Raw genomic sequence first — 57,671 nt, forward strand, 5'->3', positions numbered from 1 at the left:
CACAGGCATGAATGGGGGTATGGAAGCGCAACGGCGGGGCCCATGGTTTGCGAAGCAAACTTTGGGGACTTCCGGACGCAGCCCGGTGATCGTGGCTAGCACCGCGCGCTCACCTCGCAACCCCGGCCCGGCGCAGCGCGCCGGGCGTTCTGCACGGCCGCGACCCAGTGGCTCTAAAACGGCCGTGCCTCACCCCCTCGGGTGGTGTTGGGCGTGGAGTCGTTTGAGCTGCTCGCGGGCGACCAGGGTGTATATCTGGGTCGTCGACAAGGAACTGTGGCCGAGCAGCATCTGCAACGAGCGCAGGTCCGCGCCGTGGTTGAGCAGGTGGGTGGCGAAGCTGTGGCGCAGGCCGTGCGGACTGATCCTGGCCGGATCGATGCCGGCGGTTGCGGCATGGCGCTTGACCAGCCGCCAGAACTGCTGGCGGGTCGGCGCCTCGCCTCCCGTATCCACGAACAGCCAGGGAAGCGACCGCTTGCCCGCGAGTTGCGGCCGCGAACGGGACAGATAGCGCTCGAGCCAGTGCTGGGCCTCCTCGCCCAACGGCACCAGCCGCTCCTTGCGGCCCTTGCCGGTCACCCGCAGCGCGCCCTGGCGCAGGTTGACCGCGGTCGCCGGCAATTCGACCAGTTCACTGACCCGCAGGCCGCAGGCGTACATCAGCTCGAGCATCGCGCGGTCGCGCAATCCCAGCGGTGAATCGACGTCCGGCGCGGCCAGCAGCGCCTCGACCTGGCTTTCGGTGATGGCCTTCGGCAGCGAACGCGGTTGCTTCGGCGATTCCAGCAGTGCGGTGGGATCGTCGTCGCGATCGCCACGACGCAGGCACCAGGCGTAGAACGCCCGCAGCGCCGACAGCAGCCGGGCGTTGCTGCGCGGCGAGTAGCCTTCGCGGGTCCGCCAGGCCAGGTAGTCGAACAACGCGACGCGATCGGCACCCGTCAGGCCGCCATCCTTTCCGGATCTCCACCGGGCCAGGCCGGCCAGGTCGCGGCGGTAGCTGTCCAGGGTCGGTCGTGCAAGACCGCTCTCGGCCCAGATCGCGTCGATGAAGCGGTCGATCACCGTCGCGTCGGCCTCCGGCAATGGCGGCAACGCCATCGCCCGGGCACGGCGCTCCGCGGGAGTCCGCTTCCGGCCTTGCGGGGGTGAGGGAGAGCTCATTCCGCGAGCTTAGAGCCTGCACACGGCCTCTGCGTAGCCCGCTCGGCCTCGCAGTGGCCTCGGCGCCCGTTGGATCCGCCGCGCCTGCGCCCGATGCGCGAGGGCTCTGCGCACGCACGCTTGAGACATGCGGTGCCGCATGATGTCGCGGCGAGACCGCCTGGCCGCCCTCGGCTGCGGAGCGAAGGAGTGTCGTCGCCCGAGCGTGTAGCGACATACCCAGCCACTCGACCACTTCGCAGGCCCGACCGCCCCGGCGGGGCTGCGCAGAGGCGGCGAACAGGCTTCAACGATTATCCTTTCGCGATGGCATCCGAACCGCATCCAGGCAACCGCGACCGCGGCGACGCCCGCGCCTCGACCACCACTCCGGCCGCGCCCCTGCTGGGCTGGCGATTGTTGGCGCTGTTCTACGACCTGTGGCCGGTGCTCGCGATCTGGCTGGCCGCATCGGCGGCATTCACGATCGGCTACTACCTGGCCGGGCATGCGGCCCGCGAGAACATCGCCCCGTTCAGTCCGTTGCAGATCGTGCTGTGGCTGGTCTGCTGGCTGCTGGCCGGCGCCTATGCGGTCGTCAGCTGGCGGCGTGGCGGACAGACCCTCGGCATGCGGCCATGGCGGCTGCGGGTCGCCTCCGCCGATGGCGGTCGCCCTGGACTCCACGCGCTGGCGATCCGCTATGCAGTCGGGACGCTGTCGCTGTTGGCGGGAGGGCTGGGGTTCTGGTGGGCCTGGTTCGACCGCGACCGGCTGACCTGGCACGACCGCGCCAGCGGCACCCGGATGCAGCGGACCCCGAAGATCCGCCGCTGAGCGCTTCGCACGGCACGGCCATGGGCCTTCGAATCATCATCAGAAGCCCTCGACCGCCTCTGTAGAGCGGCATAAGCCGCGATCCTGTCCATCGGGAAGCCCCATCGCGGCTTACGCCGCTCCCACGGGAGGGGGTCAGCCTCCTGCGTCAGGGGCGATTCGCATCGTGGATGCAAATGCGGTGTGGGAGCGCAACGGCGGACCCCAAGGTTCGCCTGGCAGACTTTGGGGATTGCCGGGCGCAGCCCGGGGATCGCGGCTCGCACCGCGCGCTCACCTCACCTGCCTGGCCCAGACGCCAGCGTCCGGGCGTTCGAACGGGCGCGAACCGGTAGCTCGCAAGCGGCCTCTCTCACCCCCGGCCCGGCGCAGCGCGGCGGGCGTTCGGCACGGCCGCGAGCCAGTGGCTCGCAAGCGCAACCGATCGGCTGCGCCTCTCGGGCCGTTGCGGACTCGCGCTACGCGCTCACCTCGCAACCCCCGGCCCGGCGCAGCGCGCCGGGCGTTCGGCACGGCCGCGAGCCAGTGGCTCGCAAGCGCAACCGATCGGCTGCGCCTCTCGGGCCGTTGCGGACTCGCGCTGCGCGCTCACCTCGCAACCCCCGGCCCGGCGCAGCGCGCCGGGCGTTCGGCACGGCCGCGAGCCAGTGGCTCGCAAGCGGCCGTGCCTCACCCCGAGCGGCGTTTGAACAGCAGGGCGGAAACGGCGGCCATGATCACGATCGGCAGCAGGTAGGCGAGGCGGAAGTCGAACTTCAATACCTTCGCCAGCTGCACGAACTGGGTCTGCAGCAGGTAGAAGCCGAGTCCGAACACGATGCCGACGAACAGCCGCTTGCCGGTACCGCCGCTGCGCAGCAGGCCGAACGCGAACGGGATTGCCGCCAGGCATAGCGCGATCACGTTGAGCGGATAGAACCAGCGCCCCCAGTAGTGCTCCTTGAAATCGCCGGCATCCAGATCGTTGCGCTCGCGGTAGTCGATCGCCTGGCGCAGGTCGACGGCGCTCAGGTAGCGCGGACGGTCGGTGCCGGCGGTCAGCGCGGTCGAATCCAGCCGCGACTCCCAGCGCTCCTCTGCGACGTGCGATTCGCTGACCGAGCGGCGGTCGAAATAGGTCCGGGTCACGTCGCGCAGCAGCCAGCCACCGGGCCGGTGCTCGGCAACCTTGGCCAGCGCCATCGACTCCAGCCGGCCGTCGTCGGCGAACTCGTACAGCCGCACGTCGTGCAGCTCGATCCAGCGATCGGTGCCATTGTCGCGTTCCTGGCCGCCGGCGGCATTGAGGATGGTGTCGCCCTCGCGCGCCCACACCCCCGAGTACTGGGCGACGATCAGGTTGTCGGACTTCGCCGAACTCTTCAGCGCGTCCGCACGGCGCTGGCCGACAGGACCGGCGGTTTCGCCGCTGATCACCATCAGCGCGGTCAGCAGCGCCACCGCGCCTGCGACGGCGAGGCTGATCCTGCGCCGCGACAGTCCGACCGCGCGCAGCGCCGTCAGCTCCGAAGTCGCCGCCAGCTGGCCAAGGGCCATCAGCGAGCCTATCACTGCCGCGTACGGGAACAGGTAATGGGCCCGGCGCGGCACCGTCAGGCCGACGTAGGCGAGCGCCTGGGCGAAGCCGTAGCGTCCCTTGCCGATGTCGCCGAATTCGTTGACCAGGGCCAGCATCACGTCCAGCCCGAGCAGCACCGCCCAGGTCAGCAGCACCGAGAGCAGTACCGCGCGGGCCACGTACAGGTCATGGAGTCTGGGCAGCAGCCTCATGCGCGACTCCCCTTGCTGGCCCGCATCCGGCCGTCGCCGAGGTACAGCCACGCGCCGAAACCGACCAGGGGCAGCACCAGCCACCAGAGGCCCAATGCGCCGGGAATCTTGCCGGCCTCCAGCCAGCCGGTTCCCATCAGCATCAGGTTGATGCCGATCAGATAGCCGAGAAAGCCCATCAGCATCCGTCCGTATCGAGCCTGGCGAGGCATGCTGCGGGCCAGCGGGATCGCCATCAGCGCGAACGCGAGCGCCAGCAACGGCGGCGCGATCCGACGGTGCAGCTGCGCTACCGCCTCCGGGCGTTCGTCCCCGAGCAGGACCGAGGTCGGCAGCGCCTCGGGTTCGTCGAGATCGAACTTCTCCTTGCCGGCCGGCATCCGCACCTCGTTGCTCGCATAGCGCAGCAGGCGGTAGTCCTTGCCACCGCCGCGAGGTCCTTCGACCTCGAACCCGTTCTCCAGCACCAGGTAGCGCTGGCCGTCCTCGCCCGCCTTCAGCGCGCCTTCGTTGGAACTGACCACGTTCATCCGGTCCTCGGATTGCCGGTAGACGAAGACCCGGTCGAAGCGGGTGCCCTCGCCCGACATCTCGCCGACGAAGGCGACCCCGCCGCCGGGCAGCTCGGTGAAACGCCCCGGTTCGAGGCCGGCCACGATCATGTTCCGGTTGGCTTCGTTGATCAGCTCGCGCGACAGCCTCTCGGCCCAGGGGCCCAGCCACAGCGAGCAGGCGGCGACCACCCCGGCCAGCGGCAGCACCACCAGCATCAGCGGCTTGAGCAGGCGCCTGGGACCGACGCCGATCGATGCGATCACCGGCATCTCGGCGTCACGGTACAGCCGCCCGACCGCCAGCATCAGGCCGAGCATCAGCGCCAGCGGCAGGATCACAGGCAGCCAGTTGAGCAGGACCAGGCCGAGCTGGGCCAGCAGAAGCCCGGCCGGCAACTGGCCCCGGGCGATGTCGCCCAGCACATCGGTCAGCGCCCCGCCCACGCAGACGATCAACAGTACCGCCAAGGTGGCCATCACGGCCTGGGCGAACTCGCTGAGCAGGTAACGGTCAAGCTTCGGCATCGGGCAGGCTTGCTTTAGACTCGGGGGTTCTTTCGTCGAAGGCGCGGGGCCAGGGGCCCCGTCCGCCGGCCGTGGGCCCGGATCGGGCGATCCGGCCTGGCGGTCCAGCCGCCGATTGTACGGAACAATCCATTCTTACCCCGGGAATCTGTTTCATGGCCCTCGAATTCGACCTGAACCGCGACGACGCCGCTGCTGCCGCAGCCGATTGCATCGTCGTGGGCATGTTCGCCGACAACTCCCTGTCCCCGTCCGCCGCCACGATCGACGCCGCCAGCGGCGGCCGGATCAAGGCGCTGGCGGAGCGCGGAGACGTCAGCGGCAAGACCGGCAAGACCGCCCTGCTGCACGACCTCGACGGCGTGACCGCGCCGCGCGTGCTGGTGGTCGGCCTCGGCGAAGCCGGCAAGTTCGCGGTGCCGCAGTACCTGAAGGCGGTTGCCGATGCGGTTCGTGCACTCAAGACCGGCCCGGTCGCGCACGCGCTGCTGACCCTGTCGGAGCTGCCGGTCGCCGGCCGCGACACCGCCTGGGCGATCCGACAGGCGGTGATCGCCGCCGACCACGCCGCCTACCGCTACACCGCCACCCTCGGCGAGAAGAACAAGGCCCGCGACCACAAGGGCCTGGTCCGGCTGTCGATCGGCGGCGACGACCGCAAGGACGATGACGGCAGGGCGCTGGCGCTGGGCAAGGGCACCGCGGCCGGCGTCGAGTTCGCCCGCGAACTGGGCAACCTGCCGCCGAACATCTGCAATCCGGGCTACCTGGCGGAACAGGCGAACAAGTTCGCCGACCGTTTCGACAACACCGAATGCGATGTGCTCGAGCGCGCCGAGATGGAAGAGCTCGGCATGGGCTCGCTGCTCGCGGTCGGCCGCGGCTCGGCCAACCCGCCCAGGCTGATCGTGCTCAAGTACAGCAACGGGGGCGACAGCAAGCCTTACGTGCTGGTCGGCAAGGGCATCACCTTCGACACCGGCGGCATCAACCTCAAGGTGCAGGGCGGCATCGAGGAGATGAAGTTCGACATGTGCGGCGCCGCGACCGTGATGGGCACCTTCGTGTCCGCGGTTGGGATGGCGCTGCCGGTCAATCTCATCGTGGTCGTCCCGGCGGTCGAGAACATGCCCGACGCCGATGCCTACCGCCCCTCCGACGTGCTGACCAGCATGTCCGGCAAGACGATCGAAGTGGGCAACACCGATGCCGAGGGCCGGCTGATCCTCTGCGATGCGCTGACCTACGCGCAGCGCTTCGAGCCCGCCGCGCTGGTCGACGTCGCCACCCTGACCGGCGCCTGCATGGTTGCGCTGGGCAAGTACGCCAGCGGCCTGATGAGCAAGCACGACGACCTCGCCGACGAGCTGCTGGGCGCCGGCGAGCAGGTGTTCGACCGCGCCTGGCGCCTGCCGCTGTGGGACGAGTACCAGAGCATGCTCGATTCGACCTATGCCGACGTCTACAACATCGGCGGGCGCTGGGCCGGGGCGATCACCGCCGGCTGTTTCCTCTCGCGTTTCACCGAGGGCCAGCGCTGGGCGCACCTGGACATCGCCGGCAGCGCGAGCGACGAAGGCCGCAAGGGCATGGCCACCGGCCGGCCGGTCGGCCTGCTGAGCCAGTGGCTGCTCGACCGCTGCGCCGCCTGACCGCCCGCCCGTGCCGCGCGCCGACTTCTACCTGATCGTCAAGCCGCGGTTCCGCGAGGAGCCGCTGCGGCTGGTCTGCGAACTGGCGCGCAAGGCCTACGAGACCGGCACGCCGACCCTGGTGCTGGCGCGCGACGCCGCCCAGGCCGAGCAGCTCGACGATCTGCTGTGGTCGTTCGACCCGGACGCGTTCATCCCGCATCAGATCGTCGGGGTGGACGTCGACGAGGACGAAGCCGACGTGCTGATCGCGCCGCCGGATGCGGACGTGCCGCTGCGGCCGATCGTGATCAATCTGCGCGACGGTGCGGTCGAGGGCGACTTCGAACGCGTGCTCGAGGTCGTGCCCGCCGACGAGGACGCGCGCGGCCCGCTGCGCGAGCGCTGGAAGCACTACCAGGCGCGCAGCATCGAGTTGAAGAAATACGACATGTAGCTTTTGACCCCCTTCCCCTGCTCGCGGGGGACAAACCGGCAGGGACTGCCGGTTTGGACGCCGAAGGCGCCCGAAGGGTGAGCCACATGGATGTGGCGAATCCACGTGCTCGAACGGCGGATGGGGCGCTTTTGCCCTCACCCCAACCCTCTCCCGCACGCGGGAGAGGGGGCAAAGAAGACAACCTTGAAACCATGACCACCCTCGCCCCCTCCTACGACCCCACCCAGTTCGAATCCCGGCTCTATCGGCAGTGGGAGTCCAGCGGCGTGTTTGCGCCGACCGGCAAGGGCGAGCCCTATTGCATCCTGCTGCCGCCGCCGAACGTGACCGGGACCCTGCACATGGGCCACGCGTTCCAGCACACGCTGATGGACGCGCTGGTGCGCTACCAGCGCATGCAGGGCCGCGACGTGCTGTGGCAGATGGGCAGCGACCACGCCGGCATCGCCACCGAGATGGTGGTCAGCCGCAACCTGGCGCTGGAGGGCAAGGGCGAGACCCGCGACTCGCTGGGCCGCGACGGCTTCATCGACAAGGTCTGGGAGTGGAAGCAGCACTCCGGCGGCACCATCGAGCGGCAGATGCGCCGGCTCGGCACGTCCGGCGACTGGACCCGCAGCGTCTTCACCATGGACCCGATGCCGGCGAAGGCGGTGGTCGAGGCCTTCGTGCGCCTGCACGAGCAGGGGCTGATCTATCGTGGAAAGAGGCTGGTCAACTGGGATCCGGTGCTGAAGACCGCGATCTCGGACCTGGAGGTCGAGAACCGCGAGGTGCCCGGCCACATGTGGCACTTCAAGTACCCGCTGGCCGGCGGCGAAACCTACGAGTACGTCGAACGCGACGCCGACGGCAACGTCACCCTGCGCGAGACCCGCGACTACATCTCGATCGCGACCACCCGGCCGGAAACCATGCTCGGCGACGGCGCTGTCGCGGTGCACCCCTCCGACGCGCGCTATGCGCCGATCGTCGGCAAGCTGTGCGAGATCCCGGTCGGGCCGAAGGAGCATCGCCGCCTGATCCCGATCATCACCGACAGCTATCCGGACCCGGCATTCGGCTCGGGCGCGGTGAAGATCACCGGCGCGCACGACTTCAACGACTACGCGGTGGCCGCGCGCAACGGCATCCCGATGTACGCGCTGATGGACGACGGCGCGTGCATGCGCACCGACGGCCTGCCCTACGAAGAGAGCGCACGCATCGCCGGCGAGATCGCCCGCGGAGAGCGCGAGGCGGGCGACGTGACCGAGATCAACCTCGTTCCCGACGAACTGCGCGGCCTCGACCGTTACGAGGCCCGTGAGCGGGTGGTCGCGGCGATCACGGCCGAAGGCCTGGCGGTGACCGATACCGAGGGCAACCCGGTCGTCGACAGCAAACCGATCATGCAGCCGTTCGGCGACCGCTCCGGCACCGTGATCGAGCCCTATCTCACCGACCAGTGGTTCGTCAGGATGGACCGGCTCGGCGCGCGCGGCCTGGAGCTCGCGCAGAACGGCGACGTGAGGTTCGTTCCGGGCAACTGGATCAACACCTACCGCCACTGGATGGAGAACATCCAGGACTGGTGCATCAGCCGCCAGCTGTGGTGGGGCCACCGCATCCCGGCCTGGTACGACGACGCCGGCACCATCTACGTCGGTCGCGACGAGGCGGAAGTGCGCGCGAAGCACGGCCTCGGCGACTCGGTGAAACTGGTCCAGGACAGCGACGTGCTGGAAACCTGGTTCTCCTCGGCGCTGTGGCCGTTCAGCACCCTCGGCTGGCCCGACTCCGCGGCGATGGCCGAGCGCGGCTACGACCGCTACCTGCCGTCCTCGGTGCTGGTCACCGGCTTCGACATCATCTTCTTCTGGGTCGCCCGGATGATCATGATGACCGACCATTTCGCCGGCGAGGTGCCGTTCCGCGACGTCTACATCACCGGCCTGGTGCGCGACGCGCACGGCCAGAAGATGTCCAAGTCCAAGGGCAACGTGCTCGACCCGCTGGACCTGATCGACGGCATCAGCGCCGACGCCCTGGTCGCCAAGCGCACCAGCGGACTGATGCAGCCGAAGATGGCCGAGAAGATCGAGAAGGCCACCCGCAAGGAATTCCCCGACGGCATTCCCGCGTTCGGCGCCGACGCGCTGCGCTTCACCCTCGCCGCGCTGGCCGGCCCGGGCCGCGACATCAAGTTCGACCTCGGTCGCGCCGAGGGCTACAAGAACTTCTGCAACAAGCTGTGGAACGCGACCCGCTTCGTGCTGATGAACACAGAGGGCGCGCGCTTCAACAACGTCCCGCAGCCCAAGACCGACGCCGAAAAATGGATCCTCGCCCGCCTCGACCATGCTGCCGTCGAGGCCGCGCAGCACTTCGCCAGCTACCGTTTCGACCTGCTCGGCCAGGCACTGTACGAGTTCGCCTGGAACGCGTTCTGCGACTGGTTCGTCGAGCTGGCGAAACCGGCGCTCAACGGTGACGATACAGAAGCCGCCGACAGCACCCGCCACACCCTGCTCTATGTGCTCGAACGTCTGCTGTCGCTGCTGCACCCGCTGGTGCCGTTCGTGACCGAGGAGCTGTGGCAGGCGGTCGCTCCGCGCCTGGGCATCGCCGACGCCACGATCATGACCCGCGCCTATCCGGTGGCCGGCGACATCGACGTCGACGGCTTCGGCGATGCCGGGACCGACATCGAATGGCTGAAGGCGATGGTCTCGGCGCTGCGCCGGGTGCGCAGCGAGCTCAATGTCGCGCCGTCGAAGCAGGTGCGGCTGCTGCTCTCCGGCGGCGGCGATGCCGACCGCGCCCGGGCCGCCCGCTTCGGCTCGCAGCTGCGCTTCCTCAACCGCCTGGAATCGATCGACATGCTCGCCGATGGCGCCAATGCTCCGGCCGCCGCGGCGGCCGTGGTCGGCGAACTGAAGCTGCTGGTGCCGCTGGAGGGACTGGTCGACCTGGGCGCCGAGCGCACGCGCCTGGACAAGGAGATCAAGCGCGTCGCCGGCGAGATCGCCAAGTGCAACGGCAAGCTGGGCAACGACACCTTCGTCAGCAACGCCCCGGCGGCGGTGGTCGAACAGGAACGCAAACGGCTGGCCGACTGGACCCAGCAACACGACGCCCTGGTCGTCCAGCGCGCGAAGCTGGGCTGACAGTCCAAGGGGAGAGGAGCGGGAACGTTCACGGGACACTGTCTTGCCTGCCTGGCGTTCCCGTGGAATGCGTCGAGCCGCGGATGGCCCGGCACGGACTCTGGATCCCTGCGAGACTGTACCGTGGACGGCTGCCATGCTGCAGCCATCCAGCCGCTCGTCATTCCGGCGCCAGCAGCTCGATCGCCATCACGAGGGCATCCTCGCGACCGTCATGTGACGGGTAGTAGCGGGGACGCCGGCCGATTTCGTTGAAGCCTTCCTGCTGGTAGAGCCGGATGGCGCCGCGGTTCGACGGCCGGACCTCCAGGAAGATGCGCTCCGCGCCGCGTCCGCGGGCGACGTGCATCAATGCCTGCAGCAGGCGTCGGCCGTGGCCGCGTCCCTGCCGCTCCGGTGCGATGCATATGTTGAGCACGTGGGCTTCGCCGGCCGCGACGCTCATCAGAAAGTAACCGACGATGCGCCCCTCCTCGTGCAGCACCCAGGCCGGATAGTCGGCTCGCAGGCAGTCGCGGAAGATGCCCGGCGTCCAGGGGAACGGATAGGCTTCGATCTCGATCGCATAGACCGCGTCGAGGTCGTCCTCGCGCATCGGCCGCAGGCCCGCTGCCGGCTGCAATGTCGCGTCGGCAGCCAGTGCATTCATGCCCGTCCCGCCTTGCGCGCGGCCCGCAGCTGCGACCACAGCGCGCGCTTGCGTGCGGGATCGGCGCGCAGCGCATCCAGGTCGAACGCGATCGTCTGCAACAGGGCCTCGCCCTCGTGCGGAGTGCGCCGGGCCGTCGCGCGCAGCAGCGCCCGATAGAGACGGTCGCCCATCCGCCCCTGCACGCCCCCCGCCACCGCCGCTGGCGTGGCTGGAATGTCCGCGACAACCGGTTTCATGGGCGGCTTGGGTACCGTCATCCGCGGTCCCGGCGTGGGCGGCGGTGCCGGCGGCGCGGATGCTTCGTTCGCGGCGTCCTCGCCGGCACCTTTCCCGTCGACCTCGTCCTCGGGACGTCCCGGCTCGCCGCCCGCCAACACCAGCACCGGGTGCCCCAGCACCCGCAGCCACTCCCGCTGGCATGTCGTCCACGGCGTACTCATGGCCGGGGGCCGTCCTCCCCGCCACGCCCCCCTCCGCGCCGCACCCTGCGGTAGAGCCAGGACATCGGCCCGGACAGCGCATACAGCGCCGATGCCGCCAGCAGCACGCTGGGCGGGTCGATCGCGATCGCCACCACCGCCGCGACCGCGAGCATGATCGCAAGGAACGGCACGCGGTCGTTGCGGGGACCACTCTTGAAGCTGAAATAGCGCAGCCCGCTGACCATCAGCACCGCGGCCACCACGGTCAGTACCAGCGCCGGATAGCGCAACTGCTCGCCGGTGTAGCCAAGCTCGTGCGCGGTCCAGACGAAACTGGCCATCAGTCCCGCCGCCGCCGGGCTGGCCAGGCCGATGAACCAGCGCTTGTCGACGACCGCAACCTGCGAGTTGAACCGCGCCAGCCGCAGCGCCGCACACGCCGCATACAGGAACGCCGCGATCCAGCCGACCTTGCCGGCGGTGACGCTGTCGAACTTCATCGTCGACAGCGCCCAGTGATACATCACCAGCGCTGGCGCCAGGCCAAAGCTGATCAGGTCGGCCAGCGAGTCGTACTGGACGCCGAACTCGCTCTGGGTATGGGTCAGCCGCGCCACCCGCCCGTCCACGCCATCGAGGACCGCGGCGACGAACACGGCGATGCAGGCATCGTCGAAACGCCCCTGCGACGCGGCGATGATCGCGTAGAACCCCGCGAACAGCCCGCCGGTGGTGAACAGGTTGGGCAGCAGGTAGATGCCGCGGTTGCGCGGGCGCGGCGGCAGCCGTGATGGGGGTTGGGTTTCTTGCATGAAGCAGAGTGTATCGCTTGCCAGTGCGGCGGAGCGGTGATGCAATCGGCGTCTGACCGGCGAAACCCGCCGCGAACGGAGCTCCGACGATGACCCGCCCGACCGCCGCCCGCACTCCTGGCCACACGTTCCAGGGTTCTCCAGCCCCGCGCATGACGCGTCCCGCCGACGCATGGCGCGCATTGCTGTGCGCCGGCCTGCTGGTCGCGGCCCTGCCGGCATTCGCCGGGCAGGTCTACCAGTGGAAGGACGCCAACGGCGTGACCCACTACTCCGACTCGCCGCCGCCCGGCCAGGAATACCAGGGTCGCGACATCGACGCGTCGGCTCCCACGCCGGACGCCCCCGCCGCTGGCACCGAAGCGGCCGCGCCTGCCGAAAGCGCCACCTGCGTCGACGCGCGCGCCAACCTCAAGATGCTGTCCGCCGACGGTCCCGTGGGCGTGGATTCGGACGGCGACGGCAAGGCCGACGGCACCCTGGATGAAGAGCAGCGCGCGAATCAGCGGCAGCTGGCGGAAGCCGCGATCCAGGTTCACTGCAAGTAGGAGCCCGTCCCCCACGTCGTTCGGCCGGCAGCACGACCTCGCCGGGTAACGCCCTGCATTGCAGCGCCGGGCTGATCGCCGGGCCGAGGTCTCAGCGGCGTTGCGGCGCCGCAGGGCCGTCAGACGGACCGGAGCCTTCGACCCACGGCCCGGCCAAGGCCCGCAGACCCTGCGGCGGCCTTGATCGGGCCGCTTTCGGCAACCCGGAACCGGAGTCCCGGCAGATCGACCCGCCCGGATATCGCAGAGCTGCCTGCGCTCCACCGGTGCCCGCACCGCAACGGCGCCTCCCGTGCGCCGGAAGCCGGCGCGGTGCGCGGGTCGCGCCGCGGGCGCGCGCACGGCAGAATGGCCGCTTCCCTTACGTCCGAAGTGCCGCCGATGCGCCTGTCGCAGTTCCACCTCCATACCAGCAAGGAAGTTCCCGCCGACGCGGAGATCGTCAGCCACAAGCTGATGCTCAAGGCCGGCATGATCCGCAAGCTCGCTGCCGGACTCTATACCTGGAGCCCGCTGGGGCTGCGCGTGCTGCGCAAGGTCGAACGGGCCGTGCGCGAGGAAATGAACGCCGCCGGCGCGATCGAGCTGCTGATGCCCTCGGTGCAGCCGAAGGAGCTGTGGCAGGAGACCGGGCGCTGGGAGAAGTTCGGCGGCCAGTTGCTGAAGATGCAGGACCGCAAGGAGGCCTGGTACTGCTACGGGCCGACCCACGAAGAGGTCATTACCGACTTCGCCCGCAATGAGCTGGCCAGCTACAAGCAGCTGCCGGTGACCTTCTACCAGATCCAGACCAAGTTCCGCGACGAGATCCGCCCGCGCTTCGGGGTAATGCGCGCACGCGAGTTCCTGATGAAGGACGCCTACTCGTTCCACCTCACCGAGGAGGACCTGGAGCGGGAGTACCGCAACATGTTCGACGCCTACTGCCGGATCTTCGAGCGCCTGGGCCTGCAGTACCGCGCAGTGTTCGCCGATACAGGCGCCATCGGCGGCAACGCGTCGCACGAATTCCACGTGCTGGCCGACTCCGGCGAGGATGCGATCGCCTACTCCAGCGGTTCCGAGTACGCGGCCAATGTCGAACTGGCCTCGGCCGCGGCGCCGGGTCCCCGTCCGGATGCCGGCGAGACGATGCACAGGGTCGAAACGCCGACCCAGAAGACCTGCGAGGACGTCGCGGCGCTGATGGGCATCGGCCTGGAGCGCACGGTCAAGTCGGTGGCGGTGGTCGGCGCGGATGCCGACGGCACCCCGCAGTTCGTGCTTGCACTGGTGCGCGGCGATCACGTCGTCAATGAGATCAAGCTGTCGAAGCTGCCCGGCCTGGGCGAGTACCGGCCGGCGACCGAGACGGAGATCGCCGAGCATCTCGGCAGCGAACCGGGCTTCCTCGGCCCCGTCGGCCCGGCCCGGCCGGTCCGGGTGATCGCCGACCGCAACGTCGCGGCAATGGCCGACTTCGTCGTCGGCGCGAACGAAGCCGGTTACCACCTGGCCGGGGTCAACTGGGGCCGCGACCTGCCCGAGCCCGAGGTCGCCGACATCCGCAATGTCGTCACCGGCGACCCCTCCCCCGACGGTCAGGGTACGCTCGCGCTGTGCCGTGGCATCGAGGTCGGCCATGTATTCCAGCTCGGTCGCAGGTACGCCGAGGCGATGAAGTGCACGGTGCTCGACGAGAACGGCAAGGCGGCGGTGCCGGCGATGGGCTGCTATGGCATCGGCGTGTCGCGCATCGTCGCCGCGGCGATCGAGCAGAATTTCGACGACAACGGCATCCGTTGGCCCGAGGCGATGGCGCCATGGCGGGTCGCGGTCTGCCTGATCAATCCGAAGAAGGATCCCGCGGTCGCCGAGGCCGCCGAGAGCCTGTATCGGGACCTCGCAGCGGCCGGGGTCGATGCCGTGCTCGACGACCGCGGCCTGCGCCCCGGCGCGATGTTCGCCGACATGGAGCTGATCGGCATCCCTCACCGGGTGGTGGTATCCGAACGCGGCCTCGCCGCCGGCACCTTCGAATACCGTGCCCGCGATGCGGCCGAGCCGGAAAATCTCGACCGCGCCGGCGTATTTGCCCGCTTCGGCATTTGAGACGGGCATTACCACATTTGAGACGGGCATTACCAGCGGAGAATCCGCAACGAAACGGATCCCCGCGCCCGGACCGGTCGGCGCCCGCATTTACTGATTAATGCTGGCGATTTATCATCGCTCCGCCCGATGCATCAGCGGGCGCCGAATCCTGCATTCGGCGCATCCGGCTCCCCCTGGTGGGTCACGGTGTTTTTCCACTCGGTTTTCCAGTCCGTTCTACACCCGCATTTCCGGAGGTTGCATGTCGATCGATATCAATTCCCTGTCCGCGAAGGAACTCGAGTCGCTGATCAGCAAGGCCAAGAAGCGCAAAACGACCCTGGCCAAGCGCAAGCCGATCGCCTCGGTCCGCAAGAAGCTCGCCTCGCTGGCCAAGGCCGAGGGCTACACCATCGAGGAACTGTTCGGCACCAAGGGCGCGCCGGGCCGCACCGGCACCACGGCCAAGGCCGGCAAGGCCCGCAAGTCGGGCGGCAAGGTCGCACCGAAGTACCGCGACCCGGCCAACAGCGCCAATACCTGGACCGGCCGCGGCAAGCAGCCGCGCTGGCTGGCCGCCTATACCTCCGCGGGCCGCAAGCTCGAGGACTTCCTGATCAAGTAGTCCCGGGCGGGAGATTCTCGATCAGACAAGATCGCGATTATTGCACCCCGAACGCCGGCCTCGTGCCGGCGTTTTTTGTTTGCTCGAGGTCCCGGGTGGCCCACCGCCAGTCCTCATATCCGCCCGGGCAAACGGACCGCATCCGAAGATCGTTCCGGCCCCGGGGTGCGGCCTTGGCGGGGCGACCCGCATGAGCGGCAGGAGCGGAGCAGCGATCTGGTTTTCATGTAGGCCCATCGTGGCTTATGCCGCTCCTGCGCCAGTCCTCAGTCCTCAGTCCTCAGTCCTCAAAAACCTAGAGATTCCGCCGCGAAGGCAGCAGCAGATTGCCGATCAGCAGGCCGGCGACCAGGGCCAGCAGGATATTGAGCACCGCCAGCAGGGCGATATTGCCGGCACCGACGTCCTGCTGCTGGACCAGGGTCAGCAGACCGCGCAGACTGGCGCTGCCAGGCACCAGCATGATGATGCCCGGTACCCGGATCACCGCGCCTGGCTGCTGCATCCAACGGGCGTAGGCGTTGCCGGCCACGGTGATCACCAGGGCGGCCAGGAAGATCCCCGCCGGACTGCCCAGCGCCAGCCCGACATGTCGCGAGATCAGGTATCCGCTGGCCGCCGCCAGCATCACCACCGGATAGTCGCGGCGATGGCCGCGGAACAGGATCGCGAATGCACACGCCGCCAGCGCGACCGCACACCATTCGACCCAGGCCGGCTGCGGGCGCCAGGCCCTGACGGCGGGTTCCAGGCCGGCCAGGTCGGCCAGGTACAGCGCCATCACCGTGCCGATGCCGAGCTTGAGCACGGTAGTGACCGCACCGGCGAACCGTGCCGCGCCGGAGATCAGGTGCTGGCTGCTCAGTTCGCTGATCGCATTGGTCAGCGCCATGCCGGGCAGCAGCACGATCAGCGACGCGATGATCACCGTGTTCTGGTTGACCGGCGCGACGAAGCTCGCCACCGCCACGGTGATCGCGGTGGCCAGGAACGCCGAAACCACGTCGATGCCCTCGCGCAGGCGCGGCCGCAGGTCGGCCAGCTGCACCAGCGCACCGATCAACAGGCCGTTGAAGCCGGCGACCATGATCTCCATCCACGGCAGCCGCAGCAGGCCGGCCACCGCCATCGCGCACATGCCGTAGCCGAGCACCTGCAGCATGCGGGCACGCGGTCCCGGCGGCACGTCCAGCGCGTCCATCGCCGAGTGCGCGTCGGCGAGGTTCATCCGCCCCGCCAGCACGGCCTCGGCGATGCGGTCGGTCTCGCGGAGCCGGAACAGGTCGTTCTCGCCCGGCGGCAACCGGATCACCCGAGTCACGTCGCTCTCCCCCGGCGGACGCTCGGGGTCGCTGAAGCTCAGGATCAGGCCGGTCGGATTGGCCCATGGTTCGCATTCCAGCCCCAGCTTCTCGGCCACCGAAGTGATCGCGCCCTCCAGGCGCTGCGAGGTCGTGCCGTACGCGTGCAGGCGCTCGGCGAGTTCGCAGACGAAGTTGATCCGGGCGGAATACCTGGCCGCGCTCAAGGGGGTGGGACTTGGGTCTGTCATCGAACCCCCGGCATGTTGCGCCAGTTCCGCGGACGGCCGGCGCAGTAGACAGCGGAAAGGCGCATGCCGTGGACATGCGACCCGGCGATGGCACAGCGGCGTGCGCCTGCGGGGCTGGCGCGGCGGATCGCCACCGCATGGCCACGGTCCGGCATCGCGCCGCCTGGACGGAGGGAGACCGGGATGCTGCCGCGCACGCATTGTCCGGCAATCGCAGGGAATTGGCGCGATGAAGGGCCGGAGCATCGATGAAGGGCGCTGTACATGACGGAAGCATCGCATGGGCCGCTCGCGTCCGACAGCCCGATTCGTGCCGCCGTCGGCGCCATGCGGTCGCGCCGCGATGCGCCCCGACACACCGGGGCGACATTGACCCATCGCGCGGGTCGAGCCTGTATCCTCGCCGCAATGCCCGTCACCCCGACCCCAGCGGACACGCCAAGGTTCAGCACCGATCCGGCCCGGCCGGGCTGGCTGCGGCTGAGCGGCCGCTGGACGCTCAACTACGCGCGGGATGTCGGCCTGGCGTTGCAGTCCGCTCCGGAGGACACCGCCGGTTTCGACGCGCGCGGCGTCACCCGGCTCGATTCGCTCGGGGTGCTGCAACTGCTGCGTTTCGCACGCCGGCGCGGGATCGACTTCGACATCTGCCAGTTCGCCGAGGACCACCGCGCGCTGGTCGCGGCGATCGAGGACGTCGCCGACGATCGCCCCGAGCGCAAGCGCGGCTACGGCGTCGCCGAGGCGCTGGCCCGCCTGGGCCGTGCGGTGCACCGCAACTGGAACGAACTGCTGGCCCTGCTGGGATTCTTCGGCGAGGTGCTGGTCAAGCTGGTGCGGATGTTCCGGCAACCGCGTCGGTTCCGCCCGACCGCGACCGTCCACCACATGGAGCAGGTCGGTCTCGACGCGGTGCCGCTGGTGGCGCTGCTGTGCTTCCTCGTCGGTGCGGTGATCGCCTTCCTCGGCGCCAACATCCTGCGCGATTTCGGGGCGACGATCTTCGTCGTCGAGCTGGTCAGCATCTCGTTCCTGCGGGAATTCGCGGTGCTGTTGACCTCGATCATCCTCGCAGGCCGCACCGCCAGCGCGTTCACTGCCCAGATCGGCGCGATGGTCAGCCGGGAAGAGGTCGATGCGATCCGGACCCTCGGCCTCGACCCGGTCGACCTGCTGGTGATCCCGCGGGTGCTCGCCCTGGTGGTGATGCTGCCGCTGCTGACCTTCGTGGCGATGATCGCCGGCCTGCTCGGCGGCCTGACCGTCGGTGCCTATGGCCTCGACATCCCGCCGCCGCAGTACCTGGCCCGCATGCACGAAACGATGGAGTTCCGCCATTTCCTGGTCGGACTGGTCAAGGCGCCGGTGTTCGCGGTGATGATCGCGTTGATCGGCTGTCTGGAAGGACTGCAGGTCGAAGGCACCGCACAGTCGGTCGGCGAACGCACCACCTCCAGCGTGGTGCAGGCGATCTCGATGGTGATCGTGGTGGACGCGTTCGCCGCGATCTGGTTCATGCAGGTGGGGCTGTGACGATGTCCAGCCTGACGCCCGCCCCGGATCCGGTACCCGATCCCATCATCCGCGTCCGCGGCGTGTCCAACCGGTTCGGCCGCCAGGTGGTGCATGAGGACCTCGACCTGGACGTGCGGCGGGGCGAGATTCTCGGCGTCGTGGGCGGCTCGGGCAGTGGCAAGTCGGTGCTGATGCGGACGATCATCGGCCTGCGCCAACCCAACGCCGGCTCGATCGAAGTCCTCGGGATCGACGCGCGCAGCGACGATGCGACACAACGGCGCGAGATCGAACGCCGTACCGGCGTGCTGTTCCAGGACGGCGCGTTGTTCTCGTCGCTGACCGTCGGCGAGAACGTGCAGGTACCGCTCAAGGAGTACCACCCGCACCTGCCGGACTCGCTGCTCTACGAACTCGCGCTGCTCAAGATCAAGCTCGCCGGACTGCCGGCGGACGCCCTCGACAAGCTTCCGGCCCAGTTGTCCGGCGGCATGCGCAAGCGTGCCGGCCTGGCGCGCGCGCTCGCGCTCGATCCGCCGCTGCTGTTCCTCGACGAGCCCACCGCGGGTCTCGACCCGATCGGCGCGGCGGCCTTCGACCGCCTGATCCGTACGCTGCAGCAGGCGCTGGGACTGACGGTGTTCCTGATCACCCACGACCTCGACACCCTGTACGCTATCTGCGACCGGATCGCCGTACTCGCCGACCGCAGGGTGGTCGCCTGTGCCCCGATCGACGAGGTGGAACGGTTCGGCCATCCCTGGGTGCAGGAGTACTTCCACGGCCCGCGCGCGCGCGCCGCACAGGCCGCCCGTCGCACAGAGTGAAGGCAGACGCTGATGGAGACCAAGGCCAACTACGTTCTGATAGGCGCGTTCACGATCATCGTGACGCTGTTCCTGCTGCTGTTCGCGTTGTGGGCGGCCAAGTACTCCTCCGAGAGAAGCTGGCAGGCCTACGCGGTGATCTTCAACGAGCCGGTCACCGGGCTGTCGGAGGGCAGCATGGTCCAGTACAACGGCATCTCGGTCGGCACGGTCGAGTCGCTGCGGCTGGCGCCCGACGATCCGCGCCGCGTCTTCGCCCAGTTGCGGGTCCAGGCCGACACCCCGATCAAGACCGACACCCGTGCCAAGATGTCGATCACCGGCATCACCGGCAGTCCGATCATCCAGCTCACCGGCGGCAGTCCCGGGGCACCGTTGCTGGTCGAGGCCGACACGCGCGAGATCCCGGTCATCGAGACCGAACCCTCGGCCCTGCAGAACATCGCCGACACCGCCAACCGGCTGGTCGCGCGGCTGGACCAGGTACTCAGCGAGGAAAACGTCGCCAACATCGCCAGCACGCTTGAGAACATCGAGGCGATGACCGGCGTGATCGCCGACCAGCGCGAGGACCTGCGCGTGCTGATCGCCAACGCCCGCCGCTCCAGCGAGCAGCTCGAAGCGACCCTGACCACCACCCATGACGCGATGGAAAGTCTCGATCGCGAACTGGTGGACAAGCTGCCCGGGCTGGTGTCGCGGCTGGAAAGCACTCTGGCCAATCTCGACGCCACCGCCAGCAGCGCGAACGGCATCCTGTCCGAGAACCGCGCGGCGATCGGCAGCTTCGCCAACGACGGCCTCGCCCAGCTCGGCCCGACCCTGGGCGAGCTGCGCGGCCTGGTACGCGATCTGCGCCGCATCAGCGACCGTCTCGACAGCAATCCGACCCAGTATCTGCTGGGTCGCGACGCGCCCAAGGAGTTCGTCCCCGAATGAGCACCAGGAACCTGACGGATCTGCCGCCCCCCACCTCGCCGCGCGTGCGCCATCAGCCCGGCGCATCGGCAGGACGGGCCTTCATTCGCCTGACCGCGTGCGCGCTGGCGCTTTCCCTGCTCGCCGCATGCTCGATCCTCGGCCCCGTCGACCCGAAGGACGCGGTCGCGCGCTACTCGCTCGATCCGCGCGTCCAGGCGGATCCGGCATGGCCGCAGGCCGACTGGCAGCTGTCGCTGGCCGACCTGGACGCCGCTCCGGCCGTCGACAGCCTGCGCATTCTCGTGCGGCCCCAGCCCAACGAAGTCCAGGTCTACCAGGGCGCGCGCTGGGCCAAGCTGCCCAGCAGCATGGTTCTCGACGGCGTGCTGCGTGCGCTGGAGGATTCGGGCCGGATCCGCGCGGTCGCCCGCCAGGGCAGCGGCATCGGCGCGGACTACAAGTTGGTGATGGATCTGCGCCGCTTCGAATCCGAATATGCCGACGGCGCCGCCCTGCCGTCGGCAGTGATCGAGGTCAGCGCCAAACTGCTACACGTCCCGGACCAGCAGGTGGTGGCCTCGCGCACCTTCCTGCAGTCGCAGCCGGCCGGTGCCCCGGCAGTGGTGGACGTCGCCGCCGCGTTCGAACAGGCGTTGGCCGCCAACAGCCGCGACATCGCCGGCTGGGTCCTGGTCTCGGGCAACGCGCATGAACACGACGCGCATCCATAACTGAGCGGCCTTCAGCCGCGGATCGACAGGACTCGCGGATCAGCCCTCGTCGTGGGCTCGAAAAGCGGCCCCCGATCGTCGTCCCGGCGCCGTGAACGTGACCGGCCTCCAGAAGATCGCCCTGGTCCGGCCCCCTGTGCGCGATCACCTGCGTGATCCGCGGCCAGTGTCCCCGCATTCGCCCGCCACGATCCGGCGGAAAGTCAGGTTGACGCGCTCGCCTACCGGCCGCCGGGTGCGTGGCAACGCGTGCCGGTAATGCAGCTGGGTCGGTCCCGACATCACCAGCAGGCTGCCATGGGGCAGCTCCAGCGCCAGTCGCCGCGATGGTTCGGACCGGTGCCTGAGCAGGAACCGGCGCGTCGCGCCGAGGCTCAGCGAGCCGATCAACGGTTCGGATCCCAGTTCGGCTTCGTCATCGCTGTGCCACCCCATGGCGTCGCGCCCGTCGCGATAGCGGTTGGCCAGCACGCTGTTGAACACGTTGTCGCCACCGACCTGGAGCGTCTCCGCCAGCCGCTCCCGGACCGGCTCCAGCGCCCGGGGCCAGGGACGCGGCTCGAACAGCGTCCCGGAATAGCGATAGCGGGCATCCGCATCGCCTATCCAGCAGCTCAGGCGCGGGGATGCATGTTCGCGGCCGAACAGACGGATCCGGTGCACCTCCCAAGGCACGTCCCGCAGCAACGCTTCGAGCAGGGCGTCGGCCTGGTCCGGCGGGAGCCAGTGCGGGTCGAAGCCGATCCGCGCGCCGGGCAATGGGATCTGTGTCAGGGCCATGTTCCACGCAGACGGGTGGGATTTGCGACAATGACGGATCGTTGCACAAGCCAGCCGCAAGTGGAGCAGCCCGCATGAACGAAGCCCAGACGCACGATGGCGCCGCGATCGAGCGTGACGTGATGGAATACGACGTCGTCACCGTAGGCGCCGGTCCGGCGGGGCTGTCGTTCGCGATCCGGCTCAAGCAGCTCGATCCGGACATCTCGGTCTGCGTGATCGAGAAGTCCAGCATCATCGGCGCCCACATCCTCTCAGGCGCCGTGATCGAGACCGGTCCGCTCGATGCGCTGTTGCCGGGCTGGCGCGACAACCCGCCACCGATCTGCGTGCCGGCGACCGAGGACGAGTTCTGGCTGCTGAGCCGGGACGGCGGACGCAGGCTGCCGGTGCCGCCGGGGATGAACAACCACGGCAACGTGATCGTCAGTCTGGGTGCGATGTGCGCCTGGCTCGCGCCGCAGGCCGAGGCCCTGGGAGTGGAGATCTATCCCGGCTTCGCCGCCGCCGAAACCCTGCATGCCGAGGACGGCAGCGTGACCGGCGTGCGCATCGGCGACATGGGCGTGGCCAAGGACGGTTCGCGCAAGCCCGGCTTCACCGCCGGCATCGACATCCGCGCCAAGGTGACCGTGCTCGCCGAGGGCGCCCGCGGCCACCTGACCAAGCGCCTGGTCAAGCGCTTCGGGCTGGATGCCGACAGCGATCCGCAGGGATACTCGATCGGCATCAAGGAGCTGTGGCAGGTGCCGGAGGAGCGTGTCAGTCCCGGCAGGATCGTGCACAGCTTCGGCTGGCCGGCCGACAACCGCACTTACGGCGGCAGCTTTCTCTACCACCTGGACAAGGGCCGGATCGCGCTCGGCTATGTCAGCGGCCTCGACTACAAGGATCCGGATTACAGGCCGTGGGAGGCCTTCCAGCAATGGAAGAACCATCCGATGGTCAAACCGTTGCTGGAGGGCGGCAGCATCGTGTCGGCGGGTGCCCGCGCGATCGTCACCGGCGGCTGGCAGTCGCTGCCGAAGGTCGAGATGCCCGGCGCCCTGCTGATCGGCGACACGGCGGGCCTGCTCAACGTGCCGAAGGTCAAGGGCACCCACCAGGCGATCCGCAGCGGCATGCTGGCCGCCGAGCACCTGATTGGATCGTCGCTCTCGCCTGCCGGCTTCGACGCCCGGCTGCGCGGCTCCGAAGCGATGGCCGAGCTGAAGAAGGTCCGCAACATCAAGCCCGGCTTCAAACGCGGGCTGTGGTTCGGCATGCTCAACGCGGCCTGGGAAACGGTCACCGGCGGCCTGTCGCCGTGGACGCTGAAGAACAAGCCGGACTGGTCGTCGCTCGACAAAGTCGGCGCACATGAACAACCCAAGCGCGATTACGTCGAGCGCAGCCTGGAACCGCGCGACCGCCTTGCCGGCGTCTACTTCGCCGCGACCGAGCACGACGAGGACCAACCCGTGCACCTGCGCGTGCACGACACCTCGGTCTGCGTGACCCGCTGCGCACAGGAGTACGGCAATCCCTGCACCCGCTTCTGTCCTGCCGGGGTCTACGAGATCGTCGAGCAGGCCGACGAGGCCGGCGAGGTCGCCAAACATCTGCAGATCAACGCCGCCAATTGCGTGCACTGCAAGACCTGCGACATCAAGGACCCGTACCAGATCATCGACTGGGTGACGCCGGAGGGCGGCGCGGGACCGAATTACCAGAACCTTTGAGGGGCCGAACTCCTCATTCCGACCCCGTAGCAGCTGCGGAAGCGATCTTCTGCTTCCGCGGCTGCCACAACCGGATTACAACCCCGGATCTTGGATCATCCAACCTTCCGAGTACCCGGCAAATCGCATGCTGGTGTAAGAGGTCGCCCCGTTGCTCATCCAGATTCCCAACGCGTTGACCGAGGGCGCATCCCAAACGATATCAACGCGCCCGTCTCCGTTGTAGTCGCCGGTCGCGGCGATCCTGTTGGTTCTACTGACCGTTCCCTGACCAATGGACAGCCGCTGCGCTCCATTCATCATCCAGAACTGGAAGTTATTGGCACGATCGGTGTGATAACGCCATAACAGATCATCGGTGCCATCTCCATTGACGTCACCCACCCCTACCAAAGACCAACCCGCGGCGTATGTGGTTACCGCAAAATGCCTCAAGCCGATCGAGGTACTCAAGGTCATTACCAGCTTGCTGGCACTTGGGGCGTCCCAGAGGATGTCGAGCTTCCCATCGGCATTGAAATCCCCCGATGCACGGAAGACATAGCTCTGTCCGACGGTCATGGAGCCGATAGAGAGACGGGTCAGGCCATCCATCAACCAATATTGGAAGTTATTGGTGGCTTCTGTCGTGGAGCGCCACAGGAGGTCACTTTTCCCGTCTCCATCCACATCGCCAGCAGCGACGACCTTCCAGTTGGAGGCATAACCGCCGAGATTGCGCTTGTTGAACGTTCCGTCGTCACGACCGAACCATATCTGTATGCTGCGTTGCTGAGTCAGATCCCAGACAAGATCAAGATGGCCGTCGCCGTCGAAATCGCCGCTACCGGCCAGCCGGGAACGTCCCACCGTAGTATCTGAGCCCGCGCCGATCCTCTGCAGGCCGTTCATCAACCAGTACTGAAAACTGCCTGTTGAGCTGCCGTCAAACAACCACAGAAGATCTGAGATTCCGTCTCCATTGACATCCAGATCTGCACGGCGCGCCGGCTTGGGGTCGATCTTCGTTGCCCGGAAGCCCGCGATGATCGAAGCCGTGTTGTTGATGCTGCGCGCGTTGTTGGCGCTCGCGGTACCGCAGGCCCTGCCCCCGCACGTGGTGATGTTGGGATTCGAGAAGACGCGGTAACCGGTCTGACCCGAGTCGCCATAGGCCATGATCGTGTAGAAGTTGCCCTGCGTGCTGCCGGTCTTGTAGCCGTACGAATACGAAAAGGCGCCAGGCTCATTGTCCGCGGCTTCAGAGTCGTGCTGCGACCCCAGATTGTGGCCGATCTCGTGGGCGAAGGTCTCCTCGCGGCAGAAATAGGTCTTGCCGTCGGTGCCGGCGTCCTGTCCGTCGCTGATGACCGAATAGCCGAAGTACTCGTCACTGCTGTTGATGCCGGACATCCCGCCGCCCAGCAGCCAGGCCACGCCGCAGCCATCGTTCTCGGGGTCGTTGAACTTGCGCACCAGCGCGACCAGGTCGGCGCCATAGGTCTCGCGCGCCTGGCGAAGGGCGTTGAATGCAGGATCGGGCGTGATCCGGGTGGACGGCGCACGGAATCCCGTCAGCTTCTCGAGCGCGTCGGTATTGTCGGTGTTGTCCGCGAAACTGACCTGCATCGAGTGCACCAGCCGCAGCTCGGCATTGATCTGGCTGGTGACATACGCCTGGTTGGTGATGTCGACGAGGTTGCGAATACGGGTTACCGCCGCGGACTGCGAGCCGCGGGCGGCGGCAAAGCCGCCGGTATAGCCAACCAGGACATCGATGACCGTCGTGCCGGCCGCCGCAGCCTCGATCGTCGGAGCGGCGGACGCCGTCGCCCCGCCCGCCGGCGCCTCGGCCATCACGTTGCCGGAGGCCTGCACGCGCCTGGGCGGTAGCAGATAATCCGGGGAGGTCGGGTGTGTCGCTTCGTTGCGGATCTCGCCGAGCAGGCCCTTGTCCGCCGAAACCACCCACGCACGGCCGTCGGAAAGCGTCAGCCGCAGCGGCGGTTGCTCGTTGCCTTGCGGGATGGTGCCGAACACCGCCTCCTCGCCGAACGTGATGACTGCGGTCTGACCGTCGGCCGCCTCGCCGATCCAGCTCCAGTTGCCATCGGGATGCTCGACATGACGCTGGTAGGCCAGCTTTATCGGAGTGCCATCCGGGGACTCGAAGGTCAGCTCGCCGCTGGCGACGGCGCGGAAGGCGTGTTCCTCGCTCAGCTCGGCCGCATGCCAGGTGTATGCGCCGGTCCGCCGTGGCGCCACTTCCGCGGCGTAATGGACCAGCGAACCCGTGTCCGGGTATCCGGCAAACGCGGAAGCGCGCCGCCCCTGAGCCATGGACGTATCCGGGATGGCGGACGACGAGACTGCCGACGGCATCGCCGTCCCGGCGAGCGTCTCACCGCCCCTGTTCAGACGTGCCGATTCGAGACCGCCGGACCAGTCCTGCGAGCACGCACACAGGATCAGGGGGGTCAGAGAGAGCCCCAGCCACAGGGAGAGTTTCTTCATTATCCAGATACCTATCAGCAGACGACGCACAAGGCCCGGACGCACCGGACCACCCCCAGCCATGAGCCGAGTGTAGACAGAGTCTACGCAGGCTGCCTACATCCCGTGCGGTTCCGATTGCAGATATGGAAACGGAATCCCAGCCATTCAGCCGATGACCGGACAACCGGTCGCGTTTTCCAGCATTTCCCGGGTGACTTCAGGTGCCAATTCGACCAGCTTCAGCCCCTCGGGCGCGATGTCCATCACGCCCAGATCAGTGATCACGCGATCGACCACACCGACCCCGGTCAGCGGCAGCGTGCACTCGGGGAGGATCTTGTGGCTTCCGTCCTTGGCGACGTGTTCCATCAGCACGACCACCCGCTTGACCCCGGCAACCAGGTCCATCGCCCCGCCCATCCCCTTGACCATCTTCCCGGGCACCATCCAGTTGGCGAGATCGCCCCTGTCGGTGACCTGCATTGCGCCGAGGATCGCCAGATCGATGTGCCCACCGCGGATCATCGCGAAACTGTCATGGCTGCCGAAGTAGCTCGCGCCGGCACGCGCGGTCACGGTCTGCTTGCCGGCATTGATCAGGTCGGCGTCCACTTCGTCCTCGGTCGGAAACGGGCCGATGCCGAGCAGGCCGTTCTCGCTCTGCAGCCAGACGTCGACGCCGTCGGGAATGTGGTTGGCCACGAGGGTCGGCAGACCGATGCCGAGATTCACGTAGGCGCCGTCGGTGAGTTCGGCCGCGGCGCGCTGCGCCATCTGATCGCGGGTCCAGGGCATGTGCGTCTTCCTTCTCGTTCGTGGGCGAGCGCGCTCAGGCGGCGCGCACGGTGCGCTGCTCGATGCGCTTTTCGGGGGCGGGGTTGTGGACGATGCGATCCACATAGATGCCGGGCAGGTGTACCAGGTCCGGATCGATCGCGCCGATCTCGACGACTTCCTCGACCTCGGCGATGCAGACCCTGCCGGCCATGGCGCAGGCCGGGTTGAAGTTGCGCGCGGTCTTGCGGAACACCAGGTTGCCGGCCTTGTCGGCCTTCCATGCCTTGACCAGGGACACGTCGGCGGTCAGCGCGGTTTCCAGCACATAATGCTTGCCGTCGAACTCGCGCGTCTCCTTGCCTTCGGCGACGACGGTGCCGTAGCCGGTGGCGGTGAAGAACGCGGGAATGCCCGCGCCTCCGGCACGCAGGCGCTCGGCCAAAGTGCCCTGGGGGTTGAATTCCAGCTCGAGTTCACCGGCCAGGAACTGCCGTTCGAATTCCTTGTTCTCGCCCACGTAGGACGAGACCATCTTGCGGATCTGCCGGGTCTCCAGCAGCAGGCCCAGCCCAAAACCGTCGACGCCGGCGTTGTTGGAGATCGCGGTCAGGCCCTTGACGCCGGAGTCGCGCAACGCGGCGATCAGCGCCTCGGGAATGCCGCACAGGCCGAAGCCGCCGACCGCGAGGGTCTGATCGTCGGCGACCACGCCCCGCAAGGCACTCGCGGCATCGGGATAGAGCTTGTTGCCCGCCGGGCGGGCATGCGACGCGCTGGCTGCGTCAGTCATCTGAGCCACTCCTGGAGTCCATTGACCGGAACGCCGCAAGTCTATCGCGGCCCCGCCGCTGTCCGCACCGTACTTTCGGGCAGGGCAGCCCCAGCACGCGCCGATGCCGCTGCTCAGGACCGTCCGTAGACGTCCTCCAGGCGGACGATGTCGTCCTCGCCCAGATAGCTGCCGGACTGCACCTCGATCAACTCGACCGGCTCGGTGCCGGTGTTGCGCAACCGATGCACGCTGCCGAGCGGGATATAGGTGCTCTCGTTCTCACGCAGTTCGAACACACGGTCGTCGCAGGTGACCTCGGCTGTGCCGGACACGACGATCCAGTGCTCCGCACGGTGCGCATGCTTCTGCAGACTGAGCGCAGCACCGGGCTTGACCACGATCCGCTTGACTTGGAAGCGCTCGCCCATGTCGATCGAATCGTAGTTGCCCCACGGCCGGTAGACCTTCCTGTGGAACAGGTGCTCCTGGCGTCCTTCGCTCTTGAGCCGGTCGACGATCTTCTTGACGTCCTGGACCCGGTCCTTGCGCGCGACCAGGGTCGCGTCGGCGGTGTCCACGATCACCAGGTCGTCGACCCCGAGGGTCGCGATCATCCTCCGGTCCGCCGCCCGCACCAGATTGCCGGTACTGTCGACTGAAATGACATCGCCCTGGTTGAGGTTGCCGTCGCCGTCACGTTCGGCGACCGCCCACAGCGAGGACCACGAGCCGATGTCGCTCCAGCCACAGCTGACGGGAACCACCGCCGCCCTCTCGGTTTTTTCCATGACCGCGTAGTCGATCGAGTCGCTCGGACTCGCCAGGAATTCGTCCTTGGGTAGGCGGGTGAAGTCCAGGTCCGACATCTTCCCCGCATAGGCTTTCTGTACCGCAGCAAGGATGGCCGGCGCATGCCGCCCCAACTCTTCGAGGTAGCGGCTTGCCCGAAAAAGGAACATGCCGGAGTTCCAGGCATACGAGCCCTCGGCGACATAACGTTCCGCGGTGGCGGCATCGGGCTTCTCGACGAAACGGGAGACCCGGTACGCTCCCGTAACCAACTCGCCGCCGCGACGGATATACCCGTATCCCGTTTCGGCGTAATCAGGCGTGATCCCGAACGTCACCAGCCACCCCTCGTCCGCCGGCGCCCAGGCACGCTCCACGGCCGAACGGAACGACGCTTCGTCCTCGATCAGGTGGTCCGCCGGCATCACCAGCATCATCGCGTCGGAATCCCTGTCCACCACATGCAGCGCTGCGAGCGCGATCGCCGGCGCGGTGTTCCGGGCCACGGGTTCCAGGATGATGCCGCCACTCGCCAATCCGATGCCATGCAGCTGTTCGCCTACCATGAACCGGTGATCATCAGCACATACGGTCACAGGCGGTTGTGCATCCGGCAGGCGGCTGGCACGCAGCAACGTCTCCTGGAACAGCGACCGGTCGCCCAACAGGGACAGAAACTGTTTAGGTTGATTGTGCCGGGACAGCGGCCAAAGCCGGGTTCCGCTGCCACCGCTCAGGACGACTGGATGAAGCATCTACCGCTCCGTGATGAGTTGATCGGGGGAACACAGGATGACGGCCGCCAGGCACTCTCTTAGGTGTTGCCGACGCGAAACCATCCCTCGACGCGCCAGGCGCGCGACTGTCATTCTCGCATGACGCATACAACCAACGCTGCGACGCCCCCGCCCGAAACGAGCGGCGAACGGACGCGCACCGGATGTCCGTGAGCGCATAAACGTTCGACGGCCAGACACCAGGCTGGCGCGCGCGGCCGCGAGCGGCTGTTCACGGGCTTGCCCGAACGGCATCGGCCAGGAAGCCCGCTGCGCGACAGGGGCCCATCGTCTTTCCTCAGTTCGCCGCCTGGCGCGACGGCCCGCGGTACGGGATTGCGCGGCCCGGCAGTGGGAGCCAGCATCGGACGGCGAGCTGGCACTGTCGCTGGAGGCCCCGCCCGAAACCCTGGCATCGTGGCCGCATCGGTTCTGACTGGAGCTGCGGGCCCGCCTCGATCCTGGTTCCTGACCATAGCCCTGCCGGTCCACAATCCGGACTCGGCGCCGTTCGCGCTCAGCGCGACCCTGCGCATCAATCTGTGGGTCGGCGACATCGGCAGCGCGGCCTGCACGGGCTGGACGGGCACACCACCCTGGAGTCGCCCGGCGGCCCGCGCCTGCGCCAGCCGCCAGAACCGCAGGCCTCCGCCGGTGCGATCGACCGTGTCTATCCGGACGTCGCCGCACCGCTACGGCTGGAGGACGGCAACGACGCTCTCACGATCGCGATGGACGGTTCCGCGCCGTGGTGGTCTGGAACCCGGGCGAGGTGGCCGTCCGGCGGCTCGACGACCTCGCCCGGCACTTCGTCTGCGTCGAGGCCGGGTACATCCTCGAACCCCTCGAGCACGACCCCACTGGCAACTGGCGGGGTCGCCAGCGGCTGTCGCTGGCGGCGACCTGAATCCCGGTGTCGGCAACGGCCGGTGCGTTAGAATTATGGGCTGGCCCGTCCGCCAAGCGGCCTCGGGCTCCGTTTCGAAGTCACTCCAAAGCCCTATTCAGGAACCCCCACTCGATGAAGATCCTCGTCGGCTACAAGCGCGTGGTGGACTACAACGTCCGCATCCAGGTCAAACCGGACGGCTCCGACGTCGTCACCGACGGCGTCAAGCTGTCGGCCAACCCCTTCGATGAGATCGCGCTGGAAGAGGCCCTGCGGCTGCGCGACAAGGGCATCGCCAGCGAGGTCGTGGTCGCCACGATCGCCCCGGCCGACGCCCAGGCCCACCTGCGCAACGGCCTGGCGATGGGCGCCAACCGCGCGATCCACGTGGTCGGCGATGCGCCGATCCAGCCGCTGACCGCGGCCCGCGCCTTCCTCAAGCTGGTCGAGAAGGAACAGCCGGACCTGGTGATCCTCGGCAAGCAGGCGATCGACGACGACGCCAACCAGACCGGTCAGATGCTGGCCACGCTGTGGGGCCGCCCACAGGCGACCTTCGCCAGCAAGCTGGTCATCGCGGACGGCAAGGCCACCGTGACCCGCGAGGTCGACGCGGGTCTCGAGACGCTGGAAGTCGAACTGCCGGCGGTGGTCACCACCGACCTGCGCCTGAACGAACCGCGCTTCATCAAGCTGCCGGACATCATGAAGGCCAAGAGCAAGCCGATCGACACGATTCCGTTCGCCGATCTCGGCGTCGACACCGGTGACATGCTGAAGACCATCGCGTTCGCTCCGCCGCCGAAGCGCAGCAAGGGCATCATGGTCAAGGACGCGGCCGAGCTGGTCGCCGCACTGAAGCAGAAGGGGTTGCTGTGATGAGCAAGGTATTGATCGTTGCCGAGCATCTGGACGGCAGGCTGAACGCCTCGACCGCCAAGTGCGTGTCCGCCGCGCAGGCGCTGAAGCCTGAATCCATCGACATCGTGGTGCTGGCCGCCGACCCGGCGGCGGTCGCCGCCGACGCCGCGCAGATCGCCGGCGTCGGCAAGGTACTGGCCGTCGCCAACGACGCCAATGCGCACGCTGTGGCCCAGGTGCAGGCACCGCAGGTCGCGAAGCTGGCCGCCGGCTACAGCCACGTGTTCGGCCCTTCGACCACCTTCGGCAAGGACCTGATGCCCTGCGTCGCCGCCCTGCTCGGCGTCGCACAGGTTTCCGACGTGATGGCGGTCGAGGGCAGCCACACCTTCAAGCGCCCGATCTACGCCGGCAATGCGATCATCACCGTCGAGGCGCCGGCCGACCAGGCCGTCGTCGCGACCGTGCGCACGGCCTCCTGGCCGGAAGCCGCGCGTGGCGGCACCGCAGCGGTCGAAGCGGTTTCGATCGACGCCGAACTGCCGACCCATACCCGCTTCGTGGGCCTGGAGGCCGGCAGTTCCGACCGCCCCGACCTGCAGTCGGCGCGACGCGTGGTGTCCGGTGGACGCGGCGTCGGCTCCGGAGAGAACTTCAAGATCATCTTCGATTTCGCCGACAAGCTTGGCGCGGCGGTCGGGGCCTCGCGTGCGGCGGTCGACGCCGGTTACGTCCCCAACGAGATGCAGGTCGGCCAGACCGGCAAGATCATCGCTCCTGAGCTGTACGTGGCCATCGGCATCAGCGGTGCGATCCAGCACCTGACCGGCATCAAGGACGCAGGCACGATCGTCGCGATCAACAAGGATGCCGACGCGCCGATCTTCGAGGTCGCCGACATCGGCCTGGTCGGGGATCTGTTCAAGCTCCTGCCGGAGCTGGAAGCGGCGCTTTGAGACCTTTCATTTCCTGCCTTTCCCCAGAAGGTGAGTCCAGAACTAATGCCTAGAAAAAAAAAGGTCATGGTGGTATTCGGAACCCGCCCCGAAGCCATCAAGATGGCACCGGTGGTTTCAGCGCTGGGTGGTATGCCTGATATCGAACCTCTCGTCACTGTCACTGCCCAGCACCGCCAGATGCTCGACCAGGTCCTCGACCTGTTCTCAATCTCGCCCGATGATGACCTTGACGTGATGGAGCCTGGACAGACACTTCCTCGACTGTTCAGCAAGATCCTGACGGGCATGACGGCGGTCATTGAGCAGCGAAAGCCAGACCTGGTACTAGTTCACGGCGACACCAGTACAACGTTGGCCACCAGCCTGGCCGCGTTCTACGCCAAGGTCCCAGTCGGACACGTCGAGGCAGGGCTGCGCACCGGCAATATGCAGGCGCCTTGGCCCGAAGAGGCCAATAGACGTCTGACGGCGCCCCTTTCGGCACTGCACTTCGCTCCTACTGAGCGCTCGGCAAAAAACCTGATCGACGAAGGCATCCCAGGCGAAGACGTACACATCACCGGCAACACCGTGGTCGACGCACTACTGGAGGTGGTAACCCAGATCGAGGCTCGCTCCGAACTCAGGAATGAGCTGGAAGCGCGGTTTCCCTTCCTAGACGGGTCCAAGCGCCTCATCCTGGTTACTGGTCATCGCCGCGAGAACTTCGGCGCTGGTTTTGAGCAGATCTGCTTTGCGTTGGCCGACATCGCGGAGCGGGATGACGTTCAGGTCGTCTATCCGGTGCATTTGAATCCGAACGTCCAAGAGCCGGTCCAGCGCCTGCTTTCAGGTAACCCCCGTGTGTTCCTGATCGAGCCCCAAGACTACCTACCCTTCGTATATCTGATGTCACGCGCCTACCTGATCCTGACCGATTCCGGCGGAATCCAGGAAGAGGCGCCCTCGCTCGGCAAGCCGGTTCTGGTGATGAGGGAAACGACGGAACGTCCGGAGGCTGTCGAAGCCGGCACAGTCCTGCTCGTCGGAGTGAACCGCGAGCGGATCGTCGGCCAAGCGATCCGACTGCTCGATGATGCTTCCACTTACCTGGCCATGTCTCGGGCCCATAATCCCTATGGAGATGGCAAGGCCGCCAGGCGGATCGCTGACGTCATTGCGGCCATGCATCGATCGCCAGGTGCGTGAACGGCTGCGCCGGGATGCGCACGACCAGAGCCATTTCGCCACAGCCTCCGTGGCTGCCGGATGCCGCACTCGACCGCCGCCTCCGGATTTAGGGGAGGCGGCCCTGATGGCGACCAGCAAGCCCCGAAGACATCGCCACCGCACGCTCCGGACATGTGCGGCAGGATCGCGAATCCGCGAGCTTGCCACATGTCTGTTGCCAGTCCCAGGAACCTCCAATCCTCAGGCCCCTCGCGACCGCCTGACACACGCCCCCCACCGCATTCACACGACAAAAGCCCCCGGACCACAACTTCCATGAAGAGAACACTTTCGATGGCCGCCATGGCCCTTTTGGTCGCTGCATGCGGTGAAGCTCCGGTCCCGCCCCCGTCCGAAACGGAAACCGGCGCGACGGCAGCAACGAGCGCTCCCGCCCCCCCCCGGACGAACATGCCAGCCATTCCGAAAATGCTCGAGCAGCCTCTGCCCCATTCCGTTGGAATGCCTTTGGAATACAACCTGAGAACGGACAGCGAAACAGGGCGGCGGCGGAAAATCGGGCTGGACTATCTGAAAGTCACCCAGACGCAGGCACTGGATGCCATGACGGCTGCCCTGCAGGCCGAGCACTACACTATCGTGCAGGCGCGGAACGGCGAGGATGGAAGCGTCACCAGGCTCTTCCAGCATCCTGATGGCACCCGCCTGACGATGACCGTGACCCGCCGGAAAGGCTCCAACACCAGCCACCTGCCAGATGCGCGAGGACGCATCGTCTTCGACTTCAGATTTCCTGAACGGAAAACAGCAGGCAATTGAGCCGAATTCCGGGCCGCGCCGCGGCGCTCCCATCCCCCCATTTCCCCCGGAGTACGTCGATGCGCCTCGTTGCTCATATCGGACTGCACAAGACAGGTACCACTTCGCTGCAACTGGCGATGGCCGCCAACCGCGAGCTCCTCGGAAAATCGGGGGTCCTGTACCCGGTAGCCGGGCATATCGACTCCGGTGGCCACCTCAATCTCGTTTGGGAGCAGGTCAGCCAATGGAAGTTCAAGCCCCATTTCGGTGGTCTGTCCGCCTTCGTGCATGAAGTCCGAAATACCGACTGCGATACGGTCATTCTGTCGGCCGAATCGCTGAGCGGCTACTACAATCGCACGGAGCCCGTCGAACTCGTAAAGAAGCTGTGCGACGACCTGGGCACAAGAGCCACCATCGTCTCCACCATCAGGCCTCAGCACACTTTGCTCGATTCGCTGTATGCGCAGAATGCGTCGACAGGCTATACAGACCTTGATTTCAGGTCCTACGTCACCAAGACCCTGACTCAGCGCAGCTTGGAACTTGAGGTGCTGCTTGGGCGGTGGTACGAAAGCTTCGATGACGTCCGGCTCCTGGACGTGGACGGAAACAGGGAGAAGCCGCTCATCGCACGATTCCTCGAAATGTGTGACATCGAAATGCCGGCCGGCATGAACGTGCTGGGGAGAGCAAACGAACGAGCCACCATTCATACCGTCGAATACGGAAGGTATGCGGCAAGAGTCCTGGCAGGCCTGGAGGTTACCCCTGCCGTACGTCACCAGATCATTTCGATGGTGGCGAAATTGACACGCGCCAGATATCCCGGCGACCCGAAATTTTCCGGGCTCGACCGCGAGATGGCGGAGTTCCTCCATATGCATTTCAGCGAGCGGAACGCGCAATTCGCCACTCGACGGCTGGCAGGCATTCCGCCCTTCGCCTCCGACGACAAGCCCTTGGAGAAGGCCAAGCCATCGTTCCTGGACCTGGAAAAGGCAGATCAGGAAGAGAGGCTGACGTTCGAACGGATCCTGGCTTCCGCGATCATCTCGACCCAGGCCCAGAAATAGCCAGAAATAGATGGCGGGCACCTGCCGCGACCGCAATCGTCGCATGATGCCAAGTCCCTATTTCGCGACGAAGATACTCACCTTCTTCTCGCCGCGGTCGTTCACCGTCCTGTAGATCTTCGACCTGGGGAAAACCTCGGCCATATCGGTCCCCAGGTACAGGATCAGGTCCTCATCGGTCGTCAGCCGATCCATCTCGACATCGATGCGGCATGTCGCGCTGCGGCAGCTCACCTCGGCCCCTTTTGCTTCGACACCTGCATTGGAGATTGCCGATGCCAGGACGTCGTCCAGAAAGTCCTGGGTGGACGACGCCCACTTCTGGTCAACGGCTTCCTGGTTGAACCGGTCCTCCTGGACCGCGATATCGTTTCCGGCAGGACTGGCCGGACGATTCAAGACCGGGGCTCGTATCTGAGTTCCCGGCAGTAAACCACCCGGTGCAGCGGTTCCTGCGGGGCGGCGTCCCTCCTGCGCAACCGTCCGTGTGCCCATCGCTCCCTCCAGCCGGGCAAGCCGCTCTTCCATCTCATCAAGTCGCTTGGCGATGGCCGCAGCGTCCTCTGCCCGGCCGGCATCGTCTGCACAGCCCGCGACTCCGGAAACAACCAGAAAAGCAGTAAACAAACTGCAGGCTTTCATCGCCCCCCCTTGGAAAGAAGCACCCATCCGGCCCACGACCAGCTCCGCCCCTCTTTATTCCCGTATGCTCGCACGCAAGCGCCGGATCGCAGGACCCGGCGCTTGCGGCAAACAGGTGCTACAGAATCGGAACGAGATTCACGTCCGTTATTGCGACCTCTTCGAGCCGTATCGCGTTGAGGCGCACCATCGGAGGAAGCAGGCAGCTGAGCCCCAATGGGCTGTCAGTGCCATTGCCGGAATCCATATCCGGAATCACGAGATCGACCCGGGTGGATCCCGAGAAGCCTACGGCCGAAGCCGAGCCCGTTTCGGTAATGACACCGTCGTGGGTTATCTGCGCGGTGCAGGTCACCGTTCCCCCGGGGGAGTTTTCGAAACTCAATTGGACATGGACATTCGCATGGCCGGTCACCAGCAGCGGAACGCTGTACGAATCCCATTGCGCTTCGCTGTCGAGAGGAATCGTGCAGGCCGCATATCGGGGGACGGTACTCACGTTCTGGATACTGGAAGCCCTGATTATGAAGTCATCCCACTTGTTCCCGCCCCCCGGGACGCAGGCCGCGCCGGTAACGATCTTGTTTTCGGGCAGGAGGCTTTCAAGGAGCTGTGCATGGGACGGGGAGGAGAACAGGAAGCCTCCCACCGAAACCGCAACCAGAAGAAATCCCCTTTTCACCACAGACGCCAAGGTTACATTTTCCATAATCTACACCCCTTTTCGCACGGAGCCACGTGCATTCAGATCCTTCGCGTTGGGGGCAATCCCAGCACTCGCCATGTGAAGCAGCAGTGATGGGAATTCATCTGGACGTGCACTATCCGACAAATAAATGTGATGAACATCACATATTAGATTTTATTAATATAAATGCCAGATGAATGAACTGGCCTGCCGGGAAGTCCGGAGGGCAAGGCGACTGCCCGCCAGGCCCGCTCCGCCTCCTGTCCCTCGTGCTTCGCCGCAATGGAAAGCACACACGAATCAACCGTCCATGGCTGTCCTGATCCGTCAGGGAACAACGTACTGGTGAGGAGTGGCGTCGCTGGCGCCACCTCGTTGAAGCGAACCCAAGACGATCTCAGGAGCAAAACAATGGCCTACCACCACCGCCTGCTGGCTGCCGCCCTTCTGCTCGCAGCGCCTCTCACCTACTGCGAGCTCGCCTACGCCCAGACGACGACGGGGGCGGACGACAAGATCTGGACAGGCAATGCCTGCGTGCCCGCCGCCGGAAATTCGTGGTTCACCACGAAGATCCGGCCCACCCATATCCAGAACGTGCAGAACGTTCCCCGCTACATCACCTGCACCGTGGAAGTTGATGCCGACCAGACCTGGAACACCGCCGACAACAACGGTGGCACCAACAACGGATCCGCCTCCTTGTTCCTCGATTTCGACTACAGCGAGGCATCCTCGTCGACCACCACCTGCACGGTCCAGTTGATCAACAACTCGACCAATACCATCGTCGAAACGAGCACCCTGTCCGTTGCCGGAACAGGCGGAGATGCCACGGTCGGATTGAGCTTCTTCAATCTGCTGCAAGGCTCGGCCGATGGCGTATCCCTTGGCTTCAATTGCCTGCTACCGCCGCTGGTCAAGCTGACGACGATCAACATCGAGGAATACGCGGCGACCCATCAGAACACCATCTATCCCTGATCGCCCCGACCCGTACATGTCCGTACAGCAGCGGCACCCATTGATATCGGAGCTCGTATGTCAACATCACGGAATCCATGGACTTTGCGCAATGTATTGGCACAGCGGCCAAAATCCAGCACTGCGGTCATCGCTGCTGCCTTCTTTTCCATGGGCGCCATTGCTGGCTATGGCCTCAAGGCCGATAACGGACAGAGGGACGATGTCGCAATGACCGCCAAGGTCATGGGCGCTTCATTGAACCAGAGCGTTCCGGCGACACTGCAATCCACACTCCCTCCGAGCCCGCCCAGGGCTCGGAGGGATCCCTTGGCCGACCCAATGGCACAGGCCCGCGCTGATCGTGCGGCCCGAATGAAGCGCATGAGGGAAGACGATGCCTATGCGCTGCAGGTCGAGAAAGAACGTCTGGCAGCACTGGAGGCGGAATTCTCGAGAGAGCCTGTCGACCATGCATGGTCGACGATGGCCAGCCAGCATCTCAATGACTCGGTCGCAGCCGCGGCGAACGACTCCCTGGCCAAGATCAAGCAGACCGACATCAGATGCCGCAGTCAAACCTGCAGCATCCGCATCGATATGGAGGCCAGCTCTTCACACGAAGACCTGCTTATGTACCTGACCACCAACATGGCAGAACTCCTGCCGCATGCCAGGCTGGTCGTCCTGCCTCCTGCTCAAGGTCTGCGCCAAGTCAACATCTATGCGGATAAAGGCATGGCGCAGGACCATAATCCGGGACGGGATGAGGCCTGAGCACCCGACTGCAGGCAATGGCCGCAGGAAGACAGCCGCGCCCACGCGGATGACATGGCTGCCGGCACTGGACTGGCGTCGGCTGGACGCGCGTTGCGGTAATGGACGATACGTTCGCTGTGGGCTTGGTGGTCGCCGGAATCTCTCCACGACAAGGCCGGCGGCATCGCCCGCAGGCCCCGGCACGCCGGGGCCCATGGCCGTCACACCAGGCCGGCTTTGCGCCTTCCGGCGTTTTCCCTCGCGAATCTATAGACTTCCTGATAGACGAGGATGGTCTGATCCCACCGTCTCGATCCTTGGATCCACGATTCCGCCTCTTCGACCAAGGCCCTGCGCTTCTCGGAAGACCGCTCGAGCTCGCCCAGGCAGCGGGCCAGATCCAGGTGGTCCCCAGATCGGAATACCATGCCCCGCTTCCCGGCGCCCACGATTTCAAGCAAGGCCGGACGATCGCTGACGATCAACGGACGTTTCATCGCCATGGCTTCGAACGGCTTCATAGGGGTTACAAAGTCGCTGGCGAAGTCGGCGACCCTGGGCACCGTGAAGATATCTATCGCGTTGTAGTAGCGCGCGATTGCATCGTGCGGAACCTCACCAGTGAACACGACGTGACGCTCGATACCCAGTTCGGCCGCCAAGACCTTGAGGTTCTCCAGCTCCGGGCCGTCGCCGACGATCAGGCAATCCAGGCGGGCGCCCTGGGACCGGGCATGTGCGACCGCCCGCAACAGGACGTGATGGCCTTCGCGAGCGGATACGTTGGAGATGTATCCGGTCGTGACAGGTTCTCCAAGTCCAAGCGAGCGCTTGAACTCCGAATCGATCGACGAGGGCGAGAACATGGAAGGGTCGATGCTGTTGGGTACGACGAAGATCTTGTCGGGATCGACACCCCTGTCGATCAGTCCCGTCCTCATGGTGTCGCAGATGGTCACCACCGCATCCGCCTCCCTCATGCAGCGATCTTCCTGGGCGAAGCGCGCCTTGGTGAACTCCGCATCCAATACCCAGTCCGTCATGCCCCGCCAACAATGCTCGTGATAGGAGCGAACCTCGTATACGAAAGGGATGTCCATGGCGCGTGCGGCCGCTAGGCCAACTAGTGCCTGCTCATAGCCCCGGTAGCCAGAACTTGCCTGAATGACGTCGACAGGATGCTGCTGGAGGATACGGGTAATCAGCAATGCGGTGAAATCCAGTTGCTTGGTGACCGGCACCTCACGCAGGTCCTCGCGTGACATTGGGTTCAAACGGAAATAGGAAATTCCTCCAACCGTCTCGGTCTCCCAAGCGTCTCCGGTGGTGCCCGCATGAGGATAGCCCAAGGGCGTGATGACCACCGGATCGAGGCCGGCTTCCTTCTGGAAACGCACGATGTTCTTGCAGCGAATCGCTCCCCCGGTGTTTTCGTACGGCACCGTCGTCTTGAACAGATGCGCAACGCGAAGTCCACTCCCGTCATTCCCGCTCCGAGGCGTCGCAGGCGTTCGCCCTGACGATGGCAGATAGTGCGTATCGACCTCTTCAAGCGCAGCATTCGCAATCCGGGCCTTGAGCCTCAGCCGGGCGTGGGCGGCTCCGGACAGCCCAGACGCGGCTGCGATGAGACGCCTGAGCCGCCCGATGTCCCCCAGTCGGCGACAGGCGTCGATCCCCCCGGACACCACGGCCGGGTCGCTTGGATACCGGTCCATCAGTTCGTCGAGTAGCGCCTTCACCGCATCGGGCGAGTGCTGGACCAGCTCGGCAAGGTATGCGGAAAGCGCCGGAGCCACGGCACCCTGGACCATTGTTGCGAAGGCATCGAACTCCCACTGCACGGCCACGCATGCCGGCCCGGCATCCGGATGCATGCGGGCAATCAGCTCGTGGGCGCCGGATGGCGGCAGGATACGTGCCGACAGGGAGAGCATCTCCATGCCAGCAATCCCGACCGACAGCCGTCGCGGCCTCATGTATGTCACGTTTCCAGCGACACGGGTCGACGCATGATTGCCGGCGAGGACCGTTCCCGGGACCAAGGTCTTCTTGCCGGAATCCCCGAAGAAGAAACCGAATTCCGGAAGGTCTCCGTCAGAGCCGGCCGGACGCAGTATCTGCAGATTGATCGTGACTTCCCATGCCTCGGAAACAGCGGACCGGATCTCGAATCTCCCCTCGCCAGACAGCGTCTCACCGCATTGGCTGCGCGCGACGTCGAGCACCTCTCCGGCCACTTCCCTCGAGACGGCAAGCAAGCTGCCGTCCCTTCCCCGGAACCGGATGAGCGCCCGGGCAGTGTCCGCGGGCGGAACGATGGCATGAAGACTCTCCAGCACTTGGCCGGAGCTTCCCTTCAATGTGAAAGGCCCTGCCCTCGTCCCTGCCCTCGCTCCGGAATCCGGGAACTCGATATCGAAATATCCGACGACCTCTTCCGTGGACGCGTCCGAGAACGTCCGTAAACGTATGACCTGCGGCAGTCCGACCCGGTCGGATTCGGTACTTTCCAGCTTCACGGGCAGGACGACGTCCTTCACTACGGCGAGCCACTGGCTGTCGTCGAGCTCCGGCGGCAATGCACTCAACACCTCCGGATCGCCCACGACCGCCAGGGCCGGGCCGGCCTTCCATGCATGCACATGCAACCTGAGCTCGACCGCAGTTTCCGGCGACAGCAACTCCACCTCCGTATCGGCACCGTCCCTGGAAGCCGCACCGTAGAAATAGTTCATGAAGCGCTGCGAATGGGTCAGTCCGGGATGATCGCCTTCGATGACGTTGCCGTCCCGGTCCAGATAGATGGCCTGAACCACCGCGGCATCGGCGGCGGAGACTTCATCGACCAAACGCAAACGAAGCCGGAAGGTGCTTCCGGGGGAGACCTGGACCCCGCGGACCTCACGGGCGGAATCGATCTCCTCGACGCAGCGGGGCACCGCCGTGAAGGCAAAATTGTCCGACCCCTTCCATTTGCGCGCGCGAATGAGCACCCGGTGCGCGCCCGCAGGGGCGCGGACGATCGACCTCGACCAGACCTCATCGCCTGCAGACACGACCGGAAAACTGACGTAAGGACCGAGCTTTTCATTGTTGGAAGCGCCCGCATAAGGCCCACGCAGCTGCTGCCCGGCTTCATTGAGGAAGCGCAACTGGGCAACGGCGGCGGCCTGGCCCGCGGCATGCGGATCCATGGCCGACACGGCAAAGGCGTAGTAGCGTCCCTCGGCGACCGGCACACAGGTCTCGATTCGATCCGCGACTTCCGCACCAGGCATGTTCATTCCAGTATCGTCGGTGGTCATCTATTGTCCCGTGCCAAGACGCTTATTCAACTGAGCAAAGAATTCGCCGGATATCTTCGCCGGCGCGTGACGCTCCCGAATCGCTGCGATGCTGCTGGACTCCACCGGATGCCTCAACGCCAACGCCATTGCGTCGAGCAGTCCGGAGTCGCTGGCCGGGTCATACAACAAAGAGTCCGATTCCCGATAGGTCTCGAGAACGCCACCGATCGCGGGTGCGATCAAAGGCTTGTCGAAGCTGGCGGCAAGCAGGGCCACACCTGAATTCAACGTCCGCGTATAGGGAGCCACGGCCACGTCCGCTGCGTTGAACAAGGTCTGGATCTCACGCTCCTCCATCGGGTTCGGAATCACCCGGATAGCAGGGTTGGAAGCGGCGGCGTCCTGAACGGCACGCGTGTACTCCCAATCCACCGGCTTGCCGGCGATCGTCAACTGAAGCCTGCGTCCTCGCTCCAGTTCGCAGAGCTGGTTGAAAGCCCGGACCAGCTCCACGGTGCCTTTGTACGGCTGGATGGAGCCAAACTGCAGGAACATGTAGGCATCGGGATGAATGTCGAGATCGAGTCGCCCACCGGCTCGGTCGCCGAGGTTGGCATACCAGTCTTCATAGGACGGATGCGGTACATAGAACACCTTCGACTCATCGATGCCGAAGACCGGACGAGCCTCCTCGACCGAACTCCTGGACAGCACGTGGATCAGGTCGACCCGCTCGGAAAGAATCTCCCGCAGCCTGACCTCGGCGTCGCGATCGGCGCAGTCGTGCGGAAGGATGTTGTGCAGGCTCCAGACAAGGCGATGACCCGATGCCTTCAGCATCGCGAGCTGGACTTCGAATTCACGCAGACGTGCTGCGGCATCGCTTTTGGAAACAGCCCCCTTCAGAACCAACGCAAGCCAATGCAGGTGGATGACGGAACGTCCTCGCCAATTGACCGCTCCCAATTGCGACAGCGAGGTCATCGGAACCACGGCGAACCCGTGGCGGCTCGCCTGCGAATACAATATCCGTTGGAAGGGATTCATCGCGGCCGCCGGTGCGTATGTCAGCACCCATGGAAGGTCCTCGGTACGGCCGCCGCCCTCGATGGCCGCATCCATGAATGCCTCGATCGGCGACTTTTCGCCCTTGGCGAGTTCAGTCAGTCTCACGATAACTCCTGCCCGTAAAAAAGCTCAGCCGACGCGAACTGGATCAGCGTCTCACGATCCAGGTGACATGGACGATGCCTGTCGCATCGTCGCTCTCAAGCTCGGCGCCTTCACCATTGAAGAAGCTCGTCTGGATTTCCGAACCATCCGGACCGGTATAGATCACGATGAAGCCGTTGTCGCGGTCGGTACGCTCACCGCGCTCGTAGCCGTTCTTCTCCACCGCCATTGCGATCTGCTCATCCGCTTGATCGAGCGGAATACCCTGAATCTCGACCACGACCCTCCGCTTGGTCGCTCCGCCGAGCTTTTCCTGGCGATTGGCACGGACTTGATGGGCGAATGGCAGGACAAAGCCAGAGGGCAACACTCGCGGCGGACGCGGACGGGTTACCTTTTCGGACCCCTGAGCCACGTCCTCGGTCGCCGAACCGGCGCTGGTGCCTGCATCCTCATGGGCAGGCGCCGCAGGCTCCTGGCTACAGGCGGCAAGCAGGAGAATCGCGATCGTCGGAGCTAGGAATCTGGACATTGTTCTGATCCTGTTCGATTTGCTTCAGTGGAGTTGTACGGAAGTTCGGATCGATGCCACCTGAGAGGGGCAATCCGCAATGAGATTCGTGGTCGGCTCAACAGCGAGATAGGAAGTGCTGATCCAACCGCCATAATCGGGCTGCTTGCGCCCTCGGACAAACGCGATCTCGCAATGCACCGCTCCATGCAGTTTCAGCGTCGCCAGCTTCTGCCCATCCGAGGCCCGGATACCGAATTCGTCCCCACCTTCTTCCTCGATCCTCAACTCGGGAGCAAACACGTAGCGCAGCTCGAGCATGCTCTGTGCGGGTTTGTCCACCCGGTCGCTGATCTCCAGTGATGATGCCGGCACGTAGCGGAAAGTCCGCCGATGCGCGAAATCGTCGCCACGACGCACCTCGCCCGCGACCTCGTACGTGCCGTCGCGTTCGATGAAACGTTCGAGGTAGGAGCCCTCTCCGGCCGTCTGCTCCGGCCTGAAAGCAACGCCCTTGAGACCTACGACGCTATGGGCGAGATCACTGACGAAATAGGCCCGATACGAGTCGTTCTGATATCCGTACTTGCCGCCATCGACGAATATCGGCTGCCCGCGATGCGATAGCATGAAGCTCAGTTCATCGACGTGATCGTGCCCCGCGTCGTGACTGCTGCCGACAACAAAGAACTGGAATGCTTCATCCGCCTCTCCTCCCGGCATGCTGCGAATCGATACGTAACCGCTGGAGTGCATATCCTTGGCAACAACACACTGTCCATCTGCCGTAGTCGACCAGCAACGGCCAGCATCCCGGGGGTGACTGAACGGTACGCCGCTTCCCTCCGAGTCCCCGAATTGCAGTAGATTTCCGTCAAGCCCGGTGAACCATGGTGTGATGCTCTCCGCCTCCCGGATCCGGGTCAATGCATCGCGCGGCAACTCCGGGTACAACGTCATCCTTATTCCACGAAACGTCTTGTAAGCGAACATGTGATAGAAGGACGAGTCCTCGCGGTGCACTCCGTGTACGTCAAACTGGCTTTCGATCAATCGACGCATGTGTTCGGCACTGAATGCCGGCTCACCCTTGCATGGCTCAATCTCGGGCACGCTATTGCACAGCAGACGTAGACCGTGAACCTGAAAGATTCCGTGATTGTTGATGCTTACGAATGCGTCGTCGTGCAACTTGCGGGCGTGAAGATCGCTCAGCGCATCGAGCATCTGCGCATCAGCCGCTTCCGGCGTCCATCTGCCATCGGCCACCAAGTGGTTTAGATAGGCGATGTGCTGTGCCCGCAGACCCGTAGCCATATCTTGCCACTGGTATGAAGATCGGTGTCCTTCCAGCACATGAAACCGATACCAGTCGCGAACGACCTTCAGTATTTCCTCCAGAACGTCCGGTTCAGCGGACTCTCGGTACTCGCCCCACATCGGATTGAGCATCCGCCAAGCCTGGAGCTGGAATCTCCAGTTGGCATCCTTGAATGGATCCGTCTTCCAGTTGAAGGGAAGAGATATCGCATAGGCTTCCAGGTCAGCCCGCGGCGTGAAGCCATGACGCATGTAGTCCGCGTAACCACCCGAGGCAATCTTATAATCACCATCGCGTGTCTCGATCGGCCTGGGCGGAGGGCCGTCGAAGCGGCGCTCCAGCAATGCCCCGGCATTGTCGGTGGCGCTGGAATCGGCAGCTTCGGGCGCGCCTGTGCAGGCCGCCACGCAAAAGCACAATACCCACAACGCCGAACGGGCGATCGACGGGCGACCGGACGGGCCATTGCGGACCGAAGGTGTGGGACGACGGGTCATGTCAGCAAGCGTCCGATCTCGTGCATGGTGTGCTTGTAGAAACCAAGCGAGTAGTGGAATGGCGAAACTCCCCACTTGTGTTGCCTTGCTCCCACGATGACCTGCCTGGGATACACGACGGACCGAACTCCAAAACGCTCCGTGACGTGGTCGTACATCCGGCGCAGAAGCCGGTTCATCGCGATGGCCTTGTCGGCGCCGACCAATTTCGTGCCATCTTCCAGGTGGGTCGCCCATAGCGCCTGGTTCAGGATCATCCGCCGGGGGCCTACTTGTTCGACCAGCGCTTCGATCCCCTTGCACCACATGGCCCAGCGTCCTTCCCTGTCGGGCCTCAGGCGTGATTCGATCTCGACGCTACGTTTCGCGGACAGGAACTCGGGAGACAATGTCACCGGCGCCCCATCGACGAAGCCGATCGAAAAACGTTCGTCGATGAAGTCGAGTACGAGAGCATCGAAGCTGGCGCTCTCGAGCGAAGGCCCCACTTCACGGCGGAGGTCGGCCCTGACCATTTTGCGTTGCCAGGAACTCGTGATGCTTGCAAGGTCGACGCATGTCTCCGACGGAGTTCGCGGGTCGAATGCGCAAGCGAGCGAAGTCCGCGCCATATATCCCGCCAGCTTGTCTTCCTGCGAGAAGTAAGCAAACGTATCTCGCGAGACGCAGCTGCCCAGAATGAAGATGCGGCTACCTTCGGGAAGAGAGAACCCGTCATCGGGACCGTCCTTTATCGGACAGCTGGCCTGCAGCATGTTGCCGAGGTCGTCCTTGGCAAAAGCGACGACTGTCCGTGCGTCCTCGACTTTGGTCACGAAGCGGGCATTCGGCTCCGGCTCATACCAGCGGGTGTCGATTCGCTCCTCGCGGTCGAGCAGGTAAAAAGCGTACGCTGCCGGGGTGCAGCCTTCGCTGCCTCCACCGCTCGCCTGCGCCCGCACCATCCTGTCGGCCTTGCAGGCGTCGACTTCGAGAGAAGTCTCCGGACCGAACACCAGCGGATACCGGATGGTCGGCGCATCACCGGCAAACGGCGACGCCATGATCCAGCGACCGATGGCATTGCTGCCTGCCTGCGGATTGAGCATGCGCCGGATGACGGCACGGACCATGGTCTTCGGCGGCGCGTCGTGCCCTTCGGACCAGGCGCCGAACAATGCCGCGACGCGGCCGTCGGGCGAAAGCAGGAATCCCTTCCGACTGGCAGGCCGCATCTTCAGGCCTGACAGGAATGGCAGCGCATGCCCCTCGACATGGAAGCGATCGCTGACGTTCTGAAGGTACACGCAACGGCGCGGGCCTTCATGTTCGGCGTAGACTGACGCCAGCTCGCTCCGAATGCCATTCGACTCGAGCACCCTGCGCGCCTGCTCCTCCCGCTTGAACCCGGCGCCGAAGCATTTCGACAGGTAGTCGCTCACGGCCGAGCGGTAGTAGCGGAGGATATCCGTCTGCGGATTCCAGACGAATACCGACGCCCTTGGCCCCAGTAGCGCACCATAGAAGCAGGCGGCGTATCCACCGCCCGAGCCTCCCACCAGCAGAAGCTCCTTGCCCAGAACGTCGGCCATGCGCGCGAGGAAGGACGCGAGCCGATCCTGCACGCGATGTCCGCGACTGCCCGCATACCAGGCCAGGGCGATGTCCGGCGACAGGGCGAGGCTGGGGTCGGATATCGCGATAGCCGCATAACCGTCGGAACCCGCCATGCCCGCGCCCGAGAAGAACGGAGCTGGACGGCCATTGCGCGCGCCGACCGCGGCCGAGAAGAATACCGGGACGACAGCCTGTTCCTCGCGGACCTCCCGCGCCCAATTGAACAACTGGATGTCGAGCGTGTTCGCACAGTCGGCGTCCTGGGAGATCCGGTGGACTCCCTCCTCGACCTCGGATGCCAGGAAATCGTCCACACTGTTCCACGACCAGAGCGCCGGGGCAAAAGCATCGTAGTCGGCGGCAGAAATGCCCATCAGACGCTTGCACCCTCGTACTTTCCGCTGAACAGGGCAATTTCCCGCGCGATGGTCTGGTCGAAGCCACTTTGCGTCCGGACGCGCTGAGACGCTGCTTTCGAGAGCCGCATGAACCGCTCGGGATCCCGGTACAGCGCGAGCATTCCCGCGGCCAGTCCATCGGCATCGTCGGCACCTGCCAGAACGCCGCACCGCTCGTCGACGAACTCGGGGATGGCGGTGACCGCATTGGTGACGGGCACCAGCCCGGAGGCCATGGCCTCGTCCCGCGACACGCCCTGGGCATCCATGCGGGTCGGGCAGAGGAAGAGACCGTATTCTCGATGCAGCGCGGCAATCTGAGTCTGTGTCAGGAAACGGCGTTCGATGGAAACGTTCGGCAGGTCGCGCAGCGGCGCAAGCGTTTCGTCGAACAGCGTGCCGTCGCCCATGAAGCAGAATCGCATATGCTCGAACTCCGGAAACTCCCTGAGCTTGAGCACGGCCTGCACCGACAGGTCGTTCGCATACTTGGCGCTTTCGTACGGCCTGATGGAGAGGACTCGGCCACGCGCCTCCGCGTCCTTCTCCGCATAGCCGAACAGGTCTGTATCGATGAAGTTGTGGATGACCTCGTAGGTCCCCCGCGGGATCTCGACTCCGATATCGTCCATTACGTCGCGTGCGAACCACTCCGAGACGAACACGAGCTTGAGGTTCGGGTGCGGATCTTCGAGGAGACCCTTCCAGAACTTCATCCGTCGCTCGCCGAGCCGGCGCGCGCGGTCGCGCTGCGCATCGTCGTGATGGTCGAACTGACGGCGGCTGGCCGACTGGATCTCGGCACCGTGGGCCCAGACGTATATCCGCTTGCTGTCGACGAAATCCCTCAGCACCTCCCACATGCGTTCGTCCAGGAAATGGACAAGGATCGCCTCGTGATGTCCACCCTCCAGCATCGCGCGTAGGTGTCCTGACTCTCCGTGCACGACATCGACACCTTCGAACTCGTAGTAGTCGAGGCCTTCGCTGCCGATGCGGAATACGTCGACGTCCACTCCACGGTTGCGATACTCGACGACACGTCGGTGGACGAATGCGTGCTTGTAGAGATCGTCGTAGCTAGGATAGTTCTTGGCGAGCACGAGGTATCTACCCGTACTGAGCAGTTCGTCGACTGCTAGCGGCACGTGATCATAGGCGATCTTGCGAATCGCGATGGCGCCAGGTTTGGAGAAGCGGAATCCGATCCGGACGCGCGCTACCCCTTCCGGGAGCGTCGCCGTCACGTTCATCGCCGACTTGAGGATGTGGTGAGATATCTTCTTGCCGGAAGCATCGAGGTAGACAAGAACCAGCTCGACCGCGCTGCTCCCCTGCTCGACCACGAGCTGCATTCTCACGATATCGGTGATGCCAAGCTCCTGAGGGGCGTAATCGCCCTTGAGATAGGCGTAGGCATGCTTGCCGACCGGGAGCGATGAAGTGACAAGGCACGCCCCATCGCTTTCGCTGGCGCGAAGATACTTGTTGGCGGGCGTACCCAGCGCCTTCGCGATATCCACGCCCTTCATCCCGCCGAGTCCCGCTACGCCTTCCAGCGCAACCGGAGATTGCGACCCATCGACCCGGATCGACTCCGCGCGCGCCAGAAGAGCCTCGATGGAAACACCCGGATCAACATCGAGGTGTGCGCTGACCGCCTCGGCAACCTCGGCGCGAGCGGCACCGTTCATGCAGTAGCTGAACTCGTCGATACCAAGCCCTGGGAAAGGCAGCGGCGCATCCGCCAATGTAGTGACGCCCCCGAGCAGCATGACTTCGCGCAACTCGGAGGCCTTGCAGATGCCCGAGCGAAGCGCAATCGACTGCCCGAGCATATATTGCGCCCCATCCGCGCACATTCGCACCTGGCCGTCCACGTATTCGAAATGAGCAGCCTTGCCGATGGCCGACTCACCGGAGTAGAACGCCGCATCCGCCAGGTCGCCCAGATAGGCGGGATCGTAATGGTCGTTCGCATGCAACAGGGCCAGGAATCCGTCCGGAGCAAGCGAATGCAGGGAAATATCAGTGGCCTCGCCCTCGCTAAAGAGGCGAATGCCGTCGCCGGACGGCGACCGACGGGGAGTGAAACCGCGGCGAATGACCACTGCCAACGTCTTGTGTGGATACTCCTGCAGACGGAAATCCCGGACAGCCTTGTCCAGCTCCATCTCGTTGCCCGCCATGGCGATTGCCGTGATCCGGACCCGTCCCAGCATCGGTTGATACGACAGGACCTTCCGGGCCAGATATTGCAGACGGCGCTCATAGGTATGCTCGCGCATGACCTTGCGAAGCGCCGCCAGCTTCATCTTGCGACGCAGAACCGGATCTTCCCGCAACGGCTTGAGGCGACGGACGATCTCCGCCGAATCGTCGCTAGACACGACCAGATCGCCGAACAGCAGGCGCAGCCCTCTTGCATAGTTGCTGACGGTGATCGTGCCACTGGCGGCCAGATCGAATACCCGTCGCGCGAACATCGACTGCGAGCGCTTTACGGTGTTGATGTTCAAGCCATACTCGTATCCCTTGTAGGCGATATCGATCTGGTCAAAGGACAACCCTCCAAGAATCAATTCCTGGTAGCGCTCTGGAAATGTGTAGTTCGGATGCTCCTTGCCATGATTGCGATCGTAGATGTCGAGCCCCCCGAGTTCTTCGGAGGCCCGCACGAGGGCATCGAAATCTCGTTGCCTCATCGGATAGCGTCGGTAGTAGGATCCTGCGAAGCACAGCTTATCGATCCGGGAATACTTTTCCACCGGATTATGAGAACGCTGCTCGGTCGCAAAGGGCAGCAGATAGACTCGATCGTGACCAAGCTCGCGTTTGTAATGCTTGATGCAATCGATATCGGTGGTGAAGACGCAATCCGCCAAGGCGGCTGTGCGAAGGAAAGTTCGGAAGTGGACCGGATCTTCCTTGCTCCAGAAGGCGACCGGGACGCCAATCGTACGGCAATACTCAGTCAGCTCGAGCAGCTTCCCCGATGCGTTCGAGACCTGTCGCTCCCATGCGCCGTCGCGGCCATGCCAAGCCGATTCGACGAAGAGCATGTGAGGATTGAAGCTGTCGATCTCGGACTTGAACGTGTCGGGATGGAGTTGCTGGAGGTCGCAGCATTCGCGGAACGCCGCGAACGTGAACTCGTCCATGATCGCCGCAATTCGCAAACCGGAGACTTTTTCCGGCATACGTGCCGCATGCCCTGACATACCACGGACGGCGCCGATACTCTTTTCCATCCCAGCGCCTGCAACACCGTTCGAAGCCGGGCCCAGCCGGGCATGGAAACGCTCGAGCTCCATACGAAGAGCAAGGGGAAACCACTCGTGAGGCACCGCCACGTCCACGACCTGCTGTTGCCGCTCGGGATCGGCACCGCTCCGGCCACGGGCAATGATCCGAGCGATTCTCACCGGCGCCTTCAACAGGCTACGCCAAGAACGGGCAGCCTCCATTACGGTATAGCCAAGCTGCATGGAAGCGCTCTTGCGCAGCTGTTCGAAACCGCTCTCCATCGACTGCACCAGCTGCACCGCCCAGCGCAGCATGTCCTCAGCCCGGTCGGCGCGAACCGAGGCCTCCTCCAGCTCCCGCTTGAGCCGGCGTTGGACCTGGTCGAGCTCCCGAGTCTGAGCGACGAGCTCCTGCGTACGCTTGTGCAGGACGTCGAGCTGCGTCCTGTCCTCCCGCCGCCGGACGGTCTCGACAGCGGAAGAAGCGTGTCCGGGCTGTTCTTCTTGGCTCATATTCTTCAACAGTTGGCGGTGTAGTCGACGCTAGGCATGGACATTCAACGCCAGAAACCAACAGGGTCTAGGATCAGCTTTCCACTCGGCGCAGGGAACGCCTTGAACGCACTGTGCGGGACAAGGACGACGATCATGTCCGCGCTCTGGAGTACGGATTCGGTGGATTCGAACACGAGTCCCAAGCGGGCAGCTTCGTCCTTTCCGAGAGCTTCGGCAAACGGATCGCAACAGACCACCTTGCCTGGATACCTATTCGACAACGAAGCAGCGATCGACAGTGCCGGGCTTTCGCGGAAATCATCGACATCAGGTTTGTAGGTGAGTCCAAGGCAGGCGATCTTTTCCACAGCACCGTTCTCGCAGTGCCTATCCACCTGTGCGAGCACGTGCTCGGGCTTGGCATCGTTGACAGTCCGGGCCATGCGAATCAGACGCGCGGTTTCCGGCGCACTGGAGACGATGAACCATGGATCCACGGCGATGCAGTGACCGCCCACTCCCGCGCCAGGATTGAGGATGGAGACACGTGGGTGCCGATTGGCGAACTCGATAACTTTCCAGACATCCACATCGAGGGATTCACAGATCATCGACAGCTCGTTGGCAAATGCGATGTTCACGTCGCGGAACGAGTTTTCGGTCAGCTTCACCATTTCGGCGGTACGATCTGTGGTGAAATGACAGACGCCGCGAACGAAACGGCGATAGAGGGCGCCCGCGCGCTCAGCGCAGCGGGGCGACATGCCACCGATGATCCGATCGTTCTCGACCAGCTCCTTGAGCATCTGCCCTGGAATGATCCGCTCAGGACAGTACGCGATGCATACGTCAGCCTCGTCTCCAGACTCATGCGGAAACTTGAGGTCCGGGCGTAGCTCTGCGAGGAGCTTTGACAGCATACCGGTGGTACCAACCGGGGAAGTCGACTCAAGGATGATCAGACAACCTGGACGCAGAGTTGGAGCAATCGAACGCCCGGCCGCCTGCACGTACGAAACGTCAGGGCTCCGGTTCTCGTCATGTCCGACTGGCGTAGGAACGGCAATGATGTAAGCATCGGTCTCGACCGGGCTCATTGTGGCGGTCAGCAGTCCGCTTCCAACACAGCGCTCGACTAGTTCATCGAGATTGCCTTCCTCGATATGAGCACGCCCCCCATTGACGGCCTCGACCGCGCGGGCACTGATATCAACACCAATCGTCTTGAGGCCGGTGGATGCGAACATGGCGGCGGTGGGTAGCCCAATGTAACCGAGTCCTATGACGGACAGGGACTGGATCGGGTTGTCGCTGACTTCAGTATTGAGCATGCTATGTTCTCTTTGAGTCTAATGCGTTCTTGATGATTTCTTCGTACCTCCGGACAAGCGAAGGTCACTCTTGGACTTCCACCACATCGCGGCCGGAAGCAAGGTATTGTCGTCCGTCCGGTCGCCTTCGGCGATTCGGCTGAAACAAAGTCCTAGTTCACTGGTATCGCTCGGAAAGACAAATCCCGCATCAGCCCGCCCCAGCCAAGCCATAATGGAGTCTCCATCCGGCCTGGCGGTAATGCCGGCCAGGCACATCCATCGTAGTGGATAGAATGACGAAGTGGGCTGAAACTCGTGCGCAAGCAGCAGAGTCTTCACTCACACGGTCTCCGCACCGTTGGCAACGGCACCAATCGCTCGGCAGCACAGCCTAACCACGGCACAGCCTGCGATACTCCATGATTGCCTCGATGACGCCTCCGGAGAAGGCTACCCGCCCCTGCTCCAGCACAACCCCTTTATTGCATACACGCCTCGCGATCTCGAGGTTGTGCGTCGCCAAGATGACAATGCGGCTGCCTCTCACGCGGTCGTTCATTCTCGCCCGGGCCTTACGAATGAACTGCATATCACCGGCCCCCAGCCATTCGTCCAGCAAGATGATGTCCTGATCCACTGCTGTAGACACGGCAAACCCCAGTCGCATCCGTTGCCCCGCGGAAAGCGTATACAGCCGGTGCTGGGCCACCTCCGCCAAGCCGGAGAAATCGAGGACCTGGCCGGTCACCTCTTTTATCTGCTCCAAGGACAGACCCATCGCTGTACCCCGAAGCAGAATATTTTCCTCTACGGTGGCCTGACCGTTGAATCCAAGAGAAATATTCAGCAATGCCTGCCGCTTGCCATGGACTTCCAGGCAGCCTGTAGTCGGCTGATAGGCACCCGTCAAGACCTTCAGCAAGGACGATTTCCCTGCTCCATTGCGTCCGATCAGAGCCACCCGATCACCATCAATCGCATCGAAGCTGACGTCAGCAAGTATCTGGCGGTACACCCGATGTGGCCGCGCCATCGAAGCATTTACCAACGTCTGCCACCAGGAGCCGCTTTCGCGTGCACCTTGGACGTAGTGAGGGATGGTCAGTCCGACAGATCTTGCACTCAGGCCGATAGCCATTGCGATGCCTCAGAGCCAGAGGGGGATGAAGCGGGAATACCGCGAATAGACGACGGCGGCTGCGCCCCAACCAAATAGTGTCAGTGCGGCCACCGCAACCAGACTATGCACTTCAGGGAAGTGCCCAAGGATCGGAGCACGAACGAACTCAATCAGATGGAAGAACGGATTGAAACGCACCACCATTCCACGAATGCTGTCCGGGGGCACCAGAGATGCATCCCAGATGATGGGCGTCAGCAAGAAACCGAAGATCAGTCCTGTACTGATCAACTCACGAGTATCTCGATACCGTGCTCCGACGAGCGCCACCAGCATCGCCATCCACAGCACATTGAGCACGTAGATGGGCACCGTAATCAACAGCAAGGGGATTGCTTTGAGCTCCACCAGCGGATCGACAAGAAACACCACCAGCAAGACAAGAAAGCCGACTGCCATGTAGAGCGACGACCTGGCAAATACCCTCAGCACGTAATCCGTGAACCGGACGCGCCCATCCATGATGAAGGCTTGGTGCACTGTGAAAACATCTGCCGATTCGGTCACTGACTGGATCGCAAACCGCCACAATACGTAGCCCACACCCAGATGCGGCACGAAATACCAAGGATCCCTCCCTACTATCACGGCATACAAATTGCCGAGTCCAAGAATATAGGCCACCGGAGGCAGGACCAGCCAGAGAATCCCCAAGCGAGTGCGGCGATACTTGGTAACGACGTCCAGCCACACCGCATAAGCCCAGAATGCGCGATGGCTGAAGCTCCCGCGAAAATCGGAGATCAGCCTGTTCACAGGGGGGAGGCTGCCGGCGTGGAGTTCTGCAGAGCGACACCGATGTCGGCGATAAGATCGCCGAGATCCTCCACACCGACACTCAACCGCACCAGCCCGTCGCTCAAACCCAGGCGCTCGCGGCGTTCCTGCGGCACCGAGGCGTGGGTCATGATCACCGGGTGGTTGACCAGGCTCTCGACTCCGCCGAGGGACTCGGCCAGGGCGAACAGCTCGGTACGCTCGCAGAAGCGCCTGGCCGCTTCCACGCCGCCCTTGAGCACTATGCTGATCATGCCGCCGAAGCCATCCATCTGGCGCTTCGCCAGCGCGTGCTGCGGGTGCGAGGCCAGGCCCGGGTAGATGACCTTGTCGATCGCGGGATGGCTTTCCAGCCACTGCGCCAGCGCCAGCGCGTTGTCGCAGTGTGCCTTCATCCGCAGGTGCAGGGTCTTCAGGCCGCGCAGGGCGAGGAAGCTGTCGAACGGCCCCTGCACGGCGCCGACCGAGTTCTGCAGGAAGGCCATCTGCTCGGCCAGCTCAACGTTGTCGCCGACCACAGCGATGCCGCCGACCATGTCCGAGTGACCGTTGAGATACTTGGTCGCCGAGTGCATCACGATGTCGGCGCCCAGCTCGAACGGGCGCTGCACGATCGGCGAGCAGAAGGTGTTGTCGACCACCACCAGCAGGCCGTGGCGGTGGGCGACCGCGGCGATCTGCTCGATGTCGACCAGCTTCAGCATCGGGTTGGTCGGGCTCTCGATCCAGACCATCCGGGTCTCGGGACGGATCGCCGCCTCGAACGCGGCGGCGTCGCTGAGATCGACCCAGCTGACCTCCAGCCCGGCGCTGCGGCGACGCACACGCTCGAACAGGCGGTAGGTGCCGCCGTAGACGTCGTCCATCGCGACGACGTGGCTGCCGGCGTCAAGCAGCTCCAGGATCGTCGAGGTCGCGGCCATGCCGGAGCCGAACGCGAAGCCGCGGCTGCCGCCTTCCAGCGCCGCGACGCAGCGCTCGTAGGCGAAGCGGGTCGGATTGTGGGTGCGCGAATACTCGAAACCCTGATGCTCGCCAGGGCTGGCCTGTACATAGGTCGAGGTTGCGTAGATCGGCGTCATCACCGCGCCGGTGCTCGGATCGGGCGCCTGCCCTGCGTGGATCGCAAGGGTGCCCAGACCGGGCCTGCGCGCTTCGCCGTCCGGATGTCGTTGTGTCATTGCCTGTTCCCGCTGCGGGGCCATGCCCGCGGGCACGGCGACCGCTAAGTTTACCTCGACCATCCGCACATAGGCACCCGCCGGAACGCTGGTATTCAGCTATCCCTGGGCGCCAAATGTGATGTCAACGACATGTGAATTCCGCGCCTGCAACGCCCGCTCACTGCACCCGCCGCCGCAGGTAGTTCAGCAGGTCGATACGGGTGATCAGGCCGATGAAACGCTCGCCGTCCATCACGATCGCGACATGACCGCGGTCGAATATCGGCAGCAGCGATTCGATCGGAGCGCCGACCTGGACCTTGTCGAGCTTGCTCACCATCGCAGTGGACACCGGATCGCGGAAGCGCGCCTCGTCGCCGTAGACATGCAGCAGCACGTCGCTTTCGTCGACGATGCCGACCAGCGCGTCGCCGTCCATCACCGGCAGCTGCGAGACGTCGTACAGCTTCATCCGCTGGTAGGCGGTGACCAGCAGGTCGGCGGGGCCGACGACGACGGTGTCGCGCTGCGCGTACGGCCGCAGGATCAGGTCGCGCAGGTCGCCGCTGGGTTCGCGCTCGAGGAAGCCGTTGTCCAGCATCCAGTAGTCGTTGTACATCTTCGACAGGTACTTGTTGCCGGTGTCGCAGACGAACACCAGCACCTTCTTCGGCTCGGTCTGTTCGCGGCAATAGCGCAGCGCCGCAGCGAGGATGGTGCCGGTCGATGAACCGCCGAGGATGCCCTCCTTCGCCAGCAGCTCGCGCGCGGTCAGGAAGCTCTCGCGGTCGCTGATCGCATAGGCTTTTTTCACCCGGCTGAAGTCGGAGATCGTCGGCAGGAAGTCCTCGCCGATGCCCTCGACCATCCAGCTGGCCGACTTTCCCGACAGCGTCCCGCGGTTGACGTATTCCTCCAGGATCGACCCGACCGGATCGGCCAGCACGAGCTCGGTGTGCGGCGACTGCTCGGCGAAGCACTTCGACAGTCCGCTCATCGTGCCCGAGCTGCCGCAGCCGAACACGATCGCATCCAGGCCACCGACCTCGGCCATCTGTTCGAGGATCTCCGGACCGGTACCGTACTCGTGCGCGGCCGGGTTGTCGGGGTTGCCGAACTGGTTGATGAAGTAGGCGCCGGGCGTCTCGCGGGCGATCCGCTCCGCCATGTCCTGGTAATAGTCGGGATGGCCCTTGGCGACGTCGGAGCGGGTCAGCACGACCTGGGCGCCCATCGCCTTCAGGTTGAAGATCTTCTCCCGGCTCATCTTGTCCGGGACGACGAGTACCAGCTTGTACCCCTTCTGCTGCGCGACCAGGGCCAGGCCGATGCCGGTATTGCCGGCGGTACCCTCGACCAGGGTGTCGCCGGGCCTGATGTCGCCGCGGGCTTCGGCGGCCTCGATCATCTTCAGGCCGATCCGGTCCTTGATCGAACCTCCCGGGTTCTGCGATTCCAGCTTGAAGTACAGCTCGCAGACGCCCGCATCCAGGCGCCTGGCCTTGACGATCGGGGTCGCGCCGATCAGTTCGAGTACGGAATCGTGAATGGCCATGCGGTCGCCCGGTCTCCTGAAGCCGCTTGGCTGCGGCGGATCGGGCAATTCTAACCGGCCCGCCTGCGGGACCGCCGCCCTCCCCCTGACGCCACCATCCGGCGTGATCCCCGCGGCGACCGCCCGGCGGCGGGCTTGCGGCGACGGGCTCGTCGGGGATCAGGCCGGACAGCCGCCGCGGGGGGGAATGGCGCCGCCGGGGGGGCCGGGTGTGGTCGGGGGGTGCGCTGGCGCCCCCCCCGCCCGGGGCGCCCCCCCGCCCCGCCCCGGCGGCTCCGGGTTCTGGACGGAGGTGCCGACGAGGAGGCCCCGCCGTCCGGAAAAACATGCTCGACAATGCTCCTGCGGAGCGGCCCCGGGCAGAGCCCCGGGCATCAATGCTGGGCGTCGTACATCCGCAGCAACCGGTCCTTGGCCGCGAGTTTCTCGCGCTTCATCTGGTTCAGGGTGACGTCGTCGATCGGCAGTACGCCGAGTTCGGCGTCGGTCACCTTCTTGTCCAGCAACCGGTGGCGCTGGTAGAGCTGCTTGAATTCGGGATTGGCCTTCATCAGCGCCTCGATCTCGGGCTGCGGCTGTTCTTCGAACATGGAAACCTCCTTCAGCAATGTGGGGAAAACGTCCGGCCGGGGGGCCGGGCTGTCAGGGAGGGCCTGCAAACGAGAACGCCCCGGCCGGGGGCCGAGGCGCAACGAGCAGGTCGACGATGTGGCCAGGCTGGGGACGGATCAGGATGACTCCTGTCCGGGCGCCGCGTCCGCACGTCCCGACCACGGCCCTGATGGCGGCGGCGGGGAGGGACGGAGATGGCGTCTGCTTCATCGGGCCGGGCTCTGCACCAAGCGGATGGAAGCCGCTTGGGTATATGACCCTACTCTTCGCCGCCGCCTCCGGCAAGAGCGCCCGGATGAACGGGACACGGCGCCCGGCAATCGCCCCGCGCACCCACGGAACCAGACGTAAGCAATTGTTTCAACGGCGACTTTCAGGGGACGATGATCTCGACCCTGGCGCCGCCGCCATCGGAAACCCTGAGCCGCGAGCCCGGCACCCCGGCCGCGAGCAGGGCGTCGCGGACCACGCCGGCGCCCTGGCCCGACACCCGCACCGCACCGTCACCGCCCATGCCCTGGATATAGGCCGCCAACGCCCGGACCTGGCCCTCGGCGGAGGCTGTCAGGGCCGTGCGTCCGGAGCCGAACGCGTCGCCGGACAGGGTGAACACTTCGCCGCGGCGCTCGCGCTTGACCGGCGGCAGCTTGGCGCCGGCGATCAGCTCGGCCTCCTGCCGTGCCAGCGCGGCCTCGCGCTCGCGGGCCGCGGCCAGCCGGGCCTCCTGCACGCCAGCCACGCCCTGCAGCGCGGCTTCCACGTCCTGCATCGCGGCCTCGCCGGCCTCGGTCTGCTCGCGCAGTCGCGCGGCTTCCTCGGCCTGGATCTGCGCCTGGATGCGCAGACGCTCGGCCTCGGCCCGGGCGCGGGCGGCGTCGCGGCGGCTGGCCTCGACCA

The 57,671-nt window shown here is 65.2% G+C and carries 46 protein-coding genes and 1 pseudogene (1 of these 47 running past the window's edge); 20 read left to right on the plus strand and 27 right to left on the minus strand.

The annotated features are described in order from the left end of the window. Positions 1-189: 189 nt before the first annotated feature. Entirely contained in the window at positions 190-1,167 is a 978-nt protein-coding gene (xerD, locus tag L3V18_RS05675; RefSeq protein ID WP_237053724.1) for a site-specific tyrosine recombinase XerD, read from the minus strand. Positions 1,168-1,473: 306 nt separating this feature from the next. On the opposite strand from xerD, the gene L3V18_RS05680 reads away from it, so the two are divergent. Beyond that, a complete protein-coding gene (locus L3V18_RS05680; RefSeq protein WP_237053725.1) occupies positions 1,474-1,983 on the plus strand; it encodes an RDD family protein in 510 nt (169 codons plus the stop codon). Positions 1,984-2,652: 669 nt separating this feature from the next. Here the strand turns inward: L3V18_RS05680 and lptG are convergent. Continuing rightward, entirely contained in the window at positions 2,653-3,753 is a 1,101-nt protein-coding gene (gene lptG / locus L3V18_RS05685; RefSeq protein WP_237053726.1) for an LPS export ABC transporter permease LptG, read from the minus strand. Further along, on the minus strand, positions 3,750-4,832 hold the full coding sequence (gene lptF / locus L3V18_RS05690; protein ID WP_237053727.1) for an LPS export ABC transporter permease LptF: 1,083 nt from the start codon (positions 4,830-4,832) through the stop codon (positions 3,750-3,752). Before lptF ends, lptG begins: the two co-directional genes overlap by 4 nt. A 155-nt stretch (positions 4,833-4,987) precedes the next feature. Here lptF and L3V18_RS05695 point away from each other — a divergent pair, with 155 nt between their 5' ends. The 3 genes from L3V18_RS05695 to L3V18_RS05705 all read left to right on the plus strand — a co-directional run bounded on the left by L3V18_RS05695 (position 4,988) and on the right by L3V18_RS05705 (position 10,072). Next, positions 4,988-6,484 carry a leucyl aminopeptidase gene (locus tag L3V18_RS05695; RefSeq protein ID WP_237053728.1) on the plus strand — a complete coding sequence of 499 codons (1,497 nt, stop codon included), beginning with the start codon at positions 4,988-4,990 and terminating at the stop codon, positions 6,482-6,484. A 10-nt stretch (positions 6,485-6,494) separates the two neighbouring features. Next, positions 6,495-6,920, plus strand: a complete 426-nt coding sequence (locus L3V18_RS05700; RefSeq protein ID WP_237053729.1) for a DNA polymerase III subunit chi — start codon at positions 6,495-6,497, stop codon at positions 6,918-6,920. A 194-nt stretch (positions 6,921-7,114) separates the two neighbouring features. Further along, positions 7,115-10,072 carry a valine--tRNA ligase gene (locus L3V18_RS05705; protein ID WP_237053730.1) on the plus strand — a complete coding sequence of 986 codons (2,958 nt, stop codon included), beginning with the start codon at positions 7,115-7,117 and terminating at the stop codon, positions 10,070-10,072. Between the two features lie 160 nt (positions 10,073-10,232). Here the strand turns inward: L3V18_RS05705 and rimI are convergent, their stop codons facing one another. From rimI to pssA, 3 genes are read right to left on the minus strand one after another with little or no spacing between them, the layout of a single operon-like run. Beyond that, positions 10,233-10,721 (minus strand): ribosomal protein S18-alanine N-acetyltransferase, encoded by a 489-nt coding sequence (rimI, locus tag L3V18_RS05710; RefSeq protein WP_237053731.1) that lies wholly within the window; start codon positions 10,719-10,721, stop codon positions 10,233-10,235. Further along, complete coding sequence (locus L3V18_RS05715; RefSeq protein WP_237053732.1) at positions 10,718-11,164, minus strand: hypothetical protein; 447 nt, start codon at positions 11,162-11,164, stop codon at positions 10,718-10,720. Before L3V18_RS05715 ends, rimI begins: the two co-directional genes overlap by 4 nt. Further along, positions 11,161-11,958: a CDP-diacylglycerol--serine O-phosphatidyltransferase gene (gene pssA / locus L3V18_RS05720; protein WP_237053733.1), complete on the minus strand. Its 798-nt coding sequence runs from the start codon at positions 11,956-11,958 to the stop codon at positions 11,161-11,163. Before pssA ends, L3V18_RS05715 begins: the two co-directional genes overlap by 4 nt. Positions 11,959-12,110: 152 nt before the next feature. On the opposite strand from pssA, the gene L3V18_RS05725 reads away from it, so the two are divergent. The 3 genes and pseudogenes from L3V18_RS05725 to L3V18_RS05735 all read left to right on the plus strand — a co-directional run. Further along, entirely contained in the window at positions 12,111-12,506 is a 396-nt protein-coding gene (locus L3V18_RS05725; RefSeq protein ID WP_237054209.1) for a DUF4124 domain-containing protein, read from the plus strand. Positions 12,507-12,887: 381 nt separating this feature from the next. Continuing rightward, positions 12,888-14,597: a proline--tRNA ligase gene (locus tag L3V18_RS05730; protein ID WP_237054210.1), complete on the plus strand. Its 1,710-nt coding sequence runs from the start codon at positions 12,888-12,890 to the stop codon at positions 14,595-14,597. 244 nt (positions 14,598-14,841) lie between these two features. Continuing rightward, positions 14,842-15,198 (plus strand): annotated as a pseudogene (locus L3V18_RS05735) (H-NS histone family protein); the annotation flags it as partial. A 301-nt stretch (positions 15,199-15,499) separates the two neighbouring features. Here the strand turns inward: L3V18_RS05735 and L3V18_RS05740 are convergent. After that, positions 15,500-16,756, minus strand: a complete 1,257-nt coding sequence (locus tag L3V18_RS05740) for a threonine/serine exporter family protein (RefSeq protein ID WP_237053735.1) — start codon at positions 16,754-16,756, stop codon at positions 15,500-15,502. Between the two features lie 264 nt (positions 16,757-17,020). On the opposite strand from L3V18_RS05740, the gene L3V18_RS05745 reads away from it, so the two are divergent. The 4 genes from L3V18_RS05745 to L3V18_RS05760 are packed head-to-tail and all read left to right on the plus strand — an operon-like array spanning position 17,021 to position 20,750. Further along, positions 17,021-18,289 (plus strand): ABC transporter permease, encoded by a 1,269-nt coding sequence (locus L3V18_RS05745; protein WP_425493473.1) that lies wholly within the window; start codon positions 17,021-17,023, stop codon positions 18,287-18,289. Positions 18,290-18,291: 2 nt separating this feature from the next. Continuing rightward, on the plus strand, positions 18,292-19,098 hold the full coding sequence (locus L3V18_RS05750; RefSeq protein WP_237053737.1) for an ABC transporter ATP-binding protein: 807 nt from the start codon (positions 18,292-18,294) through the stop codon (positions 19,096-19,098). A gap of 12 nt (positions 19,099-19,110) precedes the next feature. Continuing rightward, positions 19,111-20,037 (plus strand): MlaD family protein, encoded by a 927-nt coding sequence (locus L3V18_RS05755; RefSeq protein WP_237053738.1) that lies wholly within the window; start codon positions 19,111-19,113, stop codon positions 20,035-20,037. Next, a complete protein-coding gene (locus tag L3V18_RS05760) occupies positions 20,034-20,750 on the plus strand; it encodes an ABC-type transport auxiliary lipoprotein family protein (RefSeq protein ID WP_237053739.1) in 717 nt (238 codons plus the stop codon). Before L3V18_RS05755 ends, L3V18_RS05760 begins: the two co-directional genes overlap by 4 nt. Before the next feature lie 144 nt (positions 20,751-20,894). Here L3V18_RS05760 and L3V18_RS05765 read toward each other — a convergent pair whose 3' ends face one another. Continuing rightward, entirely contained in the window at positions 20,895-21,530 is a 636-nt protein-coding gene (locus tag L3V18_RS05765; protein WP_237053740.1) for an alpha-ketoglutarate-dependent dioxygenase AlkB family protein, read from the minus strand. A gap of 74 nt (positions 21,531-21,604) precedes the next feature. Here L3V18_RS05765 and L3V18_RS05770 point away from each other — a divergent pair, with 74 nt between their 5' ends. Continuing rightward, positions 21,605-23,251, plus strand: a complete 1,647-nt coding sequence (locus L3V18_RS05770) for an electron transfer flavoprotein-ubiquinone oxidoreductase (RefSeq protein ID WP_237053741.1) — start codon at positions 21,605-21,607, stop codon at positions 23,249-23,251. Positions 23,252-23,326: 75 nt separating this feature from the next. Here L3V18_RS05770 and L3V18_RS05775 read toward each other — a convergent pair whose 3' ends face one another. The 4 genes from L3V18_RS05775 to L3V18_RS05790 form a co-directional block, all read right to left on the minus strand. After that, complete coding sequence (locus L3V18_RS05775; protein ID WP_237053742.1) at positions 23,327-25,744, minus strand: reprolysin-like metallopeptidase; 2,418 nt, start codon at positions 25,742-25,744, stop codon at positions 23,327-23,329. A 147-nt stretch (positions 25,745-25,891) separates the two neighbouring features. Further along, positions 25,892-26,521, minus strand: coding sequence for a CoA transferase subunit B (locus tag L3V18_RS05780; protein WP_237053743.1), 630 nt, complete (start codon positions 26,519-26,521; stop codon positions 25,892-25,894). 34 nt (positions 26,522-26,555) lie between these two features. Continuing rightward, positions 26,556-27,293: a CoA transferase subunit A gene (locus L3V18_RS05785; RefSeq protein ID WP_237053744.1), complete on the minus strand. Its 738-nt coding sequence runs from the start codon at positions 27,291-27,293 to the stop codon at positions 26,556-26,558. A 113-nt stretch (positions 27,294-27,406) separates the two neighbouring features. Continuing rightward, positions 27,407-28,819, minus strand: a complete 1,413-nt coding sequence (locus L3V18_RS05790) for a mannose-1-phosphate guanylyltransferase/mannose-6-phosphate isomerase (protein ID WP_237053745.1) — start codon at positions 28,817-28,819, stop codon at positions 27,407-27,409. Positions 28,820-29,588: 769 nt separating this feature from the next. On the opposite strand from L3V18_RS05790, the gene L3V18_RS05795 reads away from it, so the two are divergent. The 6 genes from L3V18_RS05795 to L3V18_RS05820 all read left to right on the plus strand — a co-directional run bounded on the left by L3V18_RS05795 (position 29,589) and on the right by L3V18_RS05820 (position 34,596). Further along, a complete protein-coding gene (locus L3V18_RS05795; RefSeq protein WP_237053746.1) occupies positions 29,589-29,747 on the plus strand; it encodes a hypothetical protein in 159 nt (52 codons plus the stop codon). A gap of 114 nt (positions 29,748-29,861) precedes the next feature. Next, complete coding sequence (locus L3V18_RS05800; protein ID WP_237053747.1) at positions 29,862-30,608, plus strand: electron transfer flavoprotein subunit beta/FixA family protein; 747 nt, start codon at positions 29,862-29,864, stop codon at positions 30,606-30,608. Beyond that, the gene (locus L3V18_RS05805) at positions 30,608-31,546 is read left to right on the plus strand and encodes an electron transfer flavoprotein subunit alpha/FixB family protein (protein ID WP_237053748.1); all 939 of its coding nucleotides are present in this window, start codon (positions 30,608-30,610) and stop codon (positions 31,544-31,546) included. Before L3V18_RS05800 ends, L3V18_RS05805 begins: the two co-directional genes overlap by 1 nt. 66 nt (positions 31,547-31,612) lie before the next feature. Then, a complete protein-coding gene (gene wecB, locus L3V18_RS05810) occupies positions 31,613-32,737 on the plus strand; it encodes a non-hydrolyzing UDP-N-acetylglucosamine 2-epimerase (protein ID WP_343226315.1) in 1,125 nt (374 codons plus the stop codon). Positions 32,738-33,034: 297 nt separating this feature from the next. Beyond that, the gene (locus L3V18_RS05815) at positions 33,035-33,538 is read left to right on the plus strand and encodes a hypothetical protein (RefSeq protein WP_237053750.1); all 504 of its coding nucleotides are present in this window, start codon (positions 33,035-33,037) and stop codon (positions 33,536-33,538) included. Between the two features lie 59 nt (positions 33,539-33,597). Continuing rightward, on the plus strand, positions 33,598-34,596 hold the full coding sequence (locus L3V18_RS05820; RefSeq protein WP_237053751.1) for a hypothetical protein: 999 nt from the start codon (positions 33,598-33,600) through the stop codon (positions 34,594-34,596). A 57-nt stretch (positions 34,597-34,653) separates the two neighbouring features. Here the strand turns inward: L3V18_RS05820 and L3V18_RS05825 are convergent, their stop codons facing one another. Continuing rightward, positions 34,654-35,238, minus strand: coding sequence for a hypothetical protein (locus L3V18_RS05825; RefSeq protein ID WP_237053752.1), 585 nt, complete (start codon positions 35,236-35,238; stop codon positions 34,654-34,656). A gap of 118 nt (positions 35,239-35,356) precedes the next feature. Next, positions 35,357-35,947, minus strand: coding sequence for a hypothetical protein (locus tag L3V18_RS05830; protein WP_237053753.1), 591 nt, complete (start codon positions 35,945-35,947; stop codon positions 35,357-35,359). A 390-nt stretch (positions 35,948-36,337) separates the two neighbouring features. Between L3V18_RS05830 and L3V18_RS05835 the strand changes: the two genes are divergently transcribed. Both L3V18_RS05835 and L3V18_RS05840 read left to right on the plus strand, forming a co-directional pair. Then, positions 36,338-36,910, plus strand: a complete 573-nt coding sequence (locus L3V18_RS05835; RefSeq protein ID WP_237053754.1) for a hypothetical protein — start codon at positions 36,338-36,340, stop codon at positions 36,908-36,910. A gap of 84 nt (positions 36,911-36,994) precedes the next feature. Then, on the plus strand, positions 36,995-37,666 hold the full coding sequence (locus L3V18_RS05840) for a hypothetical protein (RefSeq protein WP_237053755.1): 672 nt from the start codon (positions 36,995-36,997) through the stop codon (positions 37,664-37,666). A gap of 203 nt (positions 37,667-37,869) precedes the next feature. Here the strand turns inward: L3V18_RS05840 and L3V18_RS05845 are convergent, their stop codons facing one another. The 13 genes from L3V18_RS05845 to L3V18_RS05905 all read right to left on the minus strand — a co-directional run. After that, on the minus strand, positions 37,870-40,956 hold the full coding sequence (locus tag L3V18_RS05845; RefSeq protein ID WP_237053756.1) for a glycosyltransferase: 3,087 nt from the start codon (positions 40,954-40,956) through the stop codon (positions 37,870-37,872). After that, entirely contained in the window at positions 40,957-42,111 is a 1,155-nt protein-coding gene (locus L3V18_RS05850) for a glycosyltransferase family 4 protein (RefSeq protein ID WP_237053757.1), read from the minus strand. Positions 42,112-42,154: 43 nt separating this feature from the next. After that, the gene (locus tag L3V18_RS05855) at positions 42,155-42,643 is read right to left on the minus strand and encodes a hypothetical protein (protein ID WP_237053758.1); all 489 of its coding nucleotides are present in this window, start codon (positions 42,641-42,643) and stop codon (positions 42,155-42,157) included. A gap of 24 nt (positions 42,644-42,667) precedes the next feature. Beyond that, positions 42,668-44,440, minus strand: a complete 1,773-nt coding sequence (locus tag L3V18_RS05860; RefSeq protein WP_237053759.1) for a heparinase II/III domain-containing protein — start codon at positions 44,438-44,440, stop codon at positions 42,668-42,670. After that, entirely contained in the window at positions 44,437-46,410 is a 1,974-nt protein-coding gene (locus L3V18_RS05865) for a DUF6270 domain-containing protein (protein WP_237053760.1), read from the minus strand. The genes L3V18_RS05860 and L3V18_RS05865 overlap by 4 nt, the downstream gene beginning before the upstream one ends. Continuing rightward, positions 46,410-50,192 carry a glycosyltransferase family protein gene (locus tag L3V18_RS05870; RefSeq protein WP_237053761.1) on the minus strand — a complete coding sequence of 1,261 codons (3,783 nt, stop codon included), beginning with the start codon at positions 50,190-50,192 and terminating at the stop codon, positions 46,410-46,412. The genes L3V18_RS05865 and L3V18_RS05870 overlap by 1 nt, the downstream gene beginning before the upstream one ends. A gap of 44 nt (positions 50,193-50,236) precedes the next feature. Then, positions 50,237-51,505 carry a UDP-N-acetyl-D-mannosamine dehydrogenase gene (wecC, locus tag L3V18_RS05875; protein ID WP_237053762.1) on the minus strand — a complete coding sequence of 423 codons (1,269 nt, stop codon included), beginning with the start codon at positions 51,503-51,505 and terminating at the stop codon, positions 50,237-50,239. A 373-nt stretch (positions 51,506-51,878) separates the two neighbouring features. Next, positions 51,879-52,625, minus strand: coding sequence for an ABC transporter ATP-binding protein (locus L3V18_RS05880; protein WP_237053763.1), 747 nt, complete (start codon positions 52,623-52,625; stop codon positions 51,879-51,881). A 9-nt stretch (positions 52,626-52,634) separates the two neighbouring features. Next, a complete protein-coding gene (locus L3V18_RS05885; protein ID WP_237053764.1) occupies positions 52,635-53,423 on the minus strand; it encodes an ABC transporter permease in 789 nt (262 codons plus the stop codon). Beyond that, a complete protein-coding gene (locus L3V18_RS05890; protein ID WP_237053765.1) occupies positions 53,420-54,625 on the minus strand; it encodes a cystathionine gamma-synthase in 1,206 nt (401 codons plus the stop codon). Before L3V18_RS05890 ends, L3V18_RS05885 begins: the two co-directional genes overlap by 4 nt. A gap of 160 nt (positions 54,626-54,785) precedes the next feature. Then, complete coding sequence (locus L3V18_RS05895) at positions 54,786-56,162, minus strand: pyridoxal-phosphate dependent enzyme (RefSeq protein WP_237053766.1); 1,377 nt, start codon at positions 56,160-56,162, stop codon at positions 54,786-54,788. A gap of 374 nt (positions 56,163-56,536) precedes the next feature. Continuing rightward, positions 56,537-56,752, minus strand: a complete 216-nt coding sequence (locus L3V18_RS05900; protein WP_237053767.1) for an HP1242/YdcH family protein — start codon at positions 56,750-56,752, stop codon at positions 56,537-56,539. Positions 56,753-57,147: 395 nt separating this feature from the next. Next, positions 57,148-57,671: the 3' portion of a hypothetical protein gene (locus tag L3V18_RS05905; RefSeq protein WP_237053768.1), read on the minus strand. Its footprint extends 316 nt past the window's final position; only the last 524 of its 840 coding nucleotides appear in the window; the start codon falls outside the window, past its right edge — the gene reads right to left on this strand; its stop codon occupies positions 57,148-57,150.

It is taken from the genome of Marilutibacter chinensis, assembly GCF_021725675.1.
In the GTDB taxonomy this organism is placed as follows: domain Bacteria; phylum Pseudomonadota; class Gammaproteobacteria; order Xanthomonadales; family Xanthomonadaceae; genus Marilutibacter; species Marilutibacter chinensis.

Bases quoted from the DNA above. Each gene is read 5' to 3' on its own strand.
- L3V18_RS05820 (WP_237053751.1), top strand. From the start codon at position 33,598: ATGCGCCTCGTTGCTCATATCGGACTGCACAAGACAGGTACCACTTCG.
- rimI (WP_237053731.1), bottom strand. From the start codon at position 10,721: ATGAATGCACTGGCTGCCGACGCGACATTGCAGCCGGCAGCGGGCCTG.
- L3V18_RS05750 (WP_237053737.1), top strand. From the start codon at position 18,292: ATGTCCAGCCTGACGCCCGCCCCGGATCCGGTACCCGATCCCATCATC.
- L3V18_RS05760 (WP_237053739.1), top strand. From the start codon at position 20,034: ATGAGCACCAGGAACCTGACGGATCTGCCGCCCCCCACCTCGCCGCGC.
- L3V18_RS05855 (WP_237053758.1), bottom strand. From the start codon at position 42,643: ATGTCCAGATTCCTAGCTCCGACGATCGCGATTCTCCTGCTTGCCGCC.
- L3V18_RS05770 (WP_237053741.1), top strand. From the start codon at position 21,605: ATGAACGAAGCCCAGACGCACGATGGCGCCGCGATCGAGCGTGACGTG.
- L3V18_RS05755 (WP_237053738.1), top strand. From the start codon at position 19,111: ATGGAGACCAAGGCCAACTACGTTCTGATAGGCGCGTTCACGATCATC.
- L3V18_RS05785 (WP_237053744.1), bottom strand. From the start codon at position 27,293: ATGACTGACGCAGCCAGCGCGTCGCATGCCCGCCCGGCGGGCAACAAG.
- L3V18_RS05695 (WP_237053728.1), top strand. From the start codon at position 4,988: ATGGCCCTCGAATTCGACCTGAACCGCGACGACGCCGCTGCTGCCGCA.
- wecB (WP_343226315.1), top strand. From the start codon at position 31,613: ATGGTGGTATTCGGAACCCGCCCCGAAGCCATCAAGATGGCACCGGTG.
- L3V18_RS05680 (WP_237053725.1), top strand. From the start codon at position 1,474: ATGGCATCCGAACCGCATCCAGGCAACCGCGACCGCGGCGACGCCCGC.
- L3V18_RS05835 (WP_237053754.1), top strand. From the start codon at position 36,338: ATGGCCTACCACCACCGCCTGCTGGCTGCCGCCCTTCTGCTCGCAGCG.
- L3V18_RS05705 (WP_237053730.1), top strand. From the start codon at position 7,115: ATGACCACCCTCGCCCCCTCCTACGACCCCACCCAGTTCGAATCCCGG.
- pssA (WP_237053733.1), bottom strand. From the start codon at position 11,958: ATGCAAGAAACCCAACCCCCATCACGGCTGCCGCCGCGCCCGCGCAAC.
- L3V18_RS05745 (WP_425493473.1), top strand. From the start codon at position 17,021: ATGACGGAAGCATCGCATGGGCCGCTCGCGTCCGACAGCCCGATTCGT.
- L3V18_RS05890 (WP_237053765.1), bottom strand. From the start codon at position 54,625: ATGACACAACGACATCCGGACGGCGAAGCGCGCAGGCCCGGTCTGGGC.
- lptG (WP_237053726.1), bottom strand. From the start codon at position 3,753: ATGAGGCTGCTGCCCAGACTCCATGACCTGTACGTGGCCCGCGCGGTA.
- L3V18_RS05815 (WP_237053750.1), top strand. From the start codon at position 33,035: ATGAAGAGAACACTTTCGATGGCCGCCATGGCCCTTTTGGTCGCTGCA.
- wecC (WP_237053762.1), bottom strand. From the start codon at position 51,505: ATGCTCAATACTGAAGTCAGCGACAACCCGATCCAGTCCCTGTCCGTC.
- L3V18_RS05830 (WP_237053753.1), bottom strand. From the start codon at position 35,947: ATGGAAAATGTAACCTTGGCGTCTGTGGTGAAAAGGGGATTTCTTCTG.
- L3V18_RS05790 (WP_237053745.1), bottom strand. From the start codon at position 28,819: ATGCTTCATCCAGTCGTCCTGAGCGGTGGCAGCGGAACCCGGCTTTGG.
- L3V18_RS05845 (WP_237053756.1), bottom strand. From the start codon at position 40,956: ATGACCACCGACGATACTGGAATGAACATGCCTGGTGCGGAAGTCGCG.
- L3V18_RS05740 (WP_237053735.1), bottom strand. From the start codon at position 16,756: ATGACAGACCCAAGTCCCACCCCCTTGAGCGCGGCCAGGTATTCCGCC.
- L3V18_RS05730 (WP_237054210.1), top strand. From the start codon at position 12,888: ATGCGCCTGTCGCAGTTCCACCTCCATACCAGCAAGGAAGTTCCCGCC.
- L3V18_RS05870 (WP_237053761.1), bottom strand. From the start codon at position 50,192: ATGAGCCAAGAAGAACAGCCCGGACACGCTTCTTCCGCTGTCGAGACC.
- L3V18_RS05860 (WP_237053759.1), bottom strand. From the start codon at position 44,440: ATGACCCGTCGTCCCACACCTTCGGTCCGCAATGGCCCGTCCGGTCGC.
- L3V18_RS05880 (WP_237053763.1), bottom strand. From the start codon at position 52,625: ATGGCTATCGGCCTGAGTGCAAGATCTGTCGGACTGACCATCCCTCAC.
- L3V18_RS05775 (WP_237053742.1), bottom strand. From the start codon at position 25,744: ATGAAGAAACTCTCCCTGTGGCTGGGGCTCTCTCTGACCCCCCTGATC.
- xerD (WP_237053724.1), bottom strand. From the start codon at position 1,167: ATGAGCTCTCCCTCACCCCCGCAAGGCCGGAAGCGGACTCCCGCGGAG.
- L3V18_RS05825 (WP_237053752.1), bottom strand. From the start codon at position 35,238: ATGAAAGCCTGCAGTTTGTTTACTGCTTTTCTGGTTGTTTCCGGAGTC.
- L3V18_RS05800 (WP_237053747.1), top strand. From the start codon at position 29,862: ATGAAGATCCTCGTCGGCTACAAGCGCGTGGTGGACTACAACGTCCGC.
- L3V18_RS05805 (WP_237053748.1), top strand. From the start codon at position 30,608: ATGAGCAAGGTATTGATCGTTGCCGAGCATCTGGACGGCAGGCTGAAC.
- lptF (WP_237053727.1), bottom strand. From the start codon at position 4,832: ATGCCGAAGCTTGACCGTTACCTGCTCAGCGAGTTCGCCCAGGCCGTG.
- L3V18_RS05865 (WP_237053760.1), bottom strand. From the start codon at position 46,410: ATGGGCATTTCTGCCGCCGACTACGATGCTTTTGCCCCGGCGCTCTGG.
- L3V18_RS05765 (WP_237053740.1), bottom strand. From the start codon at position 21,530: ATGGCCCTGACACAGATCCCATTGCCCGGCGCGCGGATCGGCTTCGAC.
- L3V18_RS05895 (WP_237053766.1), bottom strand. From the start codon at position 56,162: ATGGCCATTCACGATTCCGTACTCGAACTGATCGGCGCGACCCCGATC.
- L3V18_RS05725 (WP_237054209.1), top strand. From the start codon at position 12,111: ATGACGCGTCCCGCCGACGCATGGCGCGCATTGCTGTGCGCCGGCCTG.
- L3V18_RS05900 (WP_237053767.1), bottom strand. From the start codon at position 56,752: ATGTTCGAAGAACAGCCGCAGCCCGAGATCGAGGCGCTGATGAAGGCC.
- L3V18_RS05715 (WP_237053732.1), bottom strand. From the start codon at position 11,164: ATGAGTACGCCGTGGACGACATGCCAGCGGGAGTGGCTGCGGGTGCTG.
- L3V18_RS05780 (WP_237053743.1), bottom strand. From the start codon at position 26,521: ATGCCCTGGACCCGCGATCAGATGGCGCAGCGCGCCGCGGCCGAACTC.